43 protein-coding genes and 1 pseudogene (1 of these 44 only partly in view) are annotated in these 57,671 nt (G+C 37.1%); 34 read left to right on the top strand and 10 right to left on the bottom strand.

What is annotated here, in order from left to right; all coding sequences use genetic code 11:
* Nucleotides 1–400: 400 nt before the first annotated feature.
* The 16 genes and pseudogenes from ACYVQ1_RS02775 (at nt 401) to ACYVQ1_RS02850 (ending at nt 25,487) form a co-directional block, all read left to right on the top strand.
* Complete coding sequence (locus ACYVQ1_RS02775) at nt 401–1,372, top strand: thiamine pyrophosphate-dependent dehydrogenase E1 component subunit alpha (RefSeq protein ID WP_461249743.1); 972 nt, start codon at nt 401–403, stop codon at nt 1,370–1,372.
* Between the two features lie 24 nt (nt 1,373–1,396).
* Nucleotides 1,397–2,395: an alpha-ketoacid dehydrogenase subunit beta gene (locus ACYVQ1_RS02780; RefSeq protein ID WP_013990622.1), complete on the top strand. Its 999-nt coding sequence runs from the start codon at nt 1,397–1,399 to the stop codon at nt 2,393–2,395.
* Between the two features lie 229 nt (nt 2,396–2,624).
* Nucleotides 2,625–4,013 carry a dihydrolipoamide acetyltransferase gene (locus ACYVQ1_RS02785; RefSeq protein WP_461249744.1) on the top strand — a complete coding sequence of 463 codons (1,389 nt, stop codon included), beginning with the start codon at nt 2,625–2,627 and terminating at the stop codon, nt 4,011–4,013.
* A 173-nt stretch (nt 4,014–4,186) separates the two neighbouring features.
* Nucleotides 4,187–5,944 (top strand): dihydrolipoyl dehydrogenase, encoded by a 1,758-nt coding sequence (gene lpdA, locus ACYVQ1_RS02790; RefSeq protein WP_461249745.1) that lies wholly within the window; start codon nt 4,187–4,189, stop codon nt 5,942–5,944.
* Nucleotides 5,945–6,209: 265 nt separating this feature from the next.
* Complete coding sequence (locus ACYVQ1_RS02795) at nt 6,210–10,070, top strand: GBS Bsp-like repeat-containing protein (RefSeq protein WP_461249746.1); 3,861 nt, start codon at nt 6,210–6,212, stop codon at nt 10,068–10,070.
* 305 nt (nt 10,071–10,375) lie between these two features.
* Nucleotides 10,376–12,643, top strand: a pseudogene (locus ACYVQ1_RS02800) (GBS Bsp-like repeat-containing protein).
* A 120-nt stretch (nt 12,644–12,763) separates the two neighbouring features.
* On the top strand, nt 12,764–16,477 hold the full coding sequence (locus tag ACYVQ1_RS02805; protein WP_461249747.1) for a pullulanase: 3,714 nt from the start codon (nt 12,764–12,766) through the stop codon (nt 16,475–16,477).
* A gap of 363 nt (nt 16,478–16,840) precedes the next feature.
* Nucleotides 16,841–17,794, top strand: coding sequence for an ABC transporter permease (locus tag ACYVQ1_RS02810; protein ID WP_461249748.1), 954 nt, complete (start codon nt 16,841–16,843; stop codon nt 17,792–17,794).
* Nucleotides 17,791–18,759, top strand: coding sequence for an iron chelate uptake ABC transporter family permease subunit (locus ACYVQ1_RS02815; RefSeq protein WP_461249749.1), 969 nt, complete (start codon nt 17,791–17,793; stop codon nt 18,757–18,759). The genes ACYVQ1_RS02810 and ACYVQ1_RS02815 overlap by 4 nt, the downstream gene beginning before the upstream one ends.
* On the top strand, nt 18,756–19,511 hold the full coding sequence (locus tag ACYVQ1_RS02820) for an iron ABC transporter ATP-binding protein (protein ID WP_461249750.1): 756 nt from the start codon (nt 18,756–18,758) through the stop codon (nt 19,509–19,511). The genes ACYVQ1_RS02815 and ACYVQ1_RS02820 overlap by 4 nt, the downstream gene beginning before the upstream one ends.
* Nucleotides 19,512–19,522: 11 nt before the next feature.
* Nucleotides 19,523–20,569, top strand: a complete 1,047-nt coding sequence (locus tag ACYVQ1_RS02825; protein ID WP_461249751.1) for a siderophore ABC transporter substrate-binding protein — start codon at nt 19,523–19,525, stop codon at nt 20,567–20,569.
* Between the two features lie 255 nt (nt 20,570–20,824).
* On the top strand, nt 20,825–21,697 hold the full coding sequence (efeO, locus tag ACYVQ1_RS02830) for an iron uptake system protein EfeO (RefSeq protein WP_461249752.1): 873 nt from the start codon (nt 20,825–20,827) through the stop codon (nt 21,695–21,697).
* 5 nt (nt 21,698–21,702) lie between these two features.
* Complete coding sequence (efeB, locus tag ACYVQ1_RS02835; protein ID WP_461249753.1) at nt 21,703–22,908, top strand: iron uptake transporter deferrochelatase/peroxidase subunit; 1,206 nt, start codon at nt 21,703–21,705, stop codon at nt 22,906–22,908.
* Nucleotides 22,886–24,571, top strand: coding sequence for an FTR1 family iron permease (locus ACYVQ1_RS02840; RefSeq protein ID WP_461249754.1), 1,686 nt, complete (start codon nt 22,886–22,888; stop codon nt 24,569–24,571). The genes efeB and ACYVQ1_RS02840 overlap by 23 nt, the downstream gene beginning before the upstream one ends.
* Nucleotides 24,558–25,286, top strand: a complete 729-nt coding sequence (gene tatC, locus ACYVQ1_RS02845; RefSeq protein ID WP_073685327.1) for a twin-arginine translocase subunit TatC — start codon at nt 24,558–24,560, stop codon at nt 25,284–25,286. The genes ACYVQ1_RS02840 and tatC overlap by 14 nt, the downstream gene beginning before the upstream one ends.
* 12 nt (nt 25,287–25,298) lie before the next feature.
* Nucleotides 25,299–25,487: a twin-arginine translocase TatA/TatE family subunit gene (locus ACYVQ1_RS02850; RefSeq protein ID WP_002890941.1), complete on the top strand. Its 189-nt coding sequence runs from the start codon at nt 25,299–25,301 to the stop codon at nt 25,485–25,487.
* Between the two features lie 135 nt (nt 25,488–25,622).
* Here the strand turns inward: ACYVQ1_RS02850 and ACYVQ1_RS02855 are convergent, their stop codons facing one another.
* From ACYVQ1_RS02855 to ACYVQ1_RS02875, 5 genes are all read right to left on the bottom strand, one after another.
* Nucleotides 25,623–25,715 carry a type I toxin-antitoxin system Fst family toxin gene (locus tag ACYVQ1_RS02855; protein WP_004182539.1) on the bottom strand — a complete coding sequence of 31 codons (93 nt, stop codon included), beginning with the start codon at nt 25,713–25,715 and terminating at the stop codon, nt 25,623–25,625.
* Nucleotides 25,716–25,873: 158 nt separating this feature from the next.
* Nucleotides 25,874–27,010, bottom strand: a complete 1,137-nt coding sequence (locus ACYVQ1_RS02860; RefSeq protein WP_461249755.1) for an ABC transporter ATP-binding protein — start codon at nt 27,008–27,010, stop codon at nt 25,874–25,876.
* 15 nt (nt 27,011–27,025) lie between these two features.
* Nucleotides 27,026–27,862: a sugar ABC transporter permease gene (locus tag ACYVQ1_RS02865; protein ID WP_004182537.1), complete on the bottom strand. Its 837-nt coding sequence runs from the start codon at nt 27,860–27,862 to the stop codon at nt 27,026–27,028.
* Nucleotides 27,862–29,220 (bottom strand): carbohydrate ABC transporter permease, encoded by a 1,359-nt coding sequence (locus tag ACYVQ1_RS02870; RefSeq protein WP_461249756.1) that lies wholly within the window; start codon nt 29,218–29,220, stop codon nt 27,862–27,864. Before ACYVQ1_RS02870 ends, ACYVQ1_RS02865 begins: the two co-directional genes overlap by 1 nt.
* A 114-nt stretch (nt 29,221–29,334) precedes the next feature.
* A complete protein-coding gene (locus tag ACYVQ1_RS02875; protein ID WP_461249757.1) occupies nt 29,335–30,582 on the bottom strand; it encodes an extracellular solute-binding protein in 1,248 nt (415 codons plus the stop codon).
* Nucleotides 30,583–30,764: 182 nt separating this feature from the next.
* Here ACYVQ1_RS02875 and ACYVQ1_RS02880 point away from each other — a divergent pair, with 182 nt between their 5' ends.
* From ACYVQ1_RS02880 to glgP, 3 genes are all read left to right on the top strand, one after another.
* A complete protein-coding gene (locus ACYVQ1_RS02880; RefSeq protein ID WP_461249758.1) occupies nt 30,765–31,769 on the top strand; it encodes a LacI family DNA-binding transcriptional regulator in 1,005 nt (334 codons plus the stop codon).
* Between the two features lie 252 nt (nt 31,770–32,021).
* Entirely contained in the window at nt 32,022–33,521 is a 1,500-nt protein-coding gene (malQ, locus tag ACYVQ1_RS02885; RefSeq protein ID WP_073689711.1) for a 4-alpha-glucanotransferase, read from the top strand.
* A 1-nt stretch (nt 33,522) separates the two neighbouring features.
* On the top strand, nt 33,523–35,784 hold the full coding sequence (gene glgP, locus ACYVQ1_RS02890) for a glycogen/starch/alpha-glucan family phosphorylase (RefSeq protein ID WP_461249759.1): 2,262 nt from the start codon (nt 33,523–33,525) through the stop codon (nt 35,782–35,784).
* A 111-nt stretch (nt 35,785–35,895) separates the two neighbouring features.
* Here glgP and ACYVQ1_RS02895 read toward each other — a convergent pair whose 3' ends face one another.
* Nucleotides 35,896–37,023 carry a hypothetical protein gene (locus ACYVQ1_RS02895; protein ID WP_461249760.1) on the bottom strand — a complete coding sequence of 376 codons (1,128 nt, stop codon included), beginning with the start codon at nt 37,021–37,023 and terminating at the stop codon, nt 35,896–35,898.
* Between the two features lie 123 nt (nt 37,024–37,146).
* On the opposite strand from ACYVQ1_RS02895, the gene ACYVQ1_RS02900 reads away from it, so the two are divergent.
* The 6 genes from ACYVQ1_RS02900 (at nt 37,147) to msr(D) (ending at nt 45,246) form a co-directional block, all read left to right on the top strand.
* Nucleotides 37,147–38,136, top strand: coding sequence for a lipoate--protein ligase (locus tag ACYVQ1_RS02900; RefSeq protein ID WP_461249761.1), 990 nt, complete (start codon nt 37,147–37,149; stop codon nt 38,134–38,136).
* 481 nt (nt 38,137–38,617) lie between these two features.
* A complete protein-coding gene (locus tag ACYVQ1_RS02905; protein WP_461249762.1) occupies nt 38,618–39,640 on the top strand; it encodes a hypothetical protein in 1,023 nt (340 codons plus the stop codon).
* A 31-nt stretch (nt 39,641–39,671) separates the two neighbouring features.
* Complete coding sequence (locus ACYVQ1_RS02910; protein WP_461258403.1) at nt 39,672–41,117, top strand: LA2681 family HEPN domain-containing protein; 1,446 nt, start codon at nt 39,672–39,674, stop codon at nt 41,115–41,117.
* Between the two features lie 772 nt (nt 41,118–41,889).
* Entirely contained in the window at nt 41,890–42,060 is a 171-nt protein-coding gene (locus tag ACYVQ1_RS02915) for a hypothetical protein (RefSeq protein WP_000873143.1), read from the top strand.
* 385 nt (nt 42,061–42,445) lie between these two features.
* Entirely contained in the window at nt 42,446–43,663 is a 1,218-nt protein-coding gene (mef(A), locus tag ACYVQ1_RS02920; RefSeq protein WP_000417519.1) for a macrolide efflux MFS transporter Mef(A), read from the top strand.
* Between the two features lie 119 nt (nt 43,664–43,782).
* The gene (msr(D), locus tag ACYVQ1_RS02925) at nt 43,783–45,246 is read left to right on the top strand and encodes an ABC-F type ribosomal protection protein Msr(D) (RefSeq protein ID WP_000420313.1); all 1,464 of its coding nucleotides are present in this window, start codon (nt 43,783–43,785) and stop codon (nt 45,244–45,246) included.
* A 117-nt stretch (nt 45,247–45,363) separates the two neighbouring features.
* Here msr(D) and ACYVQ1_RS02930 read toward each other — a convergent pair whose 3' ends face one another.
* Genes ACYVQ1_RS02930 through ACYVQ1_RS02945 form a run of 4 tightly spaced genes read right to left on the bottom strand, consistent with a single transcriptional unit; the run spans nt 45,364 to nt 46,608 of the window.
* Complete coding sequence (locus tag ACYVQ1_RS02930; protein ID WP_001072467.1) at nt 45,364–45,663, bottom strand: DUF5960 family protein; 300 nt, start codon at nt 45,661–45,663, stop codon at nt 45,364–45,366.
* Nucleotides 45,650–46,018 (bottom strand): hypothetical protein, encoded by a 369-nt coding sequence (locus ACYVQ1_RS02935; RefSeq protein ID WP_000567222.1) that lies wholly within the window; start codon nt 46,016–46,018, stop codon nt 45,650–45,652. Before ACYVQ1_RS02935 ends, ACYVQ1_RS02930 begins: the two co-directional genes overlap by 14 nt.
* A gap of 12 nt (nt 46,019–46,030) precedes the next feature.
* Nucleotides 46,031–46,366: a DinB/UmuC family translesion DNA polymerase gene (locus ACYVQ1_RS02940; RefSeq protein WP_000806926.1), complete on the bottom strand. Its 336-nt coding sequence runs from the start codon at nt 46,364–46,366 to the stop codon at nt 46,031–46,033.
* On the bottom strand, nt 46,363–46,608 hold the full coding sequence (locus tag ACYVQ1_RS02945) for a hypothetical protein (RefSeq protein ID WP_001813542.1): 246 nt from the start codon (nt 46,606–46,608) through the stop codon (nt 46,363–46,365). Before ACYVQ1_RS02945 ends, ACYVQ1_RS02940 begins: the two co-directional genes overlap by 4 nt.
* 410 nt (nt 46,609–47,018) lie before the next feature.
* On the opposite strand from ACYVQ1_RS02945, the gene ACYVQ1_RS02950 reads away from it, so the two are divergent.
* The 9 genes from ACYVQ1_RS02950 to ACYVQ1_RS02990 form a co-directional block, all read left to right on the top strand.
* Entirely contained in the window at nt 47,019–47,648 is a 630-nt protein-coding gene (locus tag ACYVQ1_RS02950; RefSeq protein ID WP_225750359.1) for a TetR/AcrR family transcriptional regulator, read from the top strand.
* 277 nt (nt 47,649–47,925) lie between these two features.
* Nucleotides 47,926–48,666, top strand: a complete 741-nt coding sequence (locus ACYVQ1_RS02955) for an ABC transporter permease (protein ID WP_461249764.1) — start codon at nt 47,926–47,928, stop codon at nt 48,664–48,666.
* Between the two features lie 135 nt (nt 48,667–48,801).
* The gene (locus ACYVQ1_RS02960) at nt 48,802–49,539 is read left to right on the top strand and encodes an ABC transporter ATP-binding protein (protein ID WP_461249857.1); all 738 of its coding nucleotides are present in this window, start codon (nt 48,802–48,804) and stop codon (nt 49,537–49,539) included.
* A 2-nt stretch (nt 49,540–49,541) separates the two neighbouring features.
* Nucleotides 49,542–51,224 carry an ABC transporter ATP-binding protein gene (locus tag ACYVQ1_RS02965; RefSeq protein ID WP_461249765.1) on the top strand — a complete coding sequence of 561 codons (1,683 nt, stop codon included), beginning with the start codon at nt 49,542–49,544 and terminating at the stop codon, nt 51,222–51,224.
* Nucleotides 51,225–51,967: 743 nt separating this feature from the next.
* Entirely contained in the window at nt 51,968–53,227 is a 1,260-nt protein-coding gene (locus tag ACYVQ1_RS02970) for a site-specific integrase (protein WP_461249766.1), read from the top strand.
* A 12-nt stretch (nt 53,228–53,239) separates the two neighbouring features.
* Nucleotides 53,240–55,093: a hypothetical protein gene (locus ACYVQ1_RS02975; RefSeq protein WP_461249767.1), complete on the top strand. Its 1,854-nt coding sequence runs from the start codon at nt 53,240–53,242 to the stop codon at nt 55,091–55,093.
* Complete coding sequence (locus ACYVQ1_RS02980; RefSeq protein WP_004252853.1) at nt 55,090–56,751, top strand: hypothetical protein; 1,662 nt, start codon at nt 55,090–55,092, stop codon at nt 56,749–56,751. The genes ACYVQ1_RS02975 and ACYVQ1_RS02980 overlap by 4 nt, the downstream gene beginning before the upstream one ends.
* The gene (locus ACYVQ1_RS02985) at nt 56,744–57,469 is read left to right on the top strand and encodes an MreC domain-containing protein (protein WP_003007349.1); all 726 of its coding nucleotides are present in this window, start codon (nt 56,744–56,746) and stop codon (nt 57,467–57,469) included. The genes ACYVQ1_RS02980 and ACYVQ1_RS02985 overlap by 8 nt, the downstream gene beginning before the upstream one ends.
* 9 nt (nt 57,470–57,478) lie before the next feature.
* A protein-coding gene (locus tag ACYVQ1_RS02990; protein ID WP_461249768.1) for a zinc-ribbon domain-containing protein crosses the window boundary here: on the top strand, nt 57,479–57,671 show its start. It continues 2,084 nt past the right edge of the window; the window shows 193 of its 2,277 coding nt (coding positions 1–193); it begins with the start codon at nt 57,479–57,481; the stop codon falls past the right edge of the window.

Below are 57,671 nucleotides of genomic sequence, written 5' to 3' on the forward strand. Positions count from 1 at the left end.
TAGGATTTGGCAGCTAGAAAGAGTATAAGTGCAATAAAACCGGATTTTGGATACAAAATGCCCAAATAACTAGAGGCAAAAATTGCTATACCAGCTAAAATAATAATCCAGTATCTAAGCGGCCTTTGCGTGGTCACCTTGAAGATAATAATTTGTAAAATAAAAGCTATACATGCCGTAAGCCCGTGAATTATGACATCACTCAATATCAAATATTCTCCTATTCGGGTAAAATCTATACAATCATATTATTATACCATATCGCAAACAAAAAGAGCATACGAATTGCCTATAAGTGATAAGGATGTAAGGCTTTTCATTTTTCAAGCATATTTCTTGCCCATTAAGTTTTTTTAACCTATCCTAGATGTATAGAAAAATTTCGATAGAGGAGATCGATATGGTAAAACTTTCTAAAGAGACACATCTTTTGATGTTCACTAAAATGGAACGTATTCGTGAATTTGATTCACGTATTAATAAATTGGTTCGTCGTGGTTTTGTTCAAGGAATGACTCACTTTTCAGTTGGTGAGGAAGCAGCCAACGTTGGGGCTGTTCAACACTTGAGCTATCACGATATCTTCTTTTCAAATCACCGTGGTCACGGACAATCTATTGCCCAAGACATGGATTTGAATAAAATGATGGCGGAGCTTGCAGGTAAGGCGACAGGTGTTTCTAAGGGCCGTGGTGGTTCTATGCATTTGGCTGACTTTGAAAAAGGTAACTACGGAACTAACGGTATTGTTGGTGGTGGTTATGCTCTTGCCGTAGGTGCAGCTCTCACTCAGCAATACAAAGAAACAGGAAACATTGTTGTGGCCTTTTCAGGAGATGGTGCAACTAATGAAGGCTCATTCCATGAGTCAGTCAATATGGCAGCTACTTGGAAATTGCCGGTTATCTTCTTTATCATCAATAACCGTTATGGTATCTCAATGGATATCCATAAAGCAACAAACACACCCCACCTTTATACACGTGCGGAAGCTTATGGTATTCCTGGTTTCTACTGTGAAGATGGTAACGATGTTTTAGCTGTATACGAAACAATGGGCAAGGCTGTTGAGCATGTCCGTGGTGGCAACGGTCCCGCTATTGTTGAGGTAGAATCTTACCGTTGGTTTGGTCACTCAACTGCTGATGCAGGTGTTTACCGTACTAAGGAAGAAGTTGACGAGTGGAAGAACAATAACGACCCAATTATTAAATACCGTGACTATCTCGTTTCTGAAAATATCGCAAGCGCTGAAGAGTTAGATGCTATCCAAAGCCAAGTCAAGGCAGAGGTTGATGCAGCTTATGAGTTCGCCCAAAATAGCCCAGATCCAGAACTTTCAGTTGCCTTTGAAGATGTATGGGTAGACTAAAGAGAAAGGTTGAGGAATACAAGTATGAGTGAAACAAAATTGATGGCCTTGCGTGAGGCAGTAAACCTTGCTATGAGCGAGGAGATGCGTAAAGACGAAAACATCTTCCTTATGGGTGAAGATGTTGGTATCTATGGTGGTGACTTCGGTACATCAGTTGGGATGTTGGCAGAGTTTGGTGAAAAACGTGTTAAAGATACACCAATTTCAGAGGCAGCTATCGCTGGTGCAGCTGTTGGATCTGCCATCACAGGTCTTCGTCCAATCGTTGACTTGACTTTCATGGACTTCATCACGATTGCCCTTGATGCTATCGTTAATAATGGTGCCAAAAACAACTACATGTTTGGTGGTGGTTTGAAGACTCCTGTAACTTTCCGTGTAGCTTCTGGTTCAGGGATTGGTTCTGCGGCACAGCACTCACAATCTCTTGAGTCATGGTTGACTCACATTCCAGGGATTAAAGTGGTTGCTCCAGGTAATGCTAACGACGCTAAAGGTCTTTTGAAATCTGCTATTCAGGACAATAACATTGTTATCTTCATGGAACCAAAAGCACTTTACGGTAAGAAAGAGGAAGTGACTCAAGATCCTGATTTCTACATTCCACTTGGAAAAGGTGAAATCAAGCGTGAAGGAACTGACCTTACTATTGTCACATATGGTCGTATGTTGGAACGTGTTCTTAAGGCTGCTGAAGAAGTGGCTGAACAAGGTATTAACGTTGAGGTCGTTGACCCACGTACGCTTATCCCACTTGATAAGGAATTGATTTTCGAGTCAGTTAAGAAGACTGGTAAACTTATGTTGGTCAATGATGCATATAAGACTGGTGGATTCATCGGTGAGATTGCTGCTATGGTTACTGAAAGTGAAGCATTCGATTACCTTGACCACCCAATTGTACGTTTGGCAAGTGAAGATGTGCCTGTACCTTATGCGCGTGTCTTGGAACAAGCGGTTCTTCCAGATGTTGAAAAGATTAAGGCTGCTATTATCAAGATGGCCAATAAAGGAAACTAACTTTCTAGAGACGGTTAAGTGATATGTCTCGCTAGTAAAATGTGTTTCTTGTTTTAACTGTGAGAGTATCGGAAAATATAATTTAAAGTAGAAAGGAGAGGGCGAACCAGAGGGTGTAACTGAACCCGAGCGGAAAGCTTGGAAAATAGACCGTCCGTCTACGTCAGCAGGCTGACGTGTCGGACACCTAATTTTCAGTCGCTTTCTGGTCGCTCTTGGTATCTTATAAATGGCTTTTGAGATTATTATGCCAAAGCTTGGTGTGGACATGCAGGAAGGCGAAATCATCGAGTGGAAAAAACAAGAGGGTGATGTGGTTAATGAGGGAGATATTCTTCTTGAAATCATGTCAGATAAGACGAACATGGAACTTGAAGCAGAAGATTCAGGTGTTCTTTTGAAGATTACTCGTCAGGCTGGTGAAACAGTACCAGTTACTGAGGTTATTGGTTATATTGGAGCAGAAGGTGAAGTTGTAGCCGATAATGCTGCGAGCGCTCCAGCTGCAGAAGCTGCGCCGCAAGTTGAAGAGGTTGCTAATGTGGATGCACCTGTTGCTACACCACAGCCAAAAGTAGCTGTGGTTCATGAAGGTGGCAAAGTACGTGCAACACCTAAAGCACGTAAAGTGGCTCATGAGATGGGGATTGACCTTGCTCAAGTTCCAGGAACTGGAGCAAAAGGTCGTGTTCATGCTGATGACGTTGAGAACTTTAAGGGTGCTCAACCTAAGGCAACTCCGTTGGCACGTAAGATTGCAGCGGACCTTGGTATTGATTTAGCTAGCGTATCTGGAACAGGCTTTGGTGGTAAGATTACCAAGGAAGATGTCCTTGCAATCAGTGCCCCAGCACAAGTTAAGGAAGCTGCTGCTACACCTGTGGTTGAAGCTAAACCTGAAAAAGTCTTGCCAGAAGGCGTGGAAGTCATCCCAATGTCTGCTATGCGTAAGGCTATTTCTAAGGGAATGATGCATTCATATTTGACTGCGCCAACCTTCACCCTTAACTATGACGTAGACATGACTAACCTAATGGCTCTTCGTAAGCAAGTCCTTGATCCAATCATGAATAAGACTGGTATGAAGGTGACCTTCACTGATTTGATTGGTTTGGCAGTTGTGCGTACCCTTATGAAAGAGGAACACCGTTACCTCAATGCATCCTTAATTGATGATGCACAAAATATCGAATTACACAAATTTGTTAATCTTGGTATTGCCGTTGGTCTAGATGATGGCTTGATTGTACCAGTAGTTCATGGTGCAGATAAGATGAGTTTGTCTGACTTTGTGGTGGCCTCTAAGGATGTCATCAAGAAAGCTCAGGCAGGTAAATTGAAGGCTGCAGAAATGTCAGGTTCAACCTTCTCTATTACTAACTTGGGAATGTTTGGAACCAAATCATTTAACCCAATCGTCAACCAACCAAACTCAGCCATCCTTGGTGTTTCAGCAACTATTCAGACACCGGTTGTTGTTGATGGTGAAGTTGTCGTACGTCCAATCATGGGGCTATGCTTGACTATTGACCACCGTATTGTAGATGGAATGAATGGTGCCAAATTCATGGTTGATTTAAAACATTTGATTGAAAATCCAATGGAATTGTTGATTTAAGTAAAAAAATATCTGAAAACTGAAGTTTTAAATAGAAAGGAGAGGGCGAACCAGAGGGCTTAACTGAACCCGAGCGGAAAGCTTGGAAAATAGACCGTCCGTCTACGTCAGCAGGCTGACGTGTCGGACGCCTAATTTTCAGTCGCTTTCTGGTCGCTCTTGGTATCTTATAAATGGCTTTTGAGATTATTATGCCTAAGCTCGGTGTGGACATGCAAGAAGGCGAGATCATCGAGTGGAAAAAACAAGAGGGTGATGTGGTTAATGAGGGGGATATCCTTCTTGAAATCATGTCAGATAAAACGAACATGGAACTTGAAGCAGAAGATTCTGGTGTTCTTTTGAAGATTACCCGTCAGGCTGGTGAAACTGTACCAGTTACTGAGGTTATTGGTTATATTGGAGCAGAAGGTGAAGTTGTGGCCGATAATGCAGCCAGTGCACCTGCTGCAGAAGCAACTGCTCAATTAGAATCTGCTGGTCTTGAAGTTCCTAAAGCTCCTGCCCCAGCTGCTCCAGCAGCTACTGCAGAAAAAGCACCACTTGCTGATAACGAATATGATATCGTTGTTGTTGGTGGTGGTCCAGCTGGTTACTATGCAGCCATCCGTGGAGCACAACTTGGCGGTAAGGTTGCTATCGTTGAAAAATCAGAATTTGGTGGAACATGTTTGAATAAGGGATGTATCCCAACTAAGACCTACCTTAAAAACGCAGAAATCCTTGATGGACTTAAGATTGCAGCAGGTCGTGGTATCAACCTAGCATCAACAAACTACACCATCGATATGGATAAGACAGTTGACTTTAAGAACTCTGTTGTTAAGACCCTTACAGGTGGTGTGCAAGGTCTTTTGAAGGCTAATAAGGTAACTATTTTCAATGGTCTTGGTCAAGTTAATCCAGATAAGACTGTTACTATTGGCTCAGAAACAATCAAGGGACGTAACATCATTCTTGCAACTGGATCAAAAGTTTCACGTATCAATATCCCTGGAATTGAGTCACAACTTGTGATGACATCCGATGATATCCTTGACTTGCGTGAATTGCCTAAATCACTTGCTGTTATGGGTGGTGGTGTCGTTGGTATCGAACTTGGTCTTGTTTATGCTTCATACGGTGTAGAAGTAACTGTTGTTGAGATGGCTGACCGCATTATTCCTGCTATGGATAAAGAAGTGTCACTTGAACTTCAAAAAATCCTTGCTAAGAAGGGCATGAAGATCATGACATCTGTCGGAGTTTCTGAGATTGTAGAAGCTAACAACCAATTGACCCTTAAACTCAATAATGGTGAAGAGATTGTAGCTGATCGCGCCCTTCTTTCAATCGGTCGTGTTCCTCAGTTGGATGGTCTTGAAAATCTTAACCTTGAATTAGACCGTGGTCGTATCAAAGTGAATGCTTATCAAGAAACATCAATCCCTGGTATCTATGCACCGGGTGATGTAAACGGAACTAAGATGCTTGCTCACGCTGCTTACCGTATGGGTGAAGTTGCAGCTGAAAATGCTATGCATGGTAACGTTCGTAAGGCTCACCTTGACTACACACCTGCAGCTGTTTACACACACCCAGAAGTCGCAATGTGTGGTCTTACTGAAGAAGATGCACGCGCTAAATATGGTGATGTCCTCATTGGTAAATCAAGCTTTGCTGGTAATGGACGTGCTATTGCTTCAAACGAAGCTCAAGGTTTTGTTAAAGTCGTTGCAGATGCGAAGTACCATGAAATCCTTGGTGTTCATATCATTGGACCGGCTGCAGCTGAATTGATTAACGAAGCGTCAACAATTATGGAAAATGAATTGACTGTAGATGAGCTCTTGCAATCTATCCACGGTCACCCAACCTTCTCTGAAAACATGTACGAAGCCTTTGCTGACGTACTTGGAGAAGCAATCCATAACCCACCAAAACGTAAATAAGGATAAATTAAATTCTCGGACAAAGGTTCGGGAATTTTTTTATACATTTTCATTTGTATTTATTTGAAAAAATTGTTACGGATTTTCAATAGTTTTGTAGAAACATACGAATAATAAGTTAAAGAGTTTTCTATCAAGAGAAAAAGTTTATTTATAATTTTATAATATTTCTATTTTATTTAGAAAAATTTTAATAATAACCTTTCCACGAGAGTTTTTCTGTGGTAAAATGGTTCAAGTATTACAAATGCAAAAGGAAAGTTAAATGCGAACGAAAGATTTTATCTACTATGCCAGTGCGGCTGTTCTCTTGGCTGTTACTACTCAGGTTGCTCAAGCTGATGAAGTGGCAACACAAACGCCTTCCGTTACTGAAGGAAATCAGTATCAACCTGCGACAGCGGCTGAGATTTTTGGTGGAGAAGCTGCCTTACCTGTAACTACTAGTTCAACGGTTTCAGCACCCGCAGCTTCGAGTGAAGTGGCAAAAGCTAGTGCTCCAACGGTATCTACGTCTCCTGCTTCACAGAGTTCCGAGGCTGCAACAGCAACGACATCAACTTCGGTAGCTAACTCTACTGTTGCTGCAACATCAAATTCAGTTGCGACTTCTGTAGTAAGTTCAGAAAGTGGAACTGCTTCTACAAGTGCGAAAAGTTCAGAAATGTCAAATAGCACTGTAGCAACACCTGCTAAATTAACAAATTCTACGGATGTACCTTCGCCAACTCTTAAGGTGCAACCGAAGACTTTTATCGATGTCAGCAGCCATAATGGTGAAATCAGTGTAGATGACTATCGTGCTCTTGCACGCCAAGGTGTTGGTGGTGTCGTTGTCAAGTTGACTGAGGATACTTGGTACAACAACCCTAAAGCACCATCACAAGTTCGCAATGCTCAAATTGCCGGTCTTCAAGTATCTACCTATCATTTTTCTCGATATACAACAGAGGAAGAAGCACGTGCAGAGGCTCGTTTCTACATTCAAGCTGCACAAAACCTTAACCTTTCAAAGAGCACTGTTATGGTTAACGATTTCGAAGACTCTAAGATGCTTCCAAATATCAACCGTAACACTCAAGCATGGGTTAATGAAATGCGTAAGCATGGTTACAACAACTTGATGTTCTATACAAGTTCCAGCTGGTTGGATGAGAACAATCTAGGCTACCGTGGACCTGTCTCAACCTCTCAATTTGGTATCGAAAATTTCTGGGTCGCACAGTACCCATCATCAACTCTTACAGCAACGAGCGCTAAAAATATGCGCTATAATGCCAAAACTGGTGCATGGCAGTTTACAGCAACTGCTAATCTCTTGCCAGGTAAACATGTCTTTGACCACAGCGTGGACTATACCGGACGTTTCACAGCTAATGCTAGTGCTGAGGTTGATGCAACTCAAGGCAATTTGAGTGGAACCATTTCTATTGTCAATAATAATCCAACTGTTGGTAGCTTTGATGTTGTCATCTCTAATGTCAAAGCACCAAATGGTGTTGAAACAGTCTCTGTTCCAATTTGGTCAGAAATTAATGGTCAAGATGACATTATCTGGTATACGGCTAACCGTCAAAATAATGGAACTTATACAGTAAACGTTAAGGCTTCAGCTCATAAAAACTCGACAGGGCTTTATAATATTCACCTTTATTATGTTCAAAAAGATGGTCAATTGACGGGTGTTGGTGGAACAACTACGCAAGTCTTCATTGGTAAGACACCTGAGCAGTTGAAACCTAAAGCAAGTTTTACTATTGAAAACAATAATGCTAAGGCTGGAACTTTTGACGCCGTTATCACTAATATCTCAGCACCACTAGGTGTTAAAGAAGTTTTGGTGCCATCATGGAGTCTTGAAAATGGCCAAGACGACCTTATTTGGCATAAGGCGACTAAGCAAACTGATGGCAGCTATCGTGTAACCATTAAGGCAAGTGAGCATAAGGGCACTAAAGGAAATTACCGTGCCGATGCTTATATCGTGGATAACTCTAACAACCGCCATTATATTGCTGAAAAAGTAGTGGCTGTTGATTATGCTCGACCAGGTGGTGTCCTTACGATTGAAAACAACAATACTGCAGCAGGTACTTTTGATGCAGTTGTTCGTAACATTGTTGCTCCTACAGGTTTGAAAGAAGTTTTGGTGCCATCATGGAGTCTTGAAAATGGCCAAGACGACCTTATTTGGCATAAGGCGACTAAGCAAACTGATGGCAGCTATCGTGTAACCATTAAGGCAAGTGAGCATAAGGGCACTAAAGGAAATTACCGTGCCGATGCTTATATCGTGGATAACTCTAACAACCGCCATTATATTGCTGAAAAAGTAGTGGCTGTTGATTATGCTAGACCTAGTGGTCTCCTTACGATTGAAAATAACAATACTGCAGCAGGTACTTTTGATGCAGTTGTTCGTAACATTGTTGCTCCTACAGGTTTGAAAGAAGTTCTTGTTCCTTCATGGAGTTTAGCTGGTGGTCAAGACGACCTTATCTGGCATAAGGCAACTCGTCAAGCCGATGGTTCTTACCGAGTGACTATCAAAGCAACGGATCATAAGAATTCAACTGGTAAATACCGTGCCGATGCCTACCTTGTAGATGACTCTAACAAACGTTTCTACCTTACTGAAAAAGTGGTAGAAGTTTCTCAAACTCGTCCTAGTGCAAGCCTCTTTATTGAAAATAATAATGCTGATTTAGGTACTTTTGATGCTGTTATCCGCAATATCGTAGCACCAAATGGGGTTAAGGAAGTTTTAGTTCCTTCATGGAGTCTCGTTAATGGACAAGATGATCTCGTTTGGCATAAGGCTAGTCGCCAAACTGATGGTAGTTACCGTGTTACTATTAAGGCTAGTGAGCATAAGAATTCACTAGGAAATTACCGTGCTGACGTTTACATCGTAGATAATGCCAACCAACGTCATTATGTCACTGAAACTATTGTAGACGTAAAACATAATAAGCCAGTCGGTACAATTTCAGTAGTTAATAATAATAAAGATACTGGTACTTTTGATGTCATTATCAGTGATGTCTATAGTTCTAAAGGTGTTCGTACTGTTCAAGTACCTATTTGGTCTGAAAAAGATGGTCAAGATGACATTCGTTGGTATGAAGCCACACGTCAAGCTAATGGCACTTATACGGTAAATGTTCAAGCTACTAACCACAAAAATTCAACAGGTTTGTACAATATTCATTTGTACTACATTTTAAATGATGGGTCACAAGTTGGTGTAGGAGGGACAACGACAACAGTTGAATTCCGTAATGCTAAGACTAAAACGCAAACCTATATCACTAATGTTAATTCAGAAGCAGGTAGTTTTACAGTTGTAGTTGATCAAGCGCCACAAGGACGTCAGATTAAGAATATTCGTGTAGCTGTATGGTCAGAAAGTAACCAAGGAAACCTTTCTTGGTATAATACAGCACCTACTGGAACACATACTGAAATCAATGTATCGACTGTTAATCATAAGAATCTCATCGGTAACTATACGACTCACGTTTATGTAGACTATGTAGACAATACTGTAGACGGATTTAACCTTGGTGAGACAGCTCTTGCTCCACGTAATCGTCGTGTTGAGCCTCAGACGACTTATTATTCTCAACGTGACCCTCGTTGGGCTTCTAAGTGGTATGGTGTCAGCAATATGCATCAATCTGGTTGTGTTCCAACATCACTTGCCATGACTTTTACAGATATCTTGGGAACTGTCATTGCACCAACGACAGTTGCGGATTATTTGTACTACAATACAAATTCATTTAATAAAACATCAGTCGCTGGTACAGATGCAGATGGTATTGTATTAGCAAGTAAAAATTGGGGTCTGAAGAGCAACGTACTTTCAAGTATTGCTAACATTGCTTCAGCCTTGATGTCAGGTCAACACGTTCTTGCGGCAGTAGGAGCAAGCCAATTTATCAATTATCCTTACACGCATGAAATCGTACTTCATGGCTATGATAATGGTAAAACATATGTTCGTGATCCATTTAACGCCAATAACAATGGTTGGTATTCATTGGATTACATTCATGGTGTTCAGAGTCGAGATTCGATGGATACTAAGCTTGGTGCACCATTCTTCTCAATCTTTGCTTAATCTATAAATCAAAGGTCTTTAGAAGGGAACTTCTAAGGGCTTTTTTAGTGTTGATTTTTGATAGTTATGTTGTTATTTACCTATTTTCAGAATATTATATATAGGGTTGAAATCTTATATTTATAGGTTTTTACGTTATTATTTTGGATTGTGTTAGTACTATTAGCATAGAAATTACTTAAATTTTTATCATTTTTGTAGTTTTTTAGAGAATTATCACTTTTCCTCTATTCGTAAGATATTTTCTATGGTGAAATGGGTGACGTATTAAAAAGTGTCAAAGGAAAGTTAAATGCGAACAAAAGATTTTATCTACAGCGAGTTCTGAAAATGCTAGGGTATCGACTGCTTCTGAGGTTTCAAGCGAGGTTGTAGCTGGACCTGCTAAATTGACTCATGCTTCAGGTTCATCTAATGATACTGATGTTTTAAAACCGAAGTCTAGCTTCTCAATTGAGAACAACAACAAGGTAACTGGTACCTTTGATGCGGTTATCCGCAATATTGTTGCACCGTTAGGTGTTAAAGAGGTTTTTGTTCCATCTTGGAGTTTAGCCAATGGACAAGATGATTTGATTTGGCATAAGGCAGCTAAGCAAATGGACGGCTCTTATCGTGTAACGATTAAGGCGGTTGATTACAAGGGGGAAGCCGGCAATTACCGTGCAGATGCCTATGTTGTTGACCGAACAAATAAGAGACATTATATTTCTGAGAAAGTAGTCTCTGTAACTTACTCTCGTCCAAGCGCAACCCTAACTATTGAAAATAATAATGCAGCTACAGGCACTTTTGATGCTGTGGTGAAAAACATCATAGCTCCTACAGGTGTGAAAGAAATCTTAGTACCGTCATGGAGTCTAGTTGGTGGACAAGATGATTTGATTTGGCATAAGGCTACGAAACAAGCGGATGGTTCTTACCGTGCTACCATTAAGGCAAGTGACCACAAAAATTCAACCGGTAAATACCTACCGATGCTTATATTGTAGATAATTTTAACAAGCGTTTCTACTTGACTGAAAAAGTGGTGGAAGTTAGCCAATCGCGTCCAAGTGCCAGCCTAACGATTGAAAATAACAATGCTCCGACAGGAACTTTTGATGCAGTGGTTCGCAATATTGTTGCACCTAATGGTCTTAAAGAAATCCTGGTACCGTCATGGAGTCTTGTTAATGGCCAGGATGATTTGGTTTGGCATAAGGCAAGTAGCCGACCACAAAAACGTAACTGGTCTTTACAATATTCATCTTTACTATATCCAAACCGATAGCTCACAAATCGGTGTGGGGGGAACACAAACAAAAGTTACTTTGTCAGATCCCAAAGCTGACCTTGCTATCACTGGTCTCAACAATGCTACTGGTAGCTATGATCTTGTTATCTCAAACTTGATTGCGCCGCGTGGCTTCAAAGAAGTTCTAGTTCCAACCTGGTCAGAAAAGAACGGTCAAGATGATATCATCTGGTACAAGGCAGCCAAGCAAGCTAATGGAGACTATAAGGTAACCGTTCGCTCAAGCAACCATAAGGGAGATAGTGGCCTTTATAATTCTCATGTCTATTTGGTTGACAATGATGGTAAATTCATTGGCCTAGGTGACAAACAAGTGACACTTGATATCACTATAACTCAAGGAACATTGACTATTACCAATAATGATAAAAATCGTGGAACTTTTGATGTTCTTATCACCAATCTGACGAATCCAAGTGGTATTTCAGGTGTGGTAATACCTGTTTGGTCTGAGCAAAATGGTCAAGATGATTTGATTTGGCATAATGCCACAAAACAGGATGATGGTTCATACAAGGTGACTATTTCAGCCAGTCAGCACAAGTGGAATTCAGGCAAGTATATCGTTCATGGCTATATTGTTGATGCTTCTGGTAAGAATATTGGCTTTGGAGCAACTTCAGCTGATGTGGTAGCACCTAAGAAAATCGGTTCGGCATCAAGAGGAAACTACGATGTTTTAAATAAGGTTGTCTATCTCGATGCTGGTCATGGTGGCTATGATCCAGGGGCTTCTTATTTTGGCATTTCTGAAAAGAGCTTGACTTTGGCTATCCAAAGCCGTGTGAAAGCTAAACTAGAATCAGAAGGTTATCAAGTTGTGACCACACGTACCATCGATACCTATGTCGATTTGACGGATCGCTCTCGTGCAGCCAATGCCTCTGAATCGGATATCTTCGTAAGTATCCACATCAATGCTTCAGGAAGTTCAGCAGCACAGGGAATCGAAACTTATTATTACCAACCTTATGCAGAATATCCATCCCGTATTAATGCGACTTACCATGCTAATCCGACGCGATTGAGTATGAGTGACACTTTGGCCAATGCCATCCAGTCCAGCCTTATTAATGCGACTGGCGCTCAAAACCAAGGTGTGAAACGTCAAACCTTTGCAGTCTTGCGTGAAACGACAGCGCCAGCAGTTCTCCTTGAACTTGGCTTCTTGTCAAATCCTCAAGAAGCAGCCCGTTTGAATACCTCTGCTTATCAAGAGACTTTAGCTAACGCAATTGTGGCAGGGATTAAGCGTTACTATTCTATTTATAACTAATAGATTGAGAGAATTTTATAGTTCTCTCTTTTTTTATTTTAAAGGAGCGAAAACGCTTGCATAAATCTAATCTAAATGGTATATTAAAAAACATGAAAACGTTAACAAAAAGGAGTTAGTATGAAAAGGAATACTCAAACTAATGACGAAAAAGTCCTTCGTTATAGTCTTCGCAAGTACAAGTTAGGGTTGGCTTCTGTAACCATTGGAGCTGTTTTTTTGAGCTTTGCTGCTACTCATGGAGTCAAGGCAGAAGAAGTAGTGTCAACACCTGCCTCAAGTACACAGGTAGAATCAGCTGATTCTAGTCTTACCACCAGTGGTCTAGTAACTGAAACGCCAACAGTTCCTTTAACAGATGAGAATGCCACAGTGTCCAAGGAAAATGAGCCAGTTTCTCTTTCAGAAGAAAATACTAGCCGTACTGAGCCTACCAAGCTAACTGAAACTAGTGAAAACACGCCAAAAACAGTAAGTACTAATAATAGCCAAGCTCTCACTAATGCATCTGAGGAACCTATTGCTGAGGGGACTATTCGCTTGCATTTCCAAGAGTTGCCAAGTCAGGATAAGGCATCACTTGGGCTTTGGACTTGGGACGATGTGGAGACGCCATCATCTCAGAAAGGTGCTTGGCCAACAGGAGCAACCTCATTTGCAGAAGCCAAACAGGATAATTATGGTGTTTACTTGGATGTGAAGCTGTCTTCAACACCTAAAAAGCTTAGTTTCTTGATTAATAATGCTGCTGGAACGAACCTTTCAGGGGATAAAGCAGTAGAAATTCTTAGCCCTCAAATGAATGAGGCTTGGATTGACAAGGATTTCCAAGTTTACAGCTATCAACCTATCCCTCAAGATCATGTTCGTATCAATTATTTCCGTACGGATGGCGACTATAGTAATAAGTCTGTCTGGTATTGGGGTGATGTTAAGGACGCTCCAAGTAATTGGCCTGATGGTGTCAATTTCCAACCAAATGGTAAGTATGGTGCCTATTTAGACATTCCGCTAACCGAGGCTGCTAAATCTATCGGATTTTTACTCTTAGATGAGAGCAAAACAGGAGATGATGTGAAAATTCAACCAAATGATTATAAATTTAGTGACTTGAAGAAATCTCGTCAGCTTTTTGTACGAGATACTGATCCGACAGTCTACACTAACCCTTACTTTGTCAAGGATGTGCGTTTGACTGGGGCTCAGCAGCTTAGTCCAAGCAAAATTGAACTCAGCTTCACCAACTTAGACGAGGTCTCATCTGAAGACATTCTCAAAGACCTCAAGGTGACAGATAAGGATGGTAATAGCGTCACTCTTAAACAGCTTGACTTGGATGCTAAACTCAAAAAAGCTACATTAACAGGTGATTTTGCTGCGGAAAATCTACCTTACAAGGTCACTTTGGGCAATGATAGTTTTAAAACGTCTGAGAGTTGGCAATTGAAGGATGCGCTCTACAGTTACGATGGTGAATTGGGTGCCCGTCTTCAAGAGAATGGTACTAAGGCACATGTGACACTTTGGTCACCAAGTGCAGATCAAGTAGATATCATTGTCTATGATAAGAATAATCAAGACATGGTTCTTGCTGAACATGCCCTAAGCAAAGGACCTCGAGGGACTTGGCAAGCTGACTTGCTTGCGACTGATTTTGGCCTTGAAAACTTAACAGGTTATTTCTATCAGTACCGCATTAAACGTGGTGATCAGTCAGTAATCGTTCTTGATCCTTATGCTAAGTCTTTGGCTGCTTGGAATAGTGACGATGCCAGCAAGGGACCTGAACACAAGATTGCCAAGGCTGCCTTTGTAGATCCTGCTAATTATGGACCAAAAGACCTTGACTACGCTAAGATTCCAAACTTTAAATCTCGAGAAGATGCCATCATTTATGAGGCTCATGTCCGAGATTTCACCTCTGATAAGGCCATCTCAGCTGAATTGAAACACCAGTTTGGGACTTTTGCAGCCTTTGCAGAGCGTTTAGATTATCTTAAAGATCTCGGTGTTACCCATATTCAGCTTTTACCAGTATTAAGCTACTATTTTGTCAATGAAATGCAAAATGGGAAGCGTTTGGATGCCTATGCATCAAGTGATAGTAACTACAACTGGGGTTATGACCCACAAAACTATTTCTCATTGACAGGTATGTATTCTGAAAATCCAAGTGATCCTGCTAAACGTATTGAAGAATTCAAGAATTTAGTTGCTGCTATTCATAATCACGGTATGGGGGTTATCTTGGATGTGGTTTACAATCATACAGCCAAGACAGCTATTTTTGAAGACCTTGAACCAAATTACTATCACTTTATGGATGCTGATGGCACACCACGTTCGAGCTTTGGAGGCGGTCGTCTAGGCACGACTCACTATATGAGTCGTCGTGTCTTGGTGGATTCGATTGCCTATCTTACTAAGGAATACAAGGTTGATGGTTTCCGTTTTGATATGATGGGTGACCATGATGCTGAAAGTATCGAGAAGGCTTACCATGCTGCACGCGCTCTAAATCCAAACCTTATTATGCTTGGTGAGGGCTGGGTGACTTATGCTGGCGATGAAAATAGCCCTGTTCAGCCTGCCGATCAGTCTTGGATGAAAGATACAGATACCGTAGCTGTATTTTCAGACGATATTCGAAACACCCTCAAATCAGGTTATCCAAACGAGGGGACACCTGCCTTTATCACAGGTGGCAAACGTGATATTAATAAGGTCTTTGACAATATCAAGGCACAACCAACTAACTTCGAGGCTGATTCTCCAGGTGATGTGATTCAATATATTGCTGCTCACGATAATTTGACCCTTTTTGATATCATCGCCCAATCAATCAAGAAGGATCCAAGCAAGCCTGAGAATAATACTGAAATTCATCGTCGCTTGCGTCTAGGAAACCTCATGGTCTTGACTGCTCAGGGAACACCATTTATTCACTCTGGTCAGGAATACGGCCGCACCAAACAGTTCCGTGATCCTGCCTACCGTTATCCTGTGTCTGAGGACAAGGTGCCGAATAAGTCACATCTCTTAGTTGATGAAAAGGGCAATCCATTTGACTATCCTTACTTTATCCATGATTCGTATGATTCTAGTGATGCCGTCAATCATTTTGATTGGACTAAAGCAACTGATAGTCAGGCATTCCCAGAACATACGAAAACTCGCGCCTTTACCAAAGGTTTGATCGCCTTACGTAAGACGACAGATGCCTTCAATTTCAAATCAAAAGCAGAAGTAGATGCACGTCTAACGCTATTGACAGTTCCTGGTCAGGACAATGTGGCTCAAGAAGATTTGGTATTGGGATACCAAACTGTTGCTTCGAATGGAGACCGTTACCTTGTCTATGTCAATGCTGATAGCAAGGCTCGTCAGTTTGATTTTAGCAAGATTACAAATGGTCTATCCTATATAGTTTTGGCGGATGGCAATCAAGTTAATCTATCTGGAATTAGTGACTTATCAGGTGTGACAATCAACAATCACATCTTGACCTTGGATCCACTAACAGCGACTATTATTCGTTTGACTAATGCTCAGACGCCAACTGAGGCAGTAGATCAGCCTTCTGAAAAGACCGGGTCATTTGGTGGTAAAGATACTGAGGCAACTAAAGCAAATGTCAAGGCTTCAGGTAAAGAGGACCTTGTTGGAGATGCTGAACTTGTTAATCGTGACAATGGTCAGGCTAAGACTGAAGCTAGTCATCAGACTGATAAACAACTGCCATCCACTGGTGAAAAGACAAATCGTGGACTCTTTTTAGCAGGTCTTCTAAGCATTCTTAGCCTAGGATTCCTTAGAAAACGACGTAGCAAGTAATTATTTTTGAGGCTGTGAAATAAGTTTTCAATGTTTCAAAGAAACTAAAATAAGTCTCTTCTTTGAATTTTCAAAAACAAAAAATTTTTTAAAACAAATTAACATAAGTGAGATGATAATCTAAATTTTTCAGGTTTAGATCCGTCTCGCTTTTTTTGATTTATTATAAATAACGTTGTTTTTTTATACTTATTCTTAACTATATTTTAGAATGATTCTTATATAATTAGAAAGCGTTGACAGTACTTGTAACATTTGATAGGGTAAGAACATAATCTTTAATTAATAGTATCGAAGTCAGTTATGGATTGGTTTTAGATGAGATTATGATTAAAGATTATTTTGGTAATTAGAAGAGGTTGTATGAAGAAAAAGTGTATTTTATGGGTAATAGTCGTCTTACTCATTATGTTATCATTGGCTATTGGTTCAAATAGACAGTTTAGTTTGTTTGGATTATTTCAAGGACAGCACAAATCTTGGGAACTTTTTTGGGAGTCTCGTCTGCCTAGAACATTAGCCATAATACTTGCGAGTTCGGCCATTAGTTTATCTGGCTTGCTAATGCAAACTATCTCGCAAAATCCTTATGCAGCACCATCGACAACAGGGACCACAGAGGCAGCACAATTGGGTATACTTTCATCGCTGTTCTTCTTTGGTAAGGCAACATTATTTCAAAAGATGAGCTTTGCCTTCATTTCGTCTCTTCTATTTACTAGTCTTTTCATCCAAGTTATTCGTCGTTTGAAGTTTAAGGAAAAATGGGTCCTTCCCTTGGTTGGCCTTATTTATAGTGGCATTATTGGTTCCTTTGCTGAAATGATTGCCTTTCGTTTTAACCTTATTCAATCTATGACTTCATGGAGTCAGGGTTCCTTTTCGATGATCCAACGACATCAGTATGAATGGCTTTTTCTCTTAGTGTTTGTCTTATTAGGTGTTTGGTGGTATTCTAATACTTTTTCGATCATGGCACTGGGTGAGGATACTAGCCGTAGCCTAGGACTACCTTACCAAACTATGGAGACTCTTGCTTTAGTACTGGTTTCTCTAACTTCAGCAATTACTATGATAACGGTTGGTGCTCTTCCTTTCTTAGGCGTTATCGTTCCGAATTTAGTTCGTCAGTTTGCTGGAGATTTCTTCAAAAATACCCGAAGCTTAGTTGTGTTGGTTGGTATGATATTAGTACTTGCTTGTGATATCGTAGCACGTCTTGTCATTTGGCCTTATGAGGTTTCTGTGTCATTGATTTTGGGTGTCATTGGAACCCTTGTCTTTCTGATGCTTATTTGGAAAGGAGAAGATGCATGACAATGATTAAACGATCTACACTAATCCTATTACTCATTCTTGCATGCCTGGGTTTCTTAGCTACAGCTTATTACCTTTTTCCGACAGCAAGTGTGCCAAATAGCTATATTCTTAATTTGAGAGTAAAGAAACTCTTAGTCTATCTGCTTGTAGCGCTGATTTCAAGCTTTACCACGGTGTCCTTTCAAGCAGTGACAGGGAATCGCTTTTTGACACCATCAGTCTTGGGATTAGAGAGTTTTTACGTCCTTATGCAATCTCTCTTTCTAGCTATTTTTTGGCGTTGGTCACAAGGAGTCGCACCACGTTCAATGACTGAATTTTTGATTGTTATGTTCTTGCAGTGTGGATTCTTTTTGGCCTTGCAACCTACGATAAAAACACTATTAGGAAAAGGGGTTGGTTTGATTCTCTTAATCTGTATGACACTGGGGACACTATTCAGGAGTCTATCGACATTTCTTCAGGTCATTATGGATCCAAACGAGTATGATAAGCTTCAGTCTAAGCTTTTTGCTTCCTTGCAAAATGTTAATCAAGAGGTTTTATACTTAGCAGTTGGGATAACTTTTGTTCTTTGCATTTTCCTATATCGCAAGGGAAGAGTTTTGGATATTTTTTATCTTGGTAAGGATAATGCCAGATTATTGGGTATCAATGTTGAGAAGGAGCAAACTCAAATTCTTTGGTTTGTTGTGATTCTAGTAGCCACCTCAACTGCCTTAGTTGGCCCCCTATCCTATCTTGGGTTTATTTTGGCTAATTTAACTTATCAGATGGTTAAGGATTTCCGGCATCAAACTCTCTTTATTGTTGGGAGTTTATTAGGTTATGTTATCCTTCTTGTGGCTCAAACACTGGTTGAACGCGTGTTTAATTTTAGTATCAGTGTTCGTACTATGATTGAACTGGGCGGAGGTCTATTCTTTTTCTATCTCTTGTATAAGGAGCGTCGTAAATTATGATTAACATAGATAAGGTGTCAAAATCCTATGGAAAAGATCAAGTTCTTGATGAAGTTGGACTTTCTATAGACCAAGGGAAATTTACAGCTTTTATTGGTCCAAATGGTGCTGGAAAATCTACACTTTTGTCCTTGATCAGTCGTCTTTTGCCTAAAGAGAAAGGCTATCTTTATATTAAAGGACAAGAAATTGAGAGTTGGGACTCTTTGAACTTGGCAAAGGAACTTTCAATGTTAAAGCAAAAGGTTGATTATCAGGTGAAATTGACTGTTGAAGAACTGATTTCCTTTGGCCGTTATCCATACAGTCAAGGGAGATTATCAACTGAGGACTATCAAAAAATTGATCAGGCAATTACCTATATGAACCTAGATACTTTACGAAAAAGACGCATTGATCAGCTCTCTGGTGGTCAATTACAGCGCGTCAATATTGCTATGATCCTTGCACAAGATACGGATATTATTCTATTGGATGAACCTCTCAATAATCTGGACATCAAACAGGGAATTCTCATGATGAAAACTTTGAGAAGTTTGGTGGACGATTTGAGAAAAACGGTCGTCGTTGTTATCCATGATATTAATGTTGCCAGTCAGTTCGTTGATGTCATGGTTGCTTTTAAAGATGGTAAAGTTTTTAGTCACGGGAGTCCAGATCAGGTGATGACTGAGGATGTCCTAGGCAGGCTTTATGATATGAAAATTACAATCGCAGATATCGATGGCAAGAAAATCTGCTTATATAGATAAGGATGGAATTTATGAAAAAGCGTAAATTGTTTTTAGCTCTTGTAGCGCTTGTATCAGTTCTTACTCTTGTGGCTTGTTCAAACGGCTCAGGAAAAAACAGTAGTGCAACTCAAGAAAAGACTGTTACAATTAAAACCTCTACAGGTAACAGTAAAGTACCTAAAAATCCTAAAAAAATCGTTGTCTTGGATTATGGTGTAGCTGATACCATTCGAGCACTTGGTAAAGAAGATAGTATTGTTGGTTTACCAACAGATAGTCTACCAAGTTACCTCAGTGATTTCAAAAATAAAAAAGGCATTACTAATGTCGGTAATCTGAAAGAAGTTAATTTGGAAAAGATTGCAGAGCTTGAGCCAGACCTAATCATTCTATCTGGTCGTACACAAGGCCAAATGGAAGAATTCAAGAAAATTGCACCAACAGTTTATTTCGAAACAAGCTCAAAAGACTATTGGGGTTCTGTGAAGACTAATATTCAAGAGCTTGCGAAGGTATTTGGCGATAAGGCTGAAGAAACAGCAAAAACTAAGCTTTCAGAGATTGATCAAATCGTTAAAAAAGCGCAAGAAGCCAATAAGGATACTCAGTCAACAACTTTGACAGTCATGCTTAATGAGGGGAATATGGCTGGTGTATCACCGGAAGGTCGCTTTTCATTTATCTACAACAGCCTAGGCTTTAAACCAACAAGTTTGGAAATTCCAAATGAAACCCATGGTGGAGGAAAAGAAGGTAAAAAAGGCAAGGATGAGAAAAATGAGAAGAAAGCTTCAAAAGAACAAAAAGGTGGAGCTAATCATGGATTTTCTCTTAGCTTTGAAAGTGTTAACCAAGTAAATCCAGACTTCATTTTTGTAGTTGACCGTACACTAGCTATTGGTGGTGATGATACACAGAATTCTGATATTCTAAATAATAGCCTTCTACAAGAAACAAATGCTGGTAAAAATGGACATATTGTTACACTTACCTCAGATTTGTGGTACCTCTCAGGTGGTGGTTTGGAATCAACTAAATTGATGTTTGAAGAAGTTTCAAAATATGCCGGACAATAAATAGTCAAAAACCAAGGAGTAAGAATTCCTTGGTTTTTTCTTATTTAGAATCATTCTTATCTGCTCTTTAGAATAGTTCTTAAATAGCCTAAAACCGTTGACAGTGCTGGTTTCTTCTGTTAGTTTAGATTATGATCTCTTACATACAAGAGATCATAATTGACTTATCATCGTTTGTTTTTCATATAGAAAAAACAAACGATTCACATATATAACGACAAATGTCGAACACTATCTTGAAAATAGGAGACATTCATGAAAAAACTTAGCAAACTTGGTGTTGTTCTTTTGGCATCAGGACTTTTATTGACGGCTTGTGCCAAATCTGGTAATTCAAGTCATTCAAGCTCAACTAACTCAAAACTCACAGCCAGTGAGCAAAAGCAATTGAAGCAGGCCACAAGTGATTATAAGACTTTCGTAGAAGGCGAAATTGATCAGCTTTTGAAAGATACTGAAGGATTCAGTGAAACCCTCAAGTCAGGAAATCTTGAAGAAGCTAAGAAACAATACCCATTGATTCGTATGGCTTACGAGCGTTCAGAGCCGATTGCAGAAACCTTCGGTGAATCTGATGTGAAGATTGACTACCGTTTAGTGGACTATGTGGATGAAAATAAATCAGAAGACGGTTGGTCAGGGTTCCACCGTATCGAACGTATCATGTGGCAAGACAACACGACAGAGGGTACAGCTGCCTATGTAGATCAATTGGTTAACGATATTAAGGAACTCAAAGCTAAAATTGCAACTGTTAAAGTTACTCCAGATATCATGTTGACAGGTGCTGTTGATCTTCTGAACGAAGTAGCAACTCAAAAGATTACAGGTGAAGAAGAGGTCTTCTCACACACTGATCTTTACGACTTCCGTGCCAATATTGAAGGGGCAGAAAAAATCTTTGAACTTTTCAAGCCGTTGATTCAGAAGAAAGATGCTAAACTTGTTAAGACTCTGGAAACTGAATTCAAGAATGTGAATGGTCTTTTGGACAAACACATGACTGATGAGAAAAACTATAAGTCTTATACAGATTTGAGTGAGACAGATACTAAGGAATTGGCCGAAGCTGTAACTAAACTTGGTGAACCATTATCACAAATGGGTGTTATCCTAGATGGGAAATAAGAAAAATGACTGACGAAAAATTTTTAGATCAAAAAATGGACCGTCGTGAATTTCTTAAAAAAGCAGGTATTGGAGGGGCTGGGCTTGCGCTTGGTCTTTCTGGTGCATCTGCTTTTTTCGCTAATCAGGATAGTTCAAGTAAAAAGGCTTATGATGGTGATGAAGATATTAGCTTCTTTGGCAAGCACCAGGCTGGGATTACGACTCCTATGCAGAAGGCTTGCTACTTGGTGGTGCTAGATCTTCATACAACCGATAAAAAAGAAGTCATCCAGCTTTTTAAAGACTGGACAGATTATAGTAGTAAATTGGTCGAAGGAGAGTTAGTCAAAAAAGATGGTTCTAATACCCTCTTGCCACCAAGTGATACTGGTGAAACCGTGGGACTCAATCCCTATCGCCTTAGTCTGACTTTTGGGGTTTCGGCTGATTTTCTTAAAAAGCTTGGTTTGGAATCCAAACGTCCTAAGCTCTTCCGAGATTTGCCACCATTTCCAAAGGAGCAGTTGCAGGACAAGTATACGGGTGGTGATATCGTGATTCAAGCCTGTGCGGACGATGAACAAGTAGCTTTCCACGCTGTTCGCAATCTGATTCGTAAAGGTCGTAATAAAATTACCATGAAGTGGAGCAAATCAGGTTTTGCTGCAATTGGAGACCGCAAGGAAACGCCTCGAAATCTCTTTGGCTTCAAGGATGGTACTGCTAATGTTACGACGGAAAAGGAATTCGACAAGGTTGTCTGGGCTGATAGTAAAGATTGGATGAAGGGTGGCTCTTATATGGCTCTTCGTCTGGTACAGATGCATTTGGAGACTTGGGATCGTACCAACTTGCAGGAACAGGAAAACACCTTTGGTCGTTACAAGGAATCAGGCGCTCCCTTTGGTAAGAAAGATGAGTTTGATGAAGTGGATTTATCTAAACTTCCTGTAGATTCGCATGTCCGTTTGGCTAAAGAAGTAGACCTTCCTATCTTACGTCGTTCATATTCTTATTCAGATGGCATTGATGAGAGAACTGGCCAGTTTGATTCAGGCTTGATTTTCATTGCCTACCAGAAGGATCCAGACCGTTTTGTTAAAATTCAGACCAATCTTGGTGCTGTAGACAAGATGAACGAGTACATCACCCATATCGGAAGTGGCCTCTTTGCTTGCTTTGCTGGCGTGGAGAAAGGAGGCTACCTTGGTCAAGCACTCTTTGAATAAACTCCTCGTTTTGCTTGGGCTTTTAGCCTTATTCTGGACCTATCCAGCAGCTGCTGAATCATACAGTGACCTCTATATCAAAATTACAGATGCCACAACAGCTGTTCAAAATAAAGATCAAACAAAAGCTAAGGAATTGGTTGCTGAGATTAAGACTGATTTCGAAACTAAAGAAAATCACGATTCCAAGGCAGGTAAAAAAGTTAGCAAGGCTCTTGATATTAAGGGTGACGTGACAGAAGAGGACCTAACCTCCATTTCGTCAGCCCTTCTTAAATTTGAGAAAGAGCAAAATCCTGTTGATTTAGATGCCGAAAAGGAAAAACTTGAAACACGCCTAGAGCCTTATTTCAAAAACTTACAGGATGCCATTACGGCCAAAGACCTGGCTGCAACACGCAAAACTTACAGTGAATTAAATAATGCTTGGACGCGAAATGAAGCTGTTGTCCGTGACCACAGTACTGCCTACTACGGCAAGATTGAGACGGCCATTTCACTTTTGCGAAGTAGCATTGAGACGGAGCCTACTGATTTCACCAGCATCCAGTCATCTTATGATGATCTTAAGGGTGGGATTGATGACTTTATCAAGGGTGTCCCTCTTGATAGCACAAGCTCAAGTTTAACCCTAAAAGATGGTATTAAGCTCTTGGAAAAGGCTTTAGGTCAATTCCAAGCAGGTGATGAAAAAACGGCTGCGGCAACTATGAAGAAGTTCATCACTATCTGGCCAACCATTGAAGGCGATGTAAGCACAACTAATCCAAGCCTTTATACGCGTGTGGAAAGTGAAACACCTGTTATCATGGTTAAGGGAAAAGAAAAAGCGTATCAGGACAAACTGCAAGCCTTGATTACAGACCTATCTGCTATTGATACAAGTGCTTCTTATAATGCCTTTGATGCCATGTTGATTCTCTTACGTGAAGGGGTTGAAGCCCTCCTCATTGTTATGGCACTTGTGACAACTCTTAAGGCAGCCAAGATGCGTAAGGGACTCAAATGGGTTTATGGCGGAGCTATTGCTGGGGTTCTTGCCAGCGCAGTTATAGCTGTTATCTTGCAAGTTGTCTTTCCAGCTGTGACCTCAGGGGCTAACCGTGAAATTATTGAAGGTGGCGTTGGTATCTTTGCAGTTGCGATGATGATTCTGATTGGAATTTGGCTCCATAGCAAATCTTCAGTCAAACAGTGGAATGACTTTATGGACCACCAGATGAAGACAGTTACGGCTACTGGAAGCTTTGTATCCATGTTTGCCCTTAGTTTCTTGGCTGTCTTCCGTGAAGGGGCTGAGACTATTCTTTTCTATGTCGGTATTGTCCCACGTATCACGACAGCTAATTTCTTGATTGGTATTGCTTCAGCCATTGCAGTTCTTGTTATCATTGCTGTGGCTATGACTAAAGCGAGTCACTATATTAAACCGCACCGTATCTTCTTTATTTTGACTTGGTTGATTTATGCCTTGGCCTTCAAGATGCTCGGTGTCAGCATTCACGCCCTTCAGTTGACTAATATGATGTCTAATCATTTGATTAGTGGTTTCCCAACCATTGATTGGGCTGGTATCTATCCAAGCTGGGAAGTCTTGATTCCACAACTTATCTTTATTGCTATTATTGCCTTTGTAACGGTGAAACAGCATGGCAAGAAATAAAGATGAGATGACTATTGTTGAGCATCTGGTTGAATTTCGGAGACGTTTCATTGCAGTAGTGTTATGCTTTTTCCTAGTTTTTTGTATTACTCTGTTGTTTGCTGGGCAACTCTATGCTTATCTAACCAGAGGATTTGACAAGCCTTTATTAGTATTAGGGCCTAACGATATTCTTTGGATTTACATTAACTTGGCTAGTCTCATGGCTTTTACGGTCACTTTGCCTTTCACCACCTACCAGATTTGGCAGTTTGTGAAACCAGGTTTGAGGGACAATGAAGCGCGTGCTATCTTTGCTTATATCCCAGCAACTTTTGTCTGTTTTGTATTGGGTTTGGCTTTTGGTTATTATTTTGTTAGTCCAGCTATCTTAGAAGTGCTTTTAAAACTAGGCGAAGGGCTCTTTAATACACAAATTACAGCACAGAACTACCTTAGTTTCTTACTGCATACGACAGTGCCTTTGGCTGTTCTCTTTGAACTTCCCGTAGTTGTAAGTTTTTTGACATCTATCGGCATAATAACACCAGTTTTTCTGACACACTATAGACGCTATGCTTACTTTATTCTCTTGGTTTTGGCGGTCATTCTAACACCAGCTGACTTTATCAGCGACCTGGCCATGACGGCACCCTTAATCTTGCTTTATGAAGTTAGCGTAACTCTAAGTAAGCTCATTTATAAACGTAAACAAAGAAAATATAAAGATAAATAGAAAGGAAATCTCATGGGAATTCTACGTGATATCGGAGCCCCAGGACTCATCATTATTGTCCTAGGAGCCCTCCTCATATTTGGTCCTAAACGCTTGCCAGAACTCGGCCAATCCATCGGTAAAATGCTAGCCGAATTTAAAGCAGCTGTAAATAAGACTGATGAAGATAAAAAGGATCAAGAGACTGGGAAGAAAGACTAGTTCCTAGATACTCTATTTTCTTGACAATTCTAAGCTTTTATGACATAATACACCTGTATTGAATAGTAAGTCTATATCATAGGCAAGAAAAGACCCCAAGCTAACTTCCACATAAGCTCGGGGTCTTTTTTAGCACTATCTATCCTTGTTTAACCACTTGTCGATCAGACGAAGGATAACACCGACCACAATAGGTCCGATGATAGTTTTGAATAGTAAATCCATCATAGGCAAACTCACCTCCCTTCGTAGGCGGTGTCGAGGTGCCAAGGGCTATTATATCATAGATTGAGAGAGTTGTTTAGTGAGTGTCAGGAAGTAAAAGTTAGAAGGTAGTTTAATCATGCCATACAAAAAATCAGCTCAAGAAGGCTGATTTTTTTATTTTACAAACTGATACGTTTTTCTGTCTCAGCGTCGAAGAAATGACCTTTTGCAACGCTGAAAGTAAGGTTTACTTTTTCACCTGGATTGTGGAAGTCACGCGCATCAACACGGGCAGCAAATTCAGTTTCTCCAAGTTTTAGGTAAAGCATTGTTTCTGCACCAAGAAGCTCTGAAACGACGACTTCAGCATCTACATTGGCATCTGGATAGACTTCTTGAACGATTGGACTGCTTGAAACATCTTCAGGACGGATACCAAAGATAACTTCTTTGCCTTGATAACCTGTTTCTTTCAAGATTTTAGCTTGACCTTCAGAAATTGCAATATCCAAGCCTTCAGAGTTAGTGATACGATTGCCGTCAACCTTAACAGTGAAGAAGTTCATAGCAGGACTTCCGATAAATCCAGCAACAAATTTGTTGGCTGGTTCATTGTAAAGTTCCTGAGGTGTACCAATTTGTTCGATACGGCCGATAGTACCAGAACCATCAGGATTTTTAGTAGAACTCATGATAACGATACGGTCAGCAAGAGTCATGGCTTCTGTTTGGTCGTGAGTAACATAGATGGTTGTTGCGCCAATATTACGAGTAATTTTAGCAATTTCAGCACGCATAGTGACACGAAGTTTAGCATCCAAGTTTGAGAGAGGTTCATCCATGAGGAAGACTTTAGCATCACGAACGATGGCACGTCCCATAGCTACACGCTGACGTTGACCACCAGAAAGATCTGCCGGCTTACGATCTAAGAACTCAGTCAAACCAAGGCTAGCAGCAGCTTCACGCACACGTTTGTCGATATCGTCTTTTTTATATTTACGAAGTTTAAGACCAAAGGCCATATTTTCATAAACAGTCATGTGTGGGTAAAGTGCGTAGTTTTGGAATACCATGGCAATGTCACGGTCTTTTGGTGATTTGTCATTAACCACTTCACCATCAATATAGAGTTTACCTTCAGTGATTTCTTCAAGACCAGCAACCATACGGAGAGTTGTTGATTTACCACATCCTGAAGGACCTACGAAAACGATGAATTCCTTGTCTTTGATGTCGATACTGAAATCTTCAACAGAGTAGTGAGTTGCATTTGGGTATTTTTTGTAAATTTTATCCAGTTTAAGAGTTGTCATATCATTTATCCTTTATTATTTAACTGATCCGCCGGTTACACCTTCAACATAGTATTTCTGCATGAAGATAAAGAGAAGGGTGATTGGGATGGCGATGATAATAGCACCTGCGGTAAATGGAAGGAACCATTCATTGATAGCGTCTTGGTTAAGCATTTGGTAGAGTCCAAGGGCAACAGTATATTTATCTTTAACGTCACCAAGGATAACAGATGCAAAGATGAAGTCTACCCAAGGTCCCATGAAGGCCATGAGGGCAGTGTAGACGATGATTGGTTTAGAAAGTGGCAAGGTAATCTTGGTAAAGATTTGCAGACGAGTTGCCCCATCAATCATTGCTGATTCATCCAATGAGTAAGGAATGGTATCAAAGAAACCTTTCGCAATGTAGAAACCAAGAGCTGCCCCAGCAGAATAAACCAAAACCAAAGATGTCAAGGTTTGTGTCAAATTAAGGGCCTTCAAAATGTAGTAGACCGCAATCATTGACATGAAACCAGGGAACATGTTAAGTACAAGTGCCAATTTCAAGAAGCCATTTCTGTGTTTGAATTTAATACGGCTAAGTGAGTAGGCCATCCCAACGGTAATCAAAGTTGAGAGGATACATGTACATGTGGCAACGATGAAGGTATTGATGAACCATTTTCCAAATGGATAAGCATCGCTGGTAAACAGTTTGATGTAGTTATTAAATGTGTAAGTCTTAGGGAAGAAGTAAGGTACCGCATTAGCTCCTTCACCACGGAAACTTGTAAGGAAGATCCAGATAATAGGGATCAACCAGATAACAGCTAGAACTGTCAATAGAATATAAGTACCAGTTAGGTAAAGATTTTTCTTACGTTTCATTATTTAGCAGCCCCTTCCTTGAATGAAGATGATCTTGTGTAGGCCAAGAGACTGAATGTTGCAGAGATGGCAAAAATCAAGATACCGATAACAGATGCCAAGTTGTAGTCTTTAGCGCTAACAGTCAGTTTGTAGAGCCAAGTTACCAAGAGGTCAGTTGAACCTGCTTGATAGTATTCAGAGTTAGTAGGTCCACCACCAGTAAGGAAGTAGATAACGTTGAAGTTATTGATATTACCGATGAATTGTTGAATCAAAGATGGTGCCATAATCAAGAGAATTTGTGGGAAAGTGATGCTCTTGAAAATTTGGAATTTACTTGCTCCATCAATTTCAGCTGCTTCAATTTGCTCAGTTGGCAAGTTCATGATTATACCAGTTGCGACCAACATTGTAAATGGAATACCAATCCACATATTAACAAAAATAATAGAGAACTTAGCCCAAACTGGGTCAGTCAAGAACGGAATAGGTCCATTAGTAATATGCAAGGTTTGAAGTAAACCATTCAAAGGACCATGGTCATTAAGGAAGTTACGCATCAAAAGTAGTGATACAAATTGAGGAACGGCGATAGTAATAACGAATAGAGTACGCCATACTTTCTTGAATTTAAGGCCCTTAGTGTTAAGCAAGAGGGCAAGGACAATACCGAAGAAGAAGGTAGTTGCTGTTGCAGCAACGGCCCAAATCAAGGTCCATGTCAAAAGTGGGAAGAAAGTACCAGCCATACGACCTTGTAAGACTTCACCAAAACTTGAGAAACCAACCCAGTCAAAGAGTGATTTAGGTGCTGGGTGATTGTGGTCAAAGTTAGTAAAGGCCAAACAGATCATGTAGATCAAAGGCAAGATTGTGAAGAGCAAAACTCCAATCAGTGGGACAGTCATAAGACCCATGTGGAAGCGACCGTCAGCCAAGGTTTTGAAGTCCTCGATAAAGTTAGGTACCTTGCGCCCTGATTGTTTAAGAGCCATGAGGTGGCGAGCACTCTTAAGATTACACCAGTAAATATAAGCGAAAACTGCACAGAAGATTAATGACGCAAGTCCAAAAATCAACAAGAGCATAGAGTTATCTCCAGCAACCTGAACAGTAAGCTTAACACCATTAACTTCTTTAATAGCCTCACCCTGTTCTTGAGTTCCCAAGGTAATCATCCCTTGAAGTGCTGGAATAATTTGGATTACGAATGCTGTTAAAAAGGCAATCTCAGAAAGGAGGAAGAGCAAACCCTTGATAAACTGTTTGTTGACCAAGTTTGCCAATCCCATTACCAGGAAGGATAATTTGACATCCCATGTACCTTCTTTGAAGACCTGGCGCATAGGAGTTGTGTCGTAGATTGTTTGTGACATAGATATCTCCTCAGATAAATGTGTGATTAGTGATGGTTTCTATTTTGTCTACAAATAAAAGATAAAGAGGATAGGAACTTTACCCACCTCTTTACCTTGTCATTGTTAGGATTCTTATTTAGCCGCTGTCAAATCTTTATCAAATTGTTGTAATTTAGTAAGGAATTGGTCTTCCTTGATTTTACCGTTATAAGCGTCACTCATAAGAGCGGCACTTTCAGTCCAGAAGACTGACATTTGACTAAGTTTAGGCATAACAGTTGTGTACTGATCAGATGAACCCATAGTAATTACAGCTTGTGCAAGTGCATCCTTTTGAACAGCTTCAGAAGCTTGAACTTCTTTGTTGGCTGGGATGATGTGACGGTCTTCATTAGTGAATTGGTTATTTTGACTGTCTTTGCTTGTCAAAGCTTGTGCCAATTGGTAAGAAGCAGCAATACGTTCAGCGTTACCTTTAGATGGTGTTTGGTTAACTGCGTAAAGTTTTACACCCATGAAGGCTTTTTGTTGAACGTCTTGACCACCGATATTAACTGTTGGGTAAACAGCAACACCAAGATTGTCTTTACCGACAGCTTTAGCAGCTGCAGCGTAGTCCCATGGTCCTGATTGGAAAGCATCAACAGAACCATCTTCGAATTTAGCCATCATGTTAGCTGAATCGACATTGACAAAACCTTTGTTGTCTTTTTGAGCTGCGATGAATTTAAGAACGTTCACACCAGCCTCGTTACCCCAGTTAGTACCTTTCACATCTTCACCGTTAGGACCAAAGAGTGTGTCACCAACTGAAAGGAAGAGAGGAGCAGTTACATAAGCATTAACTTCTTTCAAGTTGCTACCAAATTTAGCTTTAGAAGTGATTGTTTCATATGATTTAACATCTTCTTCGTTAAGTTTAGATTTATTGTAGTATGTAACTTGTGTTTCGATACCGTATGGGAAGGCGTAAGTTTTACCTTTGTATTGAGCACCTACAGCAGCTTGCTCAGTATCTTGATCAGCAATTTCTTTTGAGTATTGCTCTGGGATTTCTTGGATAGCTCCAGCGTCTACCAATTTACCGAGTTGGTCATGTGGAAGTGAGAAGACATCTGCAGCAGTAGAAGCATCCTTAGTCAAGTTTTCTTGAGCATTTGGATCTTCCATTTCAACCATATCAACTTTGTAACCAGATTTCTTTTCAAACTGTGCTACTGTATCTGAGTAAGATTTCTTAGCTCCAGTTGGTACCCAAAGTTTCAAAGTCTTGCTATCTGAACTTGAGCTCTTGCTTGAATTTGAGCCACAAGCTACCAAGAGCGATCCAGCCACAAGTAATCCAGCACTACCAAGTAATACCTTTTGCCATTTTTTCATTTCTATTTCCTCCAGAAATTTAGTTTACGATAACCATTATGCAACCGTTTCCACAATCTGTCAAGTATTTTGTGAAAAAAAATTATTTTTTTGCAAACGATTGCATAAAACACCTATCTAGTTTATAATTGTTCTTATATTTTACGACTATAAAAAAATTTTATGAGAATGAGAGGAACATAATGGCTACAATTAAAGATGTTGCTAAGAAGGCTGGGGTCAGCCCATCAACGGTAAGTAGGACATTAAAGGATAACTCGGCTATATCAGAAGAAACAAAAATTAAAGTAAGAGCAGCTATGGAAGAATTAGGTTATGTACCAAACTCAGCAGCACAAATGTTGGCAACAGGCTTAACTCATAGTTTAGGTGTTGTTCTTCCTCCCTTAACAGACCGTGAAAATATTAGCCAGCCCTTCTATATGGAGATTTTAACAGCAATCAATGAAGAGGCTAGTTGTCATTCTCAGGTCGTTAGTATTGCTACGGGTGCTACTCTAGAGGAATTAGTCAAGCAAGTTGAGCTCATGCATCGCCAAAAACGGGCTGATGGCTTTATAATTCTCTATTCAGAAAAGAAAGATCCGGTTAAAGATTACTTATTAAAGCAAAAAGTACCTTTTGTAGTGGTTGGAGCAGCAGTGGAAAATGAAAATAAAGTAACCTATATTGATAATGATAATAAGGAATTAGGTCATGAAGCTGTGATTTACTTACAGGCAAAAGGTCACCGAAAGATTGGTTTTGTCACAGACGATCTATTTGGGCAAGTAGGACAGGAACGTTATCAAGGGTATCAGGAAGCAGCAGACAATCTTAATTTGGATGTCTTACCTGAACTTGTATTTTCAGCTCGAACAATCGAGACTTTTAAAAAGGAATTGGAAAGATTTTCTCCGACAGCTTTGATTGTTAAGGATGACCTTATTGCCCTTCGTCTCATTCAATGGTTAAACAACCAAGGATTTAGAGTTCCAGAAGATTATGCCATTATTTCTTTCAATAATTCGACTTTTGCTGAAATCATGCATCCTTTCTTGACCACATTTGACATTAATATTCAGGCACTAGCTAAAGAAAGTGTTCAAAACCTTCTTGGGCTTCTTAAAGCGACTAAGATTAAGTCGCAAAAAGTCATTATTCCATTTAAACTTATAGAAAGAGAAAGCGTCTTACCTTATCCCTAATAGGTTAAGGAGCATCCAAGTAGTTGGTTAGAAAAACAGCCGGCTACTTTTTTCGTTTAAAAAGAAACCTATTTTTTCGAAATTCAATAGAAATAAAGATTTAAGAAAACACCCCCGTAATGTAAGCGTTTGTTTTACGAACTTTATTATAAAGAGCTATAATTTTTTTTATTTTTTTTGCTAAAAATTCTTGACTAATGCAAACGTTTGCATTATAATAATAAGTGTAAAAAATAATTTGAGGTAAACGTTATGAACAAACGAGCAAGCGGTGTTTTGATGCACATCACATCACTTCCAGGTGACTACGGGATCGGATCTTTCGGTCAAGCAGCCTATGACTTTGTTGATTTCTTAAAAGAAACAAAACAAACTTACTGGCAGATTTTGCCACTTACTACAACAAGTTATGGGGATTCACCTTACCAATCATTCTCAGCGGTAGCAGGAAATACACACTTTATCGATTTGGATTTCCTTATTCGTGACAAATTTTTAACTAAAGCTGATGTTAAAGATGCTGACTTTGGGTCAGATCCTGAGTTTATTGACTATGCTAAAGTTTATGAAGCACGTCGTCCAATTCTTGAAAAAGCAGTTAAAGCAATTTTAGCAGATAAGAAAGAAACTAAAAGATTCGAAGCTTTTAAAACTAAAAATGCTAACTGGTTAGCTGATTATGCTGATTTCATGGCTATCAAAGAACACTTCGATAACAAAGCACTTCAAGATTGGGATGATAAAAAAGCAGTTAAACGCGATGAAGCAACTCTTGAGAAACTTCGCAAAGAACTTGCTGATGTTATCACATATCACCAAGTGGTACAATACCTCTTCTTTAGCCAATGGGCAGAACTAAAAGCTTATGCTAACAAAAATGGTATTCAAATCATCGGTGACATGCCAATCTACATTTCAGCTGATAGTGTTGAAGTTTGGACGCAACCACATCTCTTCAAACTAGACGCTGAATGTAAACCGCGTTACATTGCAGGAGTTCCACCTGATAACTTCTCAGCAACTGGTCAACTTTGGGGTAACCCAATCTATGCTTGGGATAAACACAAAGCTGAAAATTATGCTTGGTGGGTATTCCGTATTCAAGAATCATTTAAACTTTATGATTACTTGCGTATTGACCACTTCAAAGGGTTCTCTGACTTCTGGGAAATTCCTGGAGGTGATGAAACTGCTGAAAATGGTGAATGGGTTCCTGGACCTGGTTATGACCTTTTCAAAGTGGTTAAAGAAGAATTGGGTGATCTTAAAATCATTGCCGAAGATCTTGGTAACATTGATGATAAGACACGTAAACTTCTTGCAGACTGTGGTTACCCTGGAATGAAGATCGTTCAATTTGGATTCTACGATACTACTGGAAACAGCATTGACATTCCACACGTATACACACAACATTCAGTTGCCTACACAGGTACACATGATAACGAAGTAATCAACGGTTGGTACGACAACTTGACGCAAGAGCAACGTGATTATACTGATGCATACATCAACCGTCGTCAAGGTGAACCAATCACACGTGCTCTTCTTCGCACCCTCTTTGCTACTGTAAGCAACACAGCTATTGCGACTATGCAGGATATCCTTGATAAACCTGAAAATAGCCGAACAAACTTCCCTAACACAGTTGGTGAAAACTGGAAATGGCGTATGCTCCCAGGTGAAATCACTGTCGACAAGAAAGAATTTTTGACAGACATTACAGAAAGATATAATCGAGGTAATAACTAAAATGGCTACATTTACACAATATGTTGAAGCAAAAAACAAAAATCTTAAGGACCTTTCAAACGAAGAAATCTACTATCTTTTGTTGGAATTCGTAAAAGAAGCAGCTGCTCCAAAACCTAAAAACGATAGCAAACGTAAAGTTTACTATATCTCAGCTGAATTCTTGATCGGTAAACTTTTGTCTAACAACTTGATCAACTTGGGCATCTACAAGGATGTTAAAGCTGAATTGGATGCTGCTGGTAAATCAATCAGCGAAATTGAAGACGTTGAACCAGAACCATCTCTTGGTAACGGTGGTTTGGGTCGTTTGGCTTCATGTTTCATCGACTCTATGGCAACACTTGGCATCAACGGTGAAGGTGTTGGTCTTAACTACCACTGTGGTCTTTTCAAACAAGTCTTCAAAGACAACAAACAAGATGCAGAACCAAACTACTGGATTGAAGATCAATCATGGTTGGTACCAACTGATATCTCTTATGATGTTCCATTCAAAAACTTCACATTGAAATCACGTTTGGATCGTTTGGATATCTTGGGTTATAAGAAAGAAACTAAGAACTACCTTAACCTCTTTGACATCAATGGTGTGGACTACGATTTGATTGATAAAGGAATCACTTTTGATCAAGACGAAATCCAAAAGAACTTGACACTTTTCCTTTACCCTGATGACTCAACTCGTAAAGGTGAGCTCTTGCGTATCTACCAACAATACTTCATGGTATCAAACGCTGCTCAACTTTTGATTGACGAAGCTATCGAACGTGGATCTAACCTTCACGACCTTCCAGATTACGCTTACGTACAAATCAACGATACTCACCCATCAATGGTAATTCCAGAATTGATTCGTCTTTTGACAGAAAAACATGGATTTGAATTTGATGAAGCAGTAGCAATCGTAAGCAAAATGGTTGGTTACACAAACCACACTATCTTGGCTGAAGCCCTTGAAAAATGGCCTCTTGACTACCTTGAAGAAGTTGTTCCACACCTTGTTGTTATCATCAAGAAATTGGATGGTATCATTCGTGAAAAATTTGAAGATCCACGTGTTCAAATCATTGACAAAGACAACCGTGTTCACATGGCACACATGGATATCCACTTCTCTACAAGCGTTAACGGTGTAGCAGCACTTCACACAGAAATCCTTAAATCTTCTGAGTTGAAACCATTCTACGACCTTTACCCAGAACGCTTCAATAACAAAACAAACGGTATTACATTCCGTCGTTGGTTGGAATTCTCAAACCAAGAACTTGCTGATTACATCAAAGAATTGATTGGCGATGGTTACCTTACTGACGCAACTCAATTGGAAAAATTGGCTGCCTTTGCAGATGATCCAGCAGTTCACAAACGTTTGGCTGAAATCAAATATGATAACAAATTGTCTCTTAAACGTTATCTTAAAGCCAACAAAGGTATCGATCTTGATGAAAACTCAATTATTGATACTCAAATCAAACGTTTCCACGAATACAAACGTCAACAAATGAACGCTTTGTATGTCATCCACAAATACTTGGAAATCAAAAAAGGAAACCTTCCAAAACGTAAAATCACTATCATCTTTGGTGGTAAAGCAGCTCCTGCCTACGTTATTGCACAAGACATCATCCACTTGATCTTGTCACTTTCAGAACTCATCAACAATGACCCAGAAGTAAGCAAATACCTCAACGTTCACTTGGTTGAGAACTACAACGTAACAGTTGCTGAACACCTTATCCCAGCAACAGATATCTCAGAACAAATCTCATTGGCTTCTAAAGAAGCTTCAGGTACAGGTAACATGAAATTCATGCTTAACGGTGCCCTTACACTTGGTACAATGGACGGTGCCAACGTTGAGATTGCTGAATTGGTAGGACCAGAAAACATCTTTACATTCGGTAAAGACTCTGATACAATCATCGACCTTTATGAAAAAGAAGGCTATGTATCACGTGATTACTACGAAAAAGATGCAAACATCAAAGCAGCTGTTGACTTTATCGTAAGTGAAGACCTCGTTAAAGTTGGAGATAAAGAACGCTTGGAACGTCTCCAAAAAGAACTTATCTCTAAAGACTGGTTCATGACATTGATTGACTTGGCTGAATACATCGACAAGAAAGAAGAAGTATACGCAGCTTACGAAGATCAAGATGCATGGAACAAAAAAGTTGTTTACAACATCGCTGAAGCAGGATTCTTCTCATCTGACCGTACAATCGAACAGTATGACAAAGACATTTGGCACACAAAATAAAAATCTAGTTGCATAGAAGGAAACAAGATCAGAAATGGTCTTGTTTTTTTTTGCATGAAAAAAACACAGCTAATTTAGATGGTTAACTGTGTTTACATAAATTTAATTCTGTCAGTTATGATAATGATTCAATATATCATTAATATATGCTTCTTTATTTGATGCATCATAAGTTTTAGATGTTGAGTATTTTAGATAATGGATTTGATCTTTTGCAGTTCTGGATTCTTCTTGTAGGTATGAATCTGTTATGGTAATTTTAAAATTCTCGCTCTTACCTGTTAAATCAAGGCTTAGTGGAAAATTTGTAAATTCATCTGAGTAAAAGGCCATCTTGTAAAAGTTGTATTTGTCACCCCTAAAGCTATTTAAGTGAGGAAACGTTATATTGTACATTTCATCCCAGTAATTCCCATACTCTCTAATATCGTAGTCATCGAAGAAGTCTTGGATTCTTTCTTTGTTAGCATCATCCTTATCAAAGGTAACAAAGGGAGTCTGCCAATCCCATATTGGAATGTCGCCTTCATTTCCATAGATAATATAACGTTGCATTTTTCCTGATTTAGGATTTTTCAACTGAAAATGGTATTCACTTACACCATCTTTGACAGCTCCAGTTTGATATAGGGCATCGCCAGGAACTATCAAAAAGAGAAAATCTCTTAGATATAATTCGAAGTCAGTATCCATTGTTTTATCATGTAATCCAGGGAAACGCTGAATCATTCGTCTGTAATTCTCTGCATTAGAAAACCATTCTTTATCAAAGCCTGGACCAACTTCAAAAACTTTATGATCTAAATAGTTTTCAAAACGTTCAGAATAGTTTTCAGTAGAAGTTACCTGTCCAAATGGTAAAGTCATGTTGGTATTATCTGTAAAAGTGATATGCAAAAAAAGCCTTCGTGGATCAATTCCTTTATCAGTATAATGACTGACCTTATATGTAGACAGATTATCAGGGAAATCGTCTTTTCCAAAGTGTAGAACTTCAATCTCTATATCTTTGACAATCTTCTTTTGTGATTTTATCTTCTTGACATTGTAATGATAAGCCTTGTAATAGTAATTCTCCTTATCATAGAGGTAAGGCTTATAAGCTCTTTGGTAGGCATTATAGAGAAAAATTCCAAGGGTTACAAAAAGAAGCAGAGCTAAGGCTATTTTGAACTTTTTATTTATTTTATTAGTTAGCCTTGAGAAAAAGAGACTCAATTTACTAGGATTTTGTATCATGTCAAAACTCCCCATATATTTTATACTATTATATCATGAAAATCCTTATACCTAAGGCGTCTTCGTGTACTTTGCCACCGTTTTCCTTTATAATATAAGTATCACATTATAAGAGGAGATCTCATGAAATACATCGTAAACACATCAAATGATCCTGCCTATAATATTGCTTTGGAAGCCTATGCTTTTCGTGAATTGGTGAATGAAGATGAACTGTTCATTCTTTGGATTAACCGTCCAGCTATCATTGTTGGTAAACACCAAAATACCATTCAAGAGATTAACAAAGAATATACAGATGCTCATGGTGTCAAGGTTGTTCGCCGTTTGTCTGGTGGTGGCGCTGTTTATCACGATTTGAATAACCTGAACTATACCATCATCTCTAATAAGGCAGATGAAGGTGCTTTTGACTTTAAGACTTTCTCTCAACCTGTAATCGCTACACTTGCTGATTTGGGAGTTAAGGCTGAATTTACTGGCCGTAATGACCTTGAAATCGATTTTAAAAAGTTCTGTGGAAATGCACAAGCTTACTATAAAGGTCGTATGATGCACCATGGTTGCTTGCTTTTTGACGTTGATATGTCGGTTCTTGGTCAAGCCCTTAAAGTCAGCAAAGACAAAATCGAATCAAAAGGCGTTAAATCTGTACGTGCTCGTGTGACCAACATCGTAGACGAATTGCCAGAAAAAATCACTGTAAATGAATTCTCAGATAAAATCTTGGAAAAAATGAAAGAATTCTACCCAGAAATGACAGAATACGTCCTTTCTGAAAGCGAATTGGCTAAGATTCAGGATTCTTATGAGAAACAATTCAATACATGGGATTGGACTTACGGACAGTCACCAGAATACACAGTAGAACGCAATGTTCGTTACCCAGCCGGTAAGATTTCAACCTATGCCAACGTTGAAAATTCAATCATTAAATCTGTTAAGATTTACGGAGATTTCTTTGGTATCGGAGATGTATCAGATATTGAAGACTTGTTGGTTGGTGTACCTTACGAGTACGAAGATATCTTGGCAAAACTTAAAACTATTGACACAACACATTATTTCTCACGTATGACAACCGAGGAGGTTGCAAAAGCTATCGTAGCTTAATCATTGTTTGAACAACCTGGAAAACTCCAGGTTGTTTTTTCTTGGGAAAAATCTTTCAAAGTGAAATAACTATATAGATATTTTAGCATTGGTTCTGGAAGTTAGTATCTGATTGACCTAGTGTGGTATTTTATATATTCAGATAGTAAATCAAAACTAAAAGTTTATGTACAATTGACTAAACTAGAGCTAAACCATTGATACAACTGAATTAGAAGCATAAAGTACATTCTTTAATGAGTGTACTTTATTTTTATTTTGTACATTATTCTAGAGTGGTATTTTGTATGTTTTATAGTGCATCATATAATCAAATCTAAGAAATTGATTTGTACATTTTTTACTCAAGTAACAGCAGAAGAAGTGACGGTTCAATTGTACATTTTATTAAAAATATTATGGCTATAATAATAGTATTTGAAGCATAGATAAAGTAGATACAGTGGTATAATAGTGTCAAAAGACTTTCAGGAGAAATGAGATGAGATCGCATACAGTTATTCTAGGCGCTGGTGCTACTATTGCAGCAATTCCAGATGGTGATAAAAACGGAAAAAGTTCTTCAGTTATGAATGGATTGCTAAAAAAACTAAATTTAGAAGAAATTCTTGCTGGTGTTGAATTACAGACAAAGAGCGAAAATTTAGAGGATATCTATTCAGAATTATTTGAGAGAGAAGAGTGCTCCGAAATAGTTAGAAAACTAGAAGAAAGACTTTATGATTATTTTGCTTCGTTGGAGTTACCTGAAGAACCAACAATTTATGATCTTTTAATATTAAGTTTAACTAATAAAGATTGCATAGCTACGTTTAATTGGGACCCTTTACTTATACAAGCTTATGTTCGCTGTTCAAAAATTACTCTGAACCTGCCACAAATTCTTTGTTTACATGGGAATGTAGCTGTCGGTTTTTGTGAAGAACATACTGAGTTTGGAACAGTAGATTACTATTGCCCAACATGTTATAAAAAATTAAATCCAACAAAATTATTGTATCCCGTAAAAAACAAAGACTATTCTTCTGATGGATACATAAATTGGTGTTGGAAAGCATTAGATTACTTTGTCGATCATTCATATATGTTAACTATTTTTGGATACAGTGCTCCTAAGAGCGATGTAGATGCTGTTAATTTAATGAAAAAAGCATGGGGAAATATTGAAGACCGACCACTTGAAGAAGTTTCTGTAATAGATATTGTAGACGAGGCGACTATGCTAAATACATGGAAAGACTTTATTCATAGCCATCATTATAGGTATTCAAATTCATTTTTTGATTCTTACTTAGCAAAATTTCCAAGAAGAACTTGTGAAACTGTATTTGCAACATTTTCATTAAATGTTCCTTCTGATGGTAGTAGAGGATTTAAAGAAAATTTTAATTGGGACATGATAAAAGAGTTTTTATCTGATATGTTAGTTGAAGAACAGGAAAATAAAGGAAAATCAAATTTAAAATCGAAATATTTAGTTTGGGGTGAAGATGTTAACAAATAATCCAATTAATCATAGTGTACTTAAATTGTCAATGGATTTCGATAATGCTTTTAAACATAAAAATATAGAGGAAATCTATAGACTAATAGAATTTGGAAAAAATATGGAAAACACTATTGATGATATTTCCAAAATTCAATTATTTTATTCTATTGGGACAGCATACGCTGATATATTTGAACTAAGTGATAACTTAGTTTTCAACATAGATACCGATTTTACAGTTCAACAAATTTATTACTTTAGAAAAGCTATAGAAATTTCAAATAACGTTGATATAAATTCTGAGAACAGTAGGTTTGTTTTCCCATTATTATGTTCACTTTACACTAATTACGCAAATTTATTAGATGCTTGTGGTAGAAAGCAGTTAGCTATTAAGATGTATTGTAAATGTATACAAATCAATCCAAGATTCACAATGGCTAGTGGTAACTTGGCTATTTGTCTAGATCATTATCGTAATTTTTTGAATGATAACGAACACCTCCACTTTATTAAAAAAATTAAAAATTTAATAGAAACAAGCATAACTGTTTCAGATCCAAACAGAGTTGATTATGCAGAAAAGCGGTTTATTGAACTTTACGAACAATATCTTGATTATAAAGATTTAGATGAATGCTCTTGTAAAAACATTGATTATAATCCTAATTCACAAAAGTATCGTGAATGGTGTTGGAACAACGGGCTGTATCTTAATCCACTTAATGACTTACAAGCTGACGATATAAATAGATATGATGATAATCTTTTACTACCAAGTTTATTGTTTCAATCGGATAAAGATTTAAACAAATACATTTCTATGTTTAATCAAATTAAGCAAGAATATGTTTATGCCCGTTATCTCTGTTTTAATAGCATTGAGGTTGATTCGGTTCATTATGCTGACGAGAATGTTGATCTTATTGATTGTCTAGACTACGTACAATACTCTATCCGAGTTGAAGGATTAAAAGCATCTTTTAAAACACTATATTCATTATTAGATAAAGTAGCTATGTTTATAAATGAATATTATTCTTTAAAAATTGAAACTCGAAAAGTAAATTTCCATTCAATTTGGAGATCAAATAGTGATTTAAATAAAATGTTGGATAAGAATATTGGTCTGTCATCTATATTTTGGATAGAGAAAGATTTTGATAATGGTGATAATTCTTTAACAGCTAATCCAAACTCAAAGCGATTGAAAATTATTAGAAATTATTTAGAGCACAGATTTACTAATATAACATTGAATATTTTTAATGGAAGTGAAGATAATGAAGATAATAATGAAACCAGACTGTATCTAACTGAATCTGAACTTCAAGAGTTTGCATTAGATTTATTAAATCTTGTAAGAGAAGTTATTTTTTCACTCAAAAATGCCATTCAAATAAGTGAAAATGAAAAACAATCTACTTTAAGCAGTGAAGTTGCTTTAATCCCGATAAATTATGAAGAAGTAGATTCGGAAGATAAATTATAGCATTGAGAATACAATTTATAGTCGTTATAAAAAGCAATAGTCTAAATTCATTTAACCAATCGACTTAACTATAGCTAAACCATTGATAAAACTGAATTAGAAGGATAAAGTATACTCATTAAGCAGTGTACTTTATTTTTGTTTTGTACATTATTTGTTGATTGCTTAATCAATACTACATCTCTATCAGGCAATTCAGACTCCATTTAGTCCTTCAAAACCCATGTTGAGGCGGTAAGTTTGCTAGTCAAGGAGTAAAACGACGAAGATTAGCATTTACTTCCGCCCATGCGATAGCTGTCCGTGATTGACAAGTGCTAGCACGCAGACAGAACGGAGATAGCGAACCGCTGAGTGTGTCGCTCTGCTCGTAAAAGCTTAGAAACCTTTGAACGAAAGGGATAATGAAAGCCTTGATTGCAAGGCTTTTTGCTTTATGGTGGGTAAGTATCAGAGTGAGAAAATTTTTGGAATGAGTAGAAGTGATAGCTAGAAATTATCAGTTTCTATTTCCATTTACCCTGTGGGTACGTGTTTGTTTCCATTGACAAGGAGTTTGTGGGAATAGAAATGTACCCACCTTGTTTGAATCAAGTGAAGTGTAGTTGAAGGAAATCTGTTGAAAGCAATACTTCATTTTACCGAATAAGTAATAATTTAGGCAACTTCAAATCGATTAAAAAAAACTATTTTAAAGGTTAAGAGTAGACAAAAATTGTCCACTCTTTTTTGCAAACTCAATTTATCAATAAATGAAATGAGGGAATGTAAAATGAAATATTTTGAGGTTGAGTTAGAAAATCCTGATGAATTTTTAAAACTACAAACAGAAGATTTTGTGAAAGCTAATCGCTTGCTACTAAGGAAGATAATCCAGAGCGTTACAGTCTATGAAGAAAACTTCGTCATATCCTTTAAATCTGGCATCGAATTGGAAGTATGAGTCTCATTCCATAACTTTTATATTGAACATATCATCTTGTTGTGTTATACTATAAATTGATATAAACAAAGATGTAGGAGGAACCGAAACTATGACAGCCTCAATGCGTTTAAGATAAGCTGGCAATAAAAAAAGCAGAATCTATACCCGATGATAGGCTTTTTTGTTGTGCTTATTTATACGATATTGAGCATTCATTAGTTACGGTGAGGATATTGGTTATTTAACTATACCTTTATTTAACTATGTCTTTAATATGAATGTTTCCAAATTGTATGTATGCAGACCAAAAGCCACATTGTGGGGTTTGGCCTGCATTTTTTATTGCCTAGAATGCTATTCAAAATAGAAATTCAAGCAAAATAATATGCAGGAGATAATATAAATGGAAAAATACAACAATTGGAAACGAAAATTTTATGCAATATGGGCAGGGCAAGCAGTATCATTAATCACTAGTGCCATCCTGCAAATGGCGATTATTTTTTACCTTACAGAAAAAACAGGATCTGCGATGGTCTTGTCTATGGCTTCATTAGTAGGTTTTTTACCCTATGCGATTTTGGGACCTGCCATTGGTGTGCTAGTGGATCGTCATGATAGGAAGAAGATAATGATTGGTGCCGATTTAATTATCGCAGCAGCTGGTGCAGTGCTTGCTATTGTTGCATTCTGTATGGAGCTACCTGTCTGGATGATTATGATAGTATTGTTTATCCGTAGCATTGGAACAGCTTTTCATACCCCAGCACTCAATGCGGTTACACCACTTTTAGTACCAGAAGAACAGCTAACGAAATGCGCAGGCTATAGTCAGTCTTTGCAGTCTATAAGCTATATTGTTAGTCCGGCAGTTGCAGCACTCTTATACTCCGTTTGGGATTTAAATGCTATTATTGCCATCGACGTATTGGGTGCTGTGATTGCATCTATTACGGTAGCAATTGTACGTATACCTAAGCTGGGTAATCAAGTGCAAAGTTTAGAACCAAATTTCATAAGGGAGATGAAAGAAGGAGTTGTGGTTCTGAGACAAAACAAAGGATTGTTTGCCTTATTACTCTTAGGAACACTATATACTTTTGTTTATATGCCAATCAATGCACTATTTCCTTTAATAAGCATGGAACACTTTAATGGAACGCCTGTGCATATTTCTATTACGGAAATTTCCTTTGCATTTGGGATGCTAGCAGGAGGCTTATTATTAGGAAGATTAGGGGGCTTCGAAAAGCATGTATTACTAATAACAAGTTCATTTTTTATAATGGGGACCAGTTTAGCCGTTTCGGGAATACTTCCTCCAAATGGATTTGTAATATTCGTAGTTTGCTGTGCAATAATGGGGCTTTCGGTGCCATTTTATAGCGGTGTGCAAACAGCTCTTTTTCAGGAGAAAATTAAGCCTGAATATTTAGGACGTGTATTTTCTTTGATCGGAAGTATCATGTCACTTGCTATGCCAATTGGGTTAATTCTTTCTGGATTCTTTGCTGATAAAATCGGTGTAAATCATTGGTTTTTACTATCAGGTATTTTAATTATTGGCATTGCTATAGTTTGCCAAATGATAACTGAGGTTAGAAAATTAGATTTAAAATAAACAATATTGGAGGAATATTTATGTATCTTATTTTCATGTAACTCTTCCTGCTAAAATCGCAGGGTTTTCCCTGCATACAAGCAAATGAAAGCATGCGATTATAGACAGGAGGAAATGTTATGGAATTAATATTAAAAGCAAAAGACATTCGTGTGGAATTCAAAGGACGCGATGTTTTAGATATAAATGAATTAGAAGTATATGATTATGACCGTATTGGTTTAGTAGGAGCAAATGGTGCTGGAAAAAGCACTTTACTCAGGGTACTTTTAGGAGAATTAACTCCCCCAGGATGTAAAATGAATCGTCTGGGTGAACTTGCCTATATTCCCCAGTTGGACGAAGTAACTCTGCAGGAGGAAAAAGATTTTGCACTTGTAGGCAAGCTAGGTGTTGAGCAATTAAATATACAGACTATGAGCGGTGGTGAAGAAACAAGGCTTAAAATAGCACAGGCCTTATCGGCACAGGTTCATGGTATTTTAGCGGATGAACCTACGAGCCATTTAGACCGTGAAGGAATTGATTTTCTAATAGGACAGCTAAAATATTTTACAGGTGCACTGTTAGTTATTAGCCATGACCGCTATTTTCTTGATGAAATAGTAGATAAAATATGGGAACTGAAAGATGGCAAAATCACTGAGTATTGGGGAAACTATTCTGATTATCTTCGTCAGAAAGAGGAAGAACGTAAGAGCCAAGCTGCAGAATACGAACAATTTATTGCGGAACGTGCCCGATTGGAAAGGGCTGCGGAGGAAAAGCGAAAACAGGCTCGTAAAATAGAACAGAAGGCAAAAGGTTCTTCAAAGAAAAAAAGTACTGAAGACGGAGGGCGTTTAGCTCATCAAAAATCAATAGGAAGTAAGGAAAAAAAGATGTATAATGCTGCTAAAACCCTAGAGCACAGGATTGCGGCCTTAGGAAAAGTAGAAGCTCCGGAAGGCATTCGCAGAATTCGTTTCAGGCAAAGTAAAGCATTGGAGCTCCATAATCCATACCCTATAGTCGGTGCAGAAATTAATAAAGTATTTGGGGATAAGGCTCTGTTTGAAAATGCATCTTTTCAAATTCCGTTAGGAGCAAAAGTGGCGTTAACTGGTGGTAATGGAATCGGAAAAACAACTTTAATCCAAATGATCTTAAACCATGAAGAAGGAATTTCTATTTCGCCTAAGGCAAAAATAGGTTACTTTGCACAGAATGGTTACAAGTACAACAGTAATCAGAATGTTATGGAGTTTATGCAGAAGGATTGTGACTACAATATATCAGAAATTCGTTCAGTGCTAGCATCTATGGGGTTCAAACAGAACGATATTGGAAAAAGTTTATCTGTTTTAAGCGGTGGAGAAATTATAAAATTGTTGCTTGCTAAAATGCTCATGGGTAGATATAACATCCTAATAATGGATGAACCCAGTAACTTCCTTGACATACCAAGTTTAGAGGCTTTGGAAATACTAATGAAGGAGTACACCGGAACTATCGTGTTTATCACCCACGATAAACGATTACTCGAAAATGTAGCAGATGTAGTTTATGAAATTAGAGATAAGAAAATAAATCTGAAACATTAAATTTAAGGTAGTCGCTGGTCAGTATAGTCTGTTCTGGTTGGCGACTCCATTGTTAAAGAGTATAAAGACTTTAGATTTTATGAATATTAAAAATAGGAACAGTCAATTGAACTGCTCCTATTTTTCTGCTAAATATATTGTAGTTTTCTTATATGTATAATGATAGATTAGCGGATTCTCATCTACGGTACTTACTTCAAATATGAAGAAGTGATCGCGGTTATCTCTGGACTTTTCCTTATTGAGGACAAAGTAATTCTTACGTGAAGTCGCCATTGTTTTTAGGATATCATCAGTTAGGAAGGTCAATGGAATATTCATGTTAGAGTAGCGGTAGAAGTCACGTTCAAAATCTTGGTAGCTCTCGCTATAATAGTCCATTTGTAGGTGATTACGCTGAAACTCAAGCTGATTCATAGAGCACCTCCTCGACAAGTTCAATACTAATAATGTCTTTTAATTTCAAATTGATGTGACCTGTTGTAGTTTTTATCAAAATGAAATCTTTGGTCAGACTTGGTATTGTTCCAGTGTAGGAAACACGCTTGTTTTTTTCAATCACTTGAATGCGTGTGCGTAGCTGCCCGGCGTATACTTGACTGAGGAGTAATAATTTCTTCTCTAGTGATAAGTCAGACATGTACGTTACTTTGTTTGTATCATCAGAGAGTGCTGATGCATGTTCAGATAGGAAAAAGCCCATCCATTTTTGCATCTTTGTATCCTGGTACTCTCTTGCTGATTGAAATGGTAAATATGAACGGTCAATCATATCAAATCCTTTCTATGCAGAGGCAAGGGTATTTTTATCAAATTGAATCGTAAAACCTTGAATTCCCCCACCTGTGTAACATTCTTTAAAGCGATTGATTACCTCAGTATAGATTATCACAGATGAGCTTGTTGGCTTAATGCTAAATGTAAATTCCAATGGTAATCGGTTTTCAGATTTAGCATGTACTAGTCGTATCGATATTTCAGTTGTTTTGAGTTTTCTCTGACGAAGTTTTGAAGTTGCTGTTTCAACGATTCCATGTAAAAATCTTTCAAGCATTTCAATATCATTACATCCTTTGCTACGGATTTCTGAAAATTGTACTGTATTTTTTTCTTGTTTCATTTTAATCCCTCCAATCCACCCGCGGAATGACCACCGATAAGTTTACTGCGTTCAATATTTCTGGAACCTTCAGTTAGGACGGTTCCTTTTTGTATGGCTAAAAAACCAAACTGTTCTCTGACAACATCAATAGCTGTCTGAAGTCTATTATCTTTTTCAATTTGTTCTACATCATCAAAGAGTGATAGTAGAGTATAGCTTTCATCTACGAAGCCACTATAAGATACACCAATTTGTCTCACTGCACCAGAGGTGTATTTTTTCGGAATAATACAAGTACATGACTCACCATTGTTTTGGGGAGATTTGCGGGTTCAATTTTATTCTGAGCATTTATAGATTTTTTCATCTCAGTCCTAGAATAGCCAATATGAATAGAAACGACAGTAGTCAATACTAGGGCTACTGTTCCGTTCCACAGTATCATTTAAAAATCATTTTCACACCCTTTCGTCTATTAGTATAGAAGAAAGCTCTCAGCACATGTTGAGTGTGTATCTTTGCTGGTAAAAGCTTAGAAACCTTGTAGCGAAGTAATAATGAAAAGCCTTTATTGTAAAGGTTTTTCATATTCCAATAAAGAACTTGACATTATTAGTTACTTCCACTACAATAGAATTACATACCATTGGTATGATAGAAAGGAACAAAAATGGCAAGGAATAGAAACTCACATGAAACTAGAAAAAAAATACTAGAGGTCTCTAAAAATCTATTTTTAGAAAAAGGATTTGATAATACATCAATACAAGATATCATAGATGGATTAGGTGGATTAACAAAAGGTGTTATCTATCATCATTTTGAGTCTAAATATGATATACTGCAAACAATCATTAGCGAAAATAATCAAGAAATTTTAAATTATAATTGGAGAGGAAATACTGGATTAGAAAAGATACAAAATTCTTTGATGGACTCTTTCTCTAATTTTGAACACCAAAGGCTCGTTTACTCTGCCTCAATCATGCTAAGAAGTCCACGTTTGTTAGGAGAGCAGTATCTAGGTCTATTTTCTGATTTTTTACCCGAAATTAGAGAAAAGGTTTACGAAGGAGTTGAAGATGGGTCTATTAAAACAGAATATCCAGAAGAGCTAGCAGATTTAATTGTTTTATCTCTAAATATTTGGATTGGTTTTCAAATTTCCGTTTTTTCATTAGTAGAATTAAAGCGTAAAATGAATTTCATTAAACTTACTTTTGAAGGTCTAGGGGTACAGTTAATTTCTGATGAAATGATGGAGGTGATTTTCAACTTATTTGATCACTTAAAAAAATAGTAAATAAGTAGTCGCATGGCATTCATGTTAATACTAATTTCTATTTATGTGTTATCAATTCAATAAATTATCTTACATAATTTATAGTTAAAAAATAACATACTTTAAGTGTGTTATTAAAAATCCATTATACATACCGAAGGTATGTTTGTTTTTAGTATATACATACCGATAGTATGTATAGTAACATTGTCTGAAGAATAAGCTTATTTTTAAATATTTGTCGAGATTAGTCTGAATAGTTTATTCTTTATTTACGCTTTGGAGGAAATAATCTATGTTGTCGCTTATTAAAATTGAATTAAATAAAGTTTCTAAATCTAAATTATTTTTAGCCTGGTTGTGTACTATATTTATAGTGTTAGGTATTACAGCAATCATTATTATGGGTTTAAGTACTGACAATAAACTAGGAGAATTCACTGGACAGGATTCTAATGTTATTAGAGTTACTGGTAAATGGGAAGGTTGGGCAATTGTAGCTTCATTGTTTTCATCTTTATTTACAAAAGCAGCATTTTTGATTTTCGAATCTTATTTATTGTCTACGATTATTATTGATGAATTTAAACGAAGAACAATTTTTCAGTTGTTTTCTTACCCTATTTCTAAAATAAAGTTACTATGGGGAAAAATTCTTTCAGTCATTTTAATAGCATTTATTGCACATTTTTCTGCACATTTAGTGATTCAATTATTCATTAGATTCATGGCTGTTGTAACTGAATCTAGTTATATCCCTATAGCTAGTCAATTAATTAACTTAGCTGGAATAACGTTTGCAACAGTACTAATAGGGTTACTACCATTCGTTTTAGGTATGATTAAACATTCAACAGCTATAACAATGCTTTCAGGACTTGGTTTAGCAGCATTACTTTCAAATGTAAGTCCAGGAAGTTTATCTAATAATATTACTGATAACTTATTCTTTTTGATATTTGCAAGTTTCATAAGTTTAATGATTACTTCATTTTCAATTTTTAATATTTCAAGACAAGATATTAGTATCAAGTAGCATACCTGAGTTTAATTGAAAGAAAGTGAGAATTCCTTGATGATTTCTATAAAAAAAGAGACTGTATAAGTTAGTATTTATGCTCCGGGAGAAAAATTCTTGCGTTTAAAGTTAGATATAGAAAGAGAGATAGAAATGAGAAATATTGTTGAAATAAAAGAAGTTTTTAAAACAATTGATAAAGAAGAAATTTTAAGTGGTATCAACCTTCAAATTGCTGAAGGAGAAATCTATGGTTTTTTAGGACCGAATGGTGCTGGAAAAACAACGTTAATGAAATGTATGTTATCCTTATCAACAATTACATCAGGTAGTATTGAAATTTTTGGGAAAAATCTACAAGAACACAGAGAAGAAATATTAAGTCAGATTGGAAGTATTATTGAATCACCAATTTTTTATGATAATTACACTGCAAAAGAAATTTTGGAAATTCACGCTCAGTATATGGGGAAAAATATTATTGAATCAGATATAATAAGAGCCTTAAGAATGGTCGGATTAAAGAATACGACTAAAAAAGTAAAAGAATTTTCGTTAGGAATGAGGCAAAGGCTCGGTTTAGCTCGTGCCTTTCTAACAAAACCTAAATTGTTAATTTTAGATGAGCCAATCAATGGTTTAGATCCAATAGGAATTCAAGAAATTCGAAATCTTTTGTTGTCGCTTTCTAAGGAGCATGGAATTACAATACTAATATCGAGTCATATATTATCGGAAATTTCACAGATAGCAGATAAAATTGGTTTTATCAAAAATGGAGAAATTGTAGAACAGGTCTCTATGAAAGAGATTAGGAGAGAGAATATTAACTTAGAAGAATATTTTATGTCTCATTTTCTAAATGAAATTAAGAATTATGAGGTAGATTAAGGATGAAACAATTGATAAAGAATCATCAGAAGGCTTTTTATGCTTTCATGATATTTAATATACTGGTACCTTTAACTAATATTGCTTTTGCTTATTCTATTAAAGGTATTATTGATAGTGGTATGTCCCAAAATGAAGATGCCTTAACTCAAGCGGTACTAGTAGGAGCTAGTGTTATTTTCATCTATGCAGGACTGAACTTTATATCTCTTCGATTGAGAAATAAACTTGTTAGGCAAATCATGTCAAGATACAAAAACAAGGTGTTCCAATCTATTTTAGATAGCGATTATAGAGACTTTTCTAAAGAAAAATCAGGAAAGTTTATTTCTGTATTAACCGAAAATATGAAGAAAATCGAGCAAGATTATCTACACCAGTATTTTAATATTTCAAAAAACCTTTCCTTAATGATTTTTTCACTCCTAGCTATGTTTATAGGTAATTGGTTTTTGACCTTATTAGTAATCATTGCTAGCATTATTCCAATGATGATATCAGGATTTATTGGGCAAAAATCAGCTTCACTTCAAAAAAGAGCTATGATTGCCGAACAGAAGTATTTAGCTAAGGTTAAAGATATTTTAGCAGGATTTCTGGTTATTAAAAGTTTTAATGTGAAAGAGGCTATCCGTCAAGATTACAGAAATGAAAGCGAAAAATTGGATGAGATATATTTTATGAAAGGAAAATTTGATGTCTTAGCTAATGTTATTTCGCAACTTTCGGGGATGATTGTTTTTTTAGTAGCCTTTGGTGGAGGAATGTATCTTGTTTTTAATGGCTATACCACAATTGGAAGTGTAACAGCTATTGTTCAACTGGTCAATTTTGTAGTAATGCCACTAAATGAAGTTGGTATGGGAATGAGTAAATTCCGTGAAGGTCAGGCAATACTAGATGCATTTGAGGTAAAAGATGTAATCGAACTTCAAACTGGTAAAACGAAAGAATATTTCGATGATGTTATTTCTTTTTCAAATATAGATTTTTCTTATCCTAATACTGAAGAAAAGATTTTTAATCATTTATCTTTGAAGGTTCAAAAAGGGGAAAAAATTGCAATTGTAGGAATGTCAGGGAGTGGAAAATCAACTTTGCTCAATCTATTGCTGCGTTTTTATGATGTAACAAGTGGACATATTTCAATTGATAATCAAGATATACAAGCTATTTCAGCAGAGAGTCTTTATAACTTGATGACGATTGTTCAGCAAGATGTTTATATCTTTGATGATACTTTAAGAGCAAATATTACTCTTAATCAATCCTTCACTGATGAGGAAATAAAGAAAACTGTACAGCAGTCAGGTTTAGAAAGTTATGTTTTAGAAAATGAATTAGGTCTACAAGCTTTATGTGGAGAGAATGGATCAAATTTATCTGGCGGACAAAAACAAAGAGTTAGTATTGCGCGCGCCTTGATTCGAAAAACACCAATCTTATTATTGGATGAGGCTACTTCATCTTTGGATAATCAAGTAACTACTGAAATTGAAAGTTCAATCTTGGATATTCAAAATTTGACTGCACTTGTAGTAACCCACAAGTTGAATGAGAACATTTTGAAAAAATACGATAGAATTCTCTTTATGAAAGATGGCGTTATTGTTGAAGATGGTTCTTTCAGTGATTTGATGGATAGGAGAGGTGAGTTTTATAAGTTGTTTGAGTTGAGTGTGTAATTCTCTTTCATTTTATTTTATAGTATAATTTTATAAAACACTTTATCACTTTCGTTCTATAATATAGAAGCTTGCTAGCACCACATGAGGAGAAATAATGAGGGATATTATCAGTTGAATAAGTAAGAGTATAATCTACATCTCCAAAGTAGGAGTGGCTAGTTCCAGCAGAAAGACCTTCATAGGTTTTATAACTGAATAGATCGACTTACTTTGTTGTCGAATTTTTCCTGTTCTTCAAGTAATTCTAAGGAATAGACGAAAACTTTAAAATCAAATAAGCTAAAAACGCTCTAAAATCATTAAATTGACATAAAAGTGTTTTTTATTGTCAAAATATACAATTGAAAAAATTTCCAGTTTTTTTAAAATCACTTTCTTAGATGACAATTTAATCAAAATATGATATAATACAGAAAAAGTAAAATAACAAAAGTAACTTACAGAAGTAAAAGAAAAAAAGTAAATAGATAGCCACGGCGGATATTCCTTTCATCGTTTAGAAGGAGTTGCTGTGGTTATCGTTGTTGCTGAGCTAATTAATTGCTCTTATTACTTAGATGAAGTTACTTTTATTATTGAATTAATTTGAATAATAATAACGATCAATGAAAGTACTCATCGATATTCCCTTTATGCAGTTTAGAGCACAAAGGAAAATAGTACTGATTTGATCGTTTTTTTCTGTATTGACATCATAAAACACAGTAAGAACCTTCAGTCATAATAAACAAGGAGGTAACATGAGATTTGTTGTATATAAACATTCGCTGATTCTAGGTGATAATAATATCGTTACAAAGCAATTGATTGCACTCAAACATGATGATGGCACATTACAATTCACTCATTTTCATAGATATGTAAAATCTTCCGCAAAAATTAAGTCTATCTCAGACGATGGCAACAAACGTTTTTCATATGTTGTTAAGTTTTTGAACTATATATTTGGAACAGTTGGGGTAAATAATCTTGATCAACTAACTTTTGAAATGGTCAAGGAATTTTTTACGCTTTATGGTTTAGCACAATTGCCTGAAGATAGAACAAATAGAAAGAAAAGTACAGTCGAAAAATGTGTAAATGCCGTTCTTGATTTTTTAACTCTATACTTGAATGAGCGAAAAGGGAAGGCTAAATTGAAGCCAAAAGACCTTTATTCTATCAATACGTTCACTAATAGACGAGGTAGAGTCATCAAAAGAAAAGAGTTGAATTTTGAGGTATTTGTTGATGGAGGCAACACACAGAAGTCAATTTTTAGGGATATGCCAAACAGCGCCTTTGAAATGCTTTTTGCTCACATTGCTCAATATCACAAGGATTTACTTATGGTTGTTGCTTTGGGAGCATTTGTTGGTTTAAGACCATCAGAAGCTTGTAATGTAAGGCGTGAAGATAGCCCTTTGGGGGCAGGTATCATATTTCACCAAAGTGATAATCAAGTATTTAAAATTGAGATTGATCTGCGAAAAGAAATGCCCCTTAGAAGCGATTTAAAGCCAACTGGACGAATTAAAAAGGAAAGACTTCAAGCTGTACCTTATATCTTCTTAGAGGTCTTTTTAGACACCTACAATGACTATATGAGCTACCTAGAAGGTAAAAGGTATGAGAGAGATTATGGTCCATTAAACCTTAACAAGCAAGGGAAAGCATTGTCATACGATGTGTACTATCAACGATTTCGTAAGATTATTCGCGAAGAAATGATTCCAATATTTCTTAAATCTGATGACCCAGAGGTTGTCTTTTTTGGTCAACTCTTGCAAGAAAATAATATTTCACCCCATATCTTTAGGCACTGGTACACCACACAATTGGTTTTGTCAGGTGTTAATGAAGTTAGTGAACTGATGTCTGCTAGAGGGGACAATTCACCAGAAAGTGCTTGGGTTTATTTACAAAATAAAGGAGAAATTGCAAAACAATATGGTCAGGTTAATAATGGTGTTTTTGAATATATGAACTGGCAAGCAGAAAAATTGTTTGGAGAAGATTAAAAGGAGTAGCTATTGGTAGTAGATTTAAAAAATTATCTTGAAAGAATATTAGTCGAGTTAGGTGCTGCTACAATAAAACACCGTGAGAAAGTCAGTGGATTCTTACTAGACAATGAATGGTTTGGTGTGTCTATAAATCATGATGATTATACTATTTCTGAAAAAGATGCTGAAGTTCTTAAAAATCACATCAAAGACTATCTAACAACACCTCCTGGAATTAAGAGTATGGAAGGAATCTTTTCAAAAAAATTTCCTTCTACAAGTGAATTATTCGTACAATTTGCTGAAGAAGAAAAGCTGAGTGAAACAAATCGTTTCTATCTACTTGATTTTTTAGCATACTACTTAACAAAAGATTTGTTTCTATATAGTGATGCTGAAGTAGAGACCTTAGTAGAAGTAGCAACAGAAGTTCTTACGAAGTCACAAGGCAATATCATCATTCAATTTATTAAATGGCTACTCAATAAAGGCGTTACTCGTTATCGAGTAAGTTTTGAAATGACAAAGCGTTACACGATTGAGAGTGCAAATGGAGCGTATGAATTAGATGAATACCTTGAATTAATGTACTACCTATTCAACGAAAACTACATCATAAAAAATGATATGTTGTGTAAAGCAGCAAATTCAAAAAACTATGCAGATACATGGTTGTATCTAGGGTTACATTTTATTTGCGCACTAAGATCAACAGACTTAGAAAGATTAGGACATCCTAAATTAACAAGAGAACCATTAGAAGTTTTAGAAGCAGTAGTAGATGGAACTTGGAGTAGTAGTGAAGCTAGAAGGACTTTACTAAGTATTACAACAAGATTGACTTATTTAAACTTAACACCTAATAAAACCAAAAACGCTTCTAATGTTGCTCAGTTAAAGTTTCATGTCCCAGAAAGTTGTCAGGTTCTTATTGGAACGTTATTGGCTATCTGTGAGGCACATTTCCAACTTCAAATACCATACAATGCAGAAAATCCATTGATCAGACAAATTAAAACTTATGAAAAGATTACTAGTTATATGGGGGAGGAAATCGGAAATTTATTTTTAGAGCGTAACTTTAGTAGTCGTTCTGCAAACAAGTCCTACTTACAATCTGTCGCAATGTTAGCAGATGATGTTCTTGAAGAAAAGTCAGAACTGAATATTAAAGGTTATTTTCTAGCAGCATTAGCTCGTAGCCATAAAGGGGATTTTAATGAATTTGCACAAACTACAACAACGTATCTAAAAGATGCCCAACTCGGACAACTAAAACCTGAAATGGTTGCAAAAGAGCTATTTGAACGAGGCGTATTATCCATGATTCCGTCTATGCTCTTGACCATTGTAACTAGAGGAAAGTATAAAAAATTAAGTCCAAGCCAACAAACTCAAATGATTAAAAGTTTAGATTTAACGCCAATTGAAATTGAAAAAACGTTGGAATTGAGTATTAGGGCTGATTCACGTTCGCAACAAGCATTAAAAACTCTAGTTGAAAATAATGTTGATCCTGAACAATTACTGACGATCTGTCATCGAATTGGTAACGGAGAAGCTTTTTCTAAGCAAGAAGAGAGTATGTGTCTTTTATCTGCACTAGGGAAACTATGTCCCTATGATGACCGTCAGCATTGCGTCGGCTGTCAGTATGAATTACAAACAAAATCTACCTTGCTTTTGTTAATTGGTGAGTTTAATCGACTCAATAAACAATATCAAAAATTAAAGAATGAACTTGAACGAGGAAAGGTTCGAGCCATTCTTGAGAAGCAGATTAAACCATGTCTTACAGAAATGTTGCAAGCTTTATCAGAACAGTATGGCGAAGCTGTATTGTCTGATTATGAGGATATTATTAAGGAGTTAGTCAGTTGAATAATCAATCAAAATTATTTCGTAAAGTAAATGAAATTATCCTGTTTGATGACAATATGATTGAGAGCGCAAAAGAATGTTTTCAAGACTATGTTGAAAAAGGGATTATTCTAACCACCAATTTTGAAGAAAATAAATGGGAAACGACTAATGAATATTCTAACGTTAGCTTCATTTTTAACTTGAATAAATTCCAATATAAAAGGTTTTATGAACAAGTATTTCAATTATCTTTTGATGATTTTGTTACCTACTTAAAGAGTTTTATAGTGCTATCTATGGAACATCATGTTTTAATCACTCTCCAAGCCTTTTTAAGAGATATAAAGAAATTAGTCAGAGAACTAAAAGTGAACGAAGCCTTCTCATTAGCAAATATGAAGATTTCCAACCCCTCAGTATGTATAGATTTTCTTTCTACACTACCATGTTTAGAGAGTAACGAATTAACCCAACTGATTGAGCAACTAGATGAACTTTTAAATGTTAGTTATCAACTGAACACTAAAAAACAGCGAAAGTTAGCCCAATTTCAATCCTATTTTTTATTTAATGATATTTTAAACGACTATTGGGTTAAATCATTATTAGATGAGGAAAGATTGTTTTACTACCCTCTTTACTTATGGTGGCAAATAACAGCAGTAGTACCACTTAGACCAAGGGAGTTTTTGCTCACTCAGAGAAATTGTCTCACAGAAAAAGACGGAAAATATTACTTAACTCTCAGACGAAATAACTTAAAAGGAAAAGACAAGGGAGTATCCCATAAAATTTCAGAGGATTATTATTTAACAACTTACGAAGTACCATTTAAGCTTGCGAGTGAGATTTTAAATTATTTAGAGCTAACCAAAGACTTATCATCTACACAGTTAGATACCCTATTTGTGACAGACTCTCATTATCGGAAATGGAAACGTATTGCTAGTACTAAAAACCGTTTCTTGACGTACAGTAACTTAAATACAATTTTAAAATATTTCTTTAATGAGATTGTATCTCAACAGTATGGGTATTTTGTCCATCATATCAATTCCCCAAATCAATTAGACGATCATGAGATTAATTTCATTCATATTGGAGATACTAGACACATTGCAATGATCAATTTGATAGCAGAAGGAGCTAGTCCAGTAACAGCAATGCTCTTAGCTGGACATGATAGTATCACAACATCTTCACATTATTTTTCAAATCTGAGTCAGTTTATTGAATGTAGGAGCTATCAGCTTTATCGTAAATTAACAAACTCTCAAACGTCTTACGCTATAAGTAAAACTCAACATAAATACACCATTAATAAAAACTATGTTCCTCTTGATAATAAGGGCAGATGTTATTCACCTCGATTTGCGGAAGGTGATTATTCAGACTGTCTTAAAGTCATTAGCTCACATGCAGAGCTTGGTGCTTGTACTAGTTGTCCATTTTACAGAAAAGCTGGAAAAGATTATTTCTCTATGGATAAATCCTTTAAGAAATCAATCGACGAGGAAGCTTTAATTGTAGATGAGGCTATAAAAAGAGTTCGACAAGGAAAGGGGAATATAGAAGATATTGGTGAGGCATTATTAAAACTTAAAACAGTTAGTCATTCTTATCAAGAATATCTAACTGAAAAACATTTATCCTTACAGGAGTTCTCAAATGGCTAGAAAGAAGTATATTGATAATCAAGAATTGCTATTATTATTTGAACATTATTTACTGGAACATTGTTCGAATAATCCTAGACTATTCAAAATTCCACAGTTTGGAAATTACCTTAGAAGCAACGGATTTCCGCAGGTTGCAGACACAACGATTAGAAGAAACAAAGAATTTAGACAAGCCCTTAATGATAGATTGGAACTATTTGAAGACGACACTTATCAAACAGTTATAACGTATAAAACTCTAGATGTAGAACGTTTCTTAATGACCAATAGAACCCCTAAAGCAATCAAATCAGCATTGATGGAACTTAACAATTATTATAAAAGAGTTGTTGATGCAGCAATAGAATATAAGGAAGAAGCCAGTAAGCTCAAAACAAGAGTTTCAGAGTTGAAAAATGAGGTAGCACAACTTAATGAAAAAAATGCTGAAATAAAGGAGCAGACAGCGTTAAACAAAGAATTATTAGAGGAAAACAAAAAGTTAAGGAATCTTCTTAAAACTAGTTTGTATCCTGATATTGCGAATGAATTGTTAAAAGAAGAGGGCTTGTTAAAATCTGATCAGCAACTAGTAACTAAGAAGTATCTTAGTGAGAATGTTATTACTTCAGACACAAAAATATCTTTTGAAAAACATACTCATACTGAAAAGCAAACAAGCAAAAGTAAGATTTTGGAAATAAAAGACTTACTGGATAACAAGACTAAGTATTAGGAGGAGAAAATGTCAGACTTAATCACTGATTTTCCAGCCTTATTGAACTATTGGGACTTTGACAAGAATATCAAAATAGATGTAGAAAAAATAACAATTACCAGTAAAAAACACATTAACTGGAAATGTCCTACCTGTTCTTATGAATGGAAAGCAAGTACATCAAAATCTTATAAGAATATTCAAAATCATTCAAAAATCT

This window comes from Streptococcus parasalivarius (assembly GCF_054785155.1).

What these genes read in the sequence shown, in the direction of transcription:
- ACYVQ1_RS02775 (WP_461249743.1), top strand. Translation starts at nt 401, where the DNA reads ATGGTAAAACTTTCTAAAGAGACACATCTTTTGATGTTCACTAAAATG.
- ACYVQ1_RS02780 (WP_013990622.1), top strand. Translation starts at nt 1,397, where the DNA reads ATGAGTGAAACAAAATTGATGGCCTTGCGTGAGGCAGTAAACCTTGCT.
- ACYVQ1_RS02785 (WP_461249744.1), top strand. Translation starts at nt 2,625, where the DNA reads ATGGCTTTTGAGATTATTATGCCAAAGCTTGGTGTGGACATGCAGGAA.
- lpdA (WP_461249745.1), top strand. Translation starts at nt 4,187, where the DNA reads ATGGCTTTTGAGATTATTATGCCTAAGCTCGGTGTGGACATGCAAGAA.
- ACYVQ1_RS02795 (WP_461249746.1), top strand. Translation starts at nt 6,210, where the DNA reads ATGCGAACGAAAGATTTTATCTACTATGCCAGTGCGGCTGTTCTCTTG.
- ACYVQ1_RS02805 (WP_461249747.1), top strand. Translation starts at nt 12,764, where the DNA reads ATGAAAAGGAATACTCAAACTAATGACGAAAAAGTCCTTCGTTATAGT.
- ACYVQ1_RS02810 (WP_461249748.1), top strand. Translation starts at nt 16,841, where the DNA reads ATGAAGAAAAAGTGTATTTTATGGGTAATAGTCGTCTTACTCATTATG.
- ACYVQ1_RS02815 (WP_461249749.1), top strand. Translation starts at nt 17,791, where the DNA reads ATGACAATGATTAAACGATCTACACTAATCCTATTACTCATTCTTGCA.
- ACYVQ1_RS02820 (WP_461249750.1), top strand. Translation starts at nt 18,756, where the DNA reads ATGATTAACATAGATAAGGTGTCAAAATCCTATGGAAAAGATCAAGTT.
- ACYVQ1_RS02825 (WP_461249751.1), top strand. Translation starts at nt 19,523, where the DNA reads ATGAAAAAGCGTAAATTGTTTTTAGCTCTTGTAGCGCTTGTATCAGTT.
- efeO (WP_461249752.1), top strand. Translation starts at nt 20,825, where the DNA reads ATGAAAAAACTTAGCAAACTTGGTGTTGTTCTTTTGGCATCAGGACTT.
- efeB (WP_461249753.1), top strand. Translation starts at nt 21,703, where the DNA reads ATGACTGACGAAAAATTTTTAGATCAAAAAATGGACCGTCGTGAATTT.
- tatC (WP_073685327.1), top strand. Translation starts at nt 24,558, where the DNA reads ATGGCAAGAAATAAAGATGAGATGACTATTGTTGAGCATCTGGTTGAA.
- ACYVQ1_RS02850 (WP_002890941.1), top strand. Translation starts at nt 25,299, where the DNA reads ATGGGAATTCTACGTGATATCGGAGCCCCAGGACTCATCATTATTGTC.
- ACYVQ1_RS02855 (WP_004182539.1), bottom strand. Translation starts at nt 25,715, where the DNA reads ATGATGGATTTACTATTCAAAACTATCATCGGACCTATTGTGGTCGGT.
- ACYVQ1_RS02860 (WP_461249755.1), bottom strand. Translation starts at nt 27,010, where the DNA reads ATGACAACTCTTAAACTGGATAAAATTTACAAAAAATACCCAAATGCA.
- ACYVQ1_RS02865 (WP_004182537.1), bottom strand. Translation starts at nt 27,862, where the DNA reads ATGAAACGTAAGAAAAATCTTTACCTAACTGGTACTTATATTCTATTG.
- ACYVQ1_RS02870 (WP_461249756.1), bottom strand. Translation starts at nt 29,220, where the DNA reads ATGTCACAAACAATCTACGACACAACTCCTATGCGCCAGGTCTTCAAA.
- ACYVQ1_RS02875 (WP_461249757.1), bottom strand. Translation starts at nt 30,582, where the DNA reads ATGAAAAAATGGCAAAAGGTATTACTTGGTAGTGCTGGATTACTTGTG.
- ACYVQ1_RS02880 (WP_461249758.1), top strand. Translation starts at nt 30,765, where the DNA reads ATGGCTACAATTAAAGATGTTGCTAAGAAGGCTGGGGTCAGCCCATCA.
- malQ (WP_073689711.1), top strand. Translation starts at nt 32,022, where the DNA reads ATGAACAAACGAGCAAGCGGTGTTTTGATGCACATCACATCACTTCCA.
- glgP (WP_461249759.1), top strand. Translation starts at nt 33,523, where the DNA reads ATGGCTACATTTACACAATATGTTGAAGCAAAAAACAAAAATCTTAAG.
- ACYVQ1_RS02895 (WP_461249760.1), bottom strand. Translation starts at nt 37,023, where the DNA reads ATGATACAAAATCCTAGTAAATTGAGTCTCTTTTTCTCAAGGCTAACT.
- ACYVQ1_RS02900 (WP_461249761.1), top strand. Translation starts at nt 37,147, where the DNA reads ATGAAATACATCGTAAACACATCAAATGATCCTGCCTATAATATTGCT.
- ACYVQ1_RS02905 (WP_461249762.1), top strand. Translation starts at nt 38,618, where the DNA reads ATGAGATCGCATACAGTTATTCTAGGCGCTGGTGCTACTATTGCAGCA.
- ACYVQ1_RS02910 (WP_461258403.1), top strand. Translation starts at nt 39,672, where the DNA reads ATGGATTTCGATAATGCTTTTAAACATAAAAATATAGAGGAAATCTAT.
- ACYVQ1_RS02915 (WP_000873143.1), top strand. Translation starts at nt 41,890, where the DNA reads ATGAAATATTTTGAGGTTGAGTTAGAAAATCCTGATGAATTTTTAAAA.
- ACYVQ1_RS02930 (WP_001072467.1), bottom strand. Translation starts at nt 45,663, where the DNA reads ATGAATCAGCTTGAGTTTCAGCGTAATCACCTACAAATGGACTATTAT.
- ACYVQ1_RS02935 (WP_000567222.1), bottom strand. Translation starts at nt 46,018, where the DNA reads ATGATTGACCGTTCATATTTACCATTTCAATCAGCAAGAGAGTACCAG.
- ACYVQ1_RS02940 (WP_000806926.1), bottom strand. Translation starts at nt 46,366, where the DNA reads ATGAAACAAGAAAAAAATACAGTACAATTTTCAGAAATCCGTAGCAAA.
- ACYVQ1_RS02950 (WP_225750359.1), top strand. Translation starts at nt 47,019, where the DNA reads ATGGCAAGGAATAGAAACTCACATGAAACTAGAAAAAAAATACTAGAG.
- ACYVQ1_RS02955 (WP_461249764.1), top strand. Translation starts at nt 47,926, where the DNA reads ATGTTGTCGCTTATTAAAATTGAATTAAATAAAGTTTCTAAATCTAAA.
- ACYVQ1_RS02960 (WP_461249857.1), top strand. Translation starts at nt 48,802, where the DNA reads ATGAGAAATATTGTTGAAATAAAAGAAGTTTTTAAAACAATTGATAAA.
- ACYVQ1_RS02965 (WP_461249765.1), top strand. Translation starts at nt 49,542, where the DNA reads ATGAAACAATTGATAAAGAATCATCAGAAGGCTTTTTATGCTTTCATG.
- ACYVQ1_RS02970 (WP_461249766.1), top strand. Translation starts at nt 51,968, where the DNA reads ATGAGATTTGTTGTATATAAACATTCGCTGATTCTAGGTGATAATAAT.
- ACYVQ1_RS02985 (WP_003007349.1), top strand. Translation starts at nt 56,744, where the DNA reads ATGGCTAGAAAGAAGTATATTGATAATCAAGAATTGCTATTATTATTT.